We start from the raw sequence: 53015 nt of genomic DNA, 5'->3' as shown, positions 1-53015 counted from the left end.
GGGGATCATTGCATCGAGCAAGGCCGCGCCGCTTTCGGTGAGTTCGACGATGACCTTGCGCCGGTCGCCTGGGTCTGGCGAAAGCTGCACCAGCTCACGCGCCTTCAGGCGCTCGACGATGCCGCGGATGGTTGCCTGGTCCACCGCGGTGGCCTTGATCAGTTCGGCCTGGGAGCTGGGGCCGTGGTCGCGCAGGGCGCACAGGGTGACGAACTGGATCGAGGTAAGCTGCGGGTCGCAGGCCTGCTGCTGGAAAATCGCCGTGTGCCGTTGGTAGGCCTTGCGCAGCAAGTGCCCGACCTGTTCGGTAACGTCGTAGGGGGTGTTGTCGAGCGGGGCGCTGCTGGGGGTGGTTTTTTTCGACATAGGATGGCTTGGGCTGGGTGGAAAGAGGCTGGCCGGCCGCCAATAGCGGAGCGCCCGGCCAGTATAACCCCTATCGCGCTCGCGACTCCTCTGGTGCAACCACGTCGCCGGCCAGCACTACCGCCTTGTCATCCAGGTAGATATCGCAGTTGCGCAGCGGGATGTCCAGGTGGCACGGGGTCTTGCGCTTGCCACCGACCTCGGTGTTGGGGCCAGTGGAGAACAGGAAGTTGCCGTAGAACGCACGGGCATCCATGCACATGCCGTCGTTGCGGTCGTGCAGGCCCATGGCCGTCCATTGCGCGCGCGGCTGCAGGCCCCAGCCGATGTGCGAGATGCCGTATACCTCGGGGTCGTTGAAGTACTTCATGTAGTCACGCAGGTACTCGGCCTCGAAGCCGCCATGTATGCCGGTGATGAAGCCTTTTTCGATTTCCAGGGTGATGCGCTCGCGGCAATAGTTCTTGAACGGCAGGATGATGTCGCCCACGTCCAGCACCAGCGTGCCCTCGGCGCTGTCCTCGTTCGGCCAGGTGAACAGAAAGCCGCTGGGCCAGTGGTCCCAGCGCCCCGGTTCGTCGGCATAGCCGTACTCAGTCACGGCCGGGTACTGGCCGAGCGGGGCGTGGAAGTCGCTACCGGCCTTGGACCGCACATGCAGGCTGCGCGCCTGTTTCAACAGGGTTTCGGCAGCCAGCACCCGGCGTTTGTCGTCTTCGGTCGGCAGCATGCGCGCCAGCACCTCGGGTGGCTCCACGGCCAGCAGGATGCGCGTGCCGGTCTTGAGAATCTGCTCCTGCTCGGGTGAGTGCAGCAGCATCATGGTGTCGACGACCAGGTCGGCTGCTTCCAGCGCCCGCTGCGCCGCCAGGTTGCCGGTCAGCGCGGTGTCGCCGCAGTAGGCCGTCATGTCGTTGCCCATGGCGGTCGGGTGGTTGAACGCCGGCAGCTCTACCGCATACACCTTGGCCTTCAAACGCTGGGCGGCCTCCATGGCGGCGTTGACCGTGCGCGGGTCGGAGTAGTGGCTCTTGAGCACGGCCACGCTCTGCGTTTCGTCCACGCGAGACAGCTTCAGTACGTGCTCGAACATCTGGGTCAGTTGTGCATTGCTCACCGGCATCGGGGTTCTCCTGGGTGGCGTTGACAGGGGCGCACCATGGCAGTGCCTGGTGCTTCATCTCGGTGCAAAATAATAGTGTGTACACCCTACTTTTGCAGATGAAAACGCATCCTGCCAGCGAGCGCAAGTTATCTGTTCAAACGTTACATATCCACACATCACCCAGTATTTACGGTAACAATAAGCCGAGTGTTGTTTCGATCAGCTGTTTGAAAAATATTTTCAGCGGGCTCTTTTCAAAGGTCATTTATAGCGTATACGCTCTAAATCGTCAGGCGGTTGAACCGCTGGCCACCTATCAGAACAAGAGGAGACATACCCATGCGGGGTAGGCAGAAAATCGCAATCGTCGGTGCAGGTCTGGGTGGGGCAGCCGCCGCCACGTTGCTGCAACAGGCCGGGTTCGATGTCGAGGTATTCGAACAGGCTCCGGCGTTCACCCGCCTGGGCGCGGGCATTCATATCGGCCCTAACGTGATGAAAATCTTCCGCCGCATGGGGCTGGAGCAGAAGCTGGAGCTGATGGGCTCGCACCCGGACTTCTGGTTCAGCCGCGACGGCAATACCGGTGATTACCTGTCGCGCATTCCGCTGGGCGAGTTTGCCCGCCGCGAATACGGCGCCGCTTACATCACCATCCACCGTGGCGACCTGCACGCCCTGCAGATCGAGGCCATCCAGCCGGGCACCGTGCACTTCGGCAAGCGCCTGGAAAAGATCGTCGACGAAGGTGACCAGGTGCGCCTGGACTTCGCCGACGGCACCCACACCGTGGCCGACATCGTCATTGGGGCCGACGGCATCCATTCGAAGATCCGTGAAGCGTTGCTGGGGGCTGAAGCGCCGATCTACAGCGGCTGGGTCGCGCACCGTGCACTGATTCGCGGGGTGAACCTGGCACCGCATGCCGATGTGTTCGAGCCCTGCGTCAAATGGTGGTCCGAAGACCGCCACATGATGGTCTACTACACCACCGGCAAGCGCGACGAGTATTACTTCGTCACCGGCGTGCCACATGAAGCCTGGGACTTCCAGGGTGCGTTCGTCGACAGCAGCCAGGAAGAAATGCGCGCAGCCTTCGAAGGCTACCACCCCACCGTACAGAAGCTGATCGACGCTACCGAATCGATTACCAAGTGGCCGCTGCGCAACCGCAACCCATTGCCGTTGTGGAGCCGTGGCCGCCTGGTGCTGCTGGGCGACGCCTGCCACCCGATGAAACCGCACATGGCCCAGGGCGCGTGCATGGCCATCGAGGACGCGGCCATGCTGACCCGCTGCCTGCAGGAGACCGGGTTGTCCGACCACCGCACGGCGTTCGCCCTCTACGAGGCCAACCGTAAAGAGCGGGCATCGCAGGTGCAATCGGTATCCAACGCCAACACCTGGCTCTACACCCAGGAAGACCCAGCCTGGGTTTACGGCTACGACCTCTATGGGCAGCAGCTTGAAAGCGGGGAGGCGGCATGAGCACCTTCGTCGCTGGCGGTAACGTGAGCGCCAATGGCATCCGCCAGCATTACCTGCGCTATGGCGGCAAGGGCCATGCGCTGATCCTGGTGCCGGGCATCACCAGCCCAGCGATCACCTGGGGCTTTGTTGCCGAGCGCCTTGGGCAGTATTTCGACACCTATGTGCTGGATGTGCGCGGGCGCGGCTTGTCTTCAAGCGGCCCCGAACTGGACTACGGCACCGACGCTTGTGCTGCTGATATTCCCGCCTTTGCCGCCGCGCTGGGCCTGGATGGCTACCATCTTGTCGGGCACTCGATGGGGGCGCGTTTTGCCATCCGCGCTGCCGCCCAAGGGGCACCGGGACTGCAGCGGCTGGTGCTGGTCGACCCACCGGTGTCCGGTCCGGGCCGCCGCGCCTACCCGAGCAAGTTGCCGTGGTACGTCGATTCGATCCGCCAAGCCACGGTTGGCATGAGCGGCGATGACATGCGCGCCTTCTGCGCCACCTGGAGCGACGCGCAGCTGGCCCTGCGTGCCGAGTGGCTGCACACCTGCTACGAGCCGGCGATCGTGCGGGCCTTCGACGATTTCCACGAGGTCGATATCCACCAGTACCTGCCCGCAGTGCGCCAGCCGGCATTGCTGATGGTGGCTGGGCGGGGGGGAGTGATCGAGCCCCGTGACATTGCTGAAATGCGCGAGCTAAAGCCGGATATCCAGGTCGCGTACGTGGACAACGCCGGCCACATGATTCCCTGGGATGACCTGGACGGTTTCTTCGCCGCCTTTGGCGACTTCCTCGACCACCCCCTCGTCTGACGGAGCACGAGACATGACCCAGCTATACCGCATCGGCCAGATCGTGCCGAGTTCGAACACCACCATGGAAACCGAAATTCCGGCGATGCTCAACGCACGCCAGGCGATCCGCCCCGAGCGGTTCACCTTCCATTCCAGCCGCATGCGCATGAAGCAGGTGAAGAAGGAAGAACTGGCCGCGATGGACGCCGAGTCCGACCGCTGCGCAGTGGAGCTGTCTGACGCCAAGGTCGATGTGCTGGGCTATGCCTGCCTTGTGGCGATCATGGCCATGGGGCTGGGCTATCACCGCCAATCTGAAAAGCGCCTGCAGCAGGCCACCGCCGACAATGATGCGCTGGCACCGGTGATCACCAGCGCCGGGGCGCTGGTCGAGGCCTTGCATGTGATGAAGGCCAAGCGCATTGCCATCGTCGCACCGTACATGAAGCCGCTGACCGAGCTGGTGGTGAACTACATCCGCGAGGAAGGCTTCGAGGTGCAGGACTGGCGCGCGCTGGAAATCCCCGACAACCTCGCCGTGGCCCGTCACGACCCGGCCAACCTGCCGGGCATCGTCGCCGGCATGGACCTTGAAGGCGTCGATGTGGTGGTGCTGTCGGCGTGCGTGCAGATGCAATCGCTGCCGGCAGTGGCCAAGGTCGAGGCGCAAACCGGCAAGCCGGTGGTCACCGCTGCAATCGCGACCACCTACGCCATGCTCAAGGCGCTGGACCTGGAGCCGATCGTGCCGGGCGCCGGTGCCTTGCTGTCGGGCGCCTACTGAAATCGGGAGACGGACATGAGCGACGCACAAAGCGCCCGTGACAACTACCAGGGCGTGTGGGGCCAGCGCATCGGCTTTGGCCGCAAGCCGGCCCTGCTGATGATCGACTTCATGCAGGGCTACACCACCCCGGGCGCACCGCTGTACGCCCCGGGCGTGGTCGCAGCGGTCGAGCAGGCCGCCGGCCTGCTGGCGCTGGCCCGCGACTGCGGTACCTTGGTGGTGCATACCAACATCCGTTACCAGCCGCCGCATTTTGCTGACGGCGGCGTGTGGGTGCGCAAGGCGCCGGTGATGAAGGACATGGTCGAAGGCAACCCGCTGGCAGCCTTTTGCGAGGCCGTTGCGCCACAGGCAGGGGAGGTGGTGCTGAGCAAGCAGTACGCCAGCGCTTTCTTCGCCACCAGCCTGGCCCCGCTGCTGCATGCACAGGGGGTAGATACCGTGGTGCTGGCTGGCTGCTCGACCAGCGGCTGCATCCGCGCCAGTGCGGTGGATGCCATGCAGCACGGGTTTCGAACCATCGTGGTGCGCGAGTGTGTCGGTGACCGCCACAGCGACCCGCACGAAGCCAACCTGTTCGACATCGACAGCAAGTACGGCGATGTCGTCACCCGGCAGGATGCCATGCAGCAACTCAGGCACCTGGCCGGCTGAACGCCGGGCAGCGCCTATCCAATAACAATCAAGGACCGGTGCGGGAAGCCCGTCCATGACCGCCTGCTGTCCGGGTGGTCGCCCCGCAGGAGCACTCGGGGTCTTCAGGCGCTGTCCAGGCTCGCCGCGTAGAATGCGCGGCGTGCCCGGCGCGTCGAAAACTGCTGGCCTTAAAACAACCACAAAGTCGCCCGCCAGGAGACAGGAAATGCCAATTGCGAATGCAACCACGGTCCACAGTGACATCGACCATGGCACGAAAGCGCTGTACAGCAAGATCACCTGGAGGCTCATCCCCTTCTTGTGTTTCTGCTACCTCGCAGCTTATCTGGACCGCATCAATGTCGGCTTCGCCAAGCTGCAGATGCTCGAAGACCTGCAGTTCAGCACAGCGGCCTATGGCCTGGGTGCAGGGCTGTTCTTCGTCGGCTACATCATCTTCGAAGTGCCGAGTAACCTGATCCTGCAGCGCGTTGGCGCCAAGCTGTGGATCGCCCGCATCATGATCACCTGGGGCCTGCTGTCGGCCTGCACCCTGTTCGTCACCAGCACCACCCAGTTCTATATCCTGCGTTTCCTGCTGGGTGCGGCCGAGGCCGGCTTCCTGCCAGGCGTGTTGTACTACCTGACCATGTGGTACCCCACCTATCGCCGCGGGCGCATCATTGCCCTGTTCATGATCGGGCTGCCGTTGTCGAGCGTGATTGGCGGGCCGATTTCTGGCTGGATCATGGGGCATTTCGACCAGGTTCAAGGTTTGCATGGGTGGCAGTGGCTGTTCCTGCTGGAGGCGATCCCCAGCGTTTTGCTCGGCATCCTCACGTTCTGGGCATTGCCTAACCATTTTCAGCAGGCCAAGTGGCTGTCGGCTGACGACAAGGCACAACTGGCGGCAGACCTGGCCGCCGACGATGCCGAGGGCAAGGACAGCAAACACAGCTTCCGCGATGGCTTCTTCAACCTTAAGGTGTGGATGCTCGGTGGTATCGACTTTTCGATCCTGCTCAGCGCCTATGCGATGGGCTTCTGGATGCCGACCTTCATCCGCGATGCGGGCGTCAGCGACACCTTCCATATCGGCCTGCTCACGGCCATTCCAAGCTTGGCCGCGCTGGCCGGCATGCTCATGATCGGGGCCAGCTCCGACCGCCACCGCGAGCGCCGCTGGCACATCATCGTGCCGTTCATCATTGGTGCAATCGCCATGGCCAGCAGCACCTTGTTCAGCCAGAACCTGGTGATGACCGTGGTGCTGTTCGCCATTGCCTCGGCGGCGATCATCGGCGCGGTGCCGGTGTTCTTCAGCCTGCCGGCGACCTTCCTCAAAGGCACCGCAGCCGCCACCGGCTTTGCCCTGGCCTGTTCGGTAGCCAACATCGCCGGCCTGGTGAGCAACTCACTGATGGGCGTGGTCACCGACCTCACCGGCACCTCGCACGCTGCGCTGTGGGTGTTTGCCGGCTGCCTGATCCTCAGCTGCTTCCTGGTCATCGCCTTGCCGGCCAAGCTGGTCAACCGCTAGCGGCCCAGCGCTTCACGCAACGGCAGGGCAGGCGGGCCGGGGGCCCGCCGGCCGACCTCTCTCGATGCAACCCGCACGCCGGTGGCCATGCAGTGCCGCCGCGCCGGGTTGCTGTTGCCCAAATCCAGGAGTAGCCCTTATGCAAGGTTTCACTGCGCCGCGTTTTTCTTCGTCTGCACGCCTGGCCGGCGGTTGTATTGCCGCCGCTTTGTGTGCAGAGGCCACGGCAGAAGAGGCCGGTTTCATCGAAGGTGCCCGCGCCACGCTGCAGGCGCGCAATTACTTCTTCAGCCGCGACTATGCCGATATCAAGGGCGCCAGCACCCAGTCGCGTACCCAGGAATGGGCGCAGGGGTTTATCCTCAATGCCAGCTCCGGTTATACCCAGGGCACCGTTGGCGTGGGTGTGGATGTTACCGGCCTGCTGGGTTTCAAGCTCGACAGCAGCCCGGAACATGCCCGGTCCGGGTTGCTGCCCAGCCTGGACAGCGGCAAGTCGGCGGACGAATACAGCCGCCTGGGTGCGGCGATCAAGTTCAAGGTGTCGCAAACCGAGCTGAAGGTGGGCGAGTTGATGCCCAACCTGCCGGTGCTGCTGTTCAGCGATTTGCGCCTGCTGCCGCCGACTTACCAGGGCGCGATGCTGGAGTCGCGCGAGTTCGCCGGGTTGACCCTGAGCGCCGGGCAGTTCCGCTCCACCAGCCTGCGCGACTCGTCCAACAGCCAGAAGATGTACGCGCTGGTCAACGATCCGATCAACCCGGCGCGGCTGGCGCGCTTTACCAGCGACCGGTTCAACTACGTGGGTGCCGACTATGCCTTCAACGACAACCGTACCAGCGTCGGTGTCTGGCAGGCGCAGTTGGAGGATATCTACCAGCAGCGCTTCTACAGCTTCAAGCATGCCGAGCCGATCGGGGGCTGGACGCTGGGGGTCAATGCCGGCTACTTCGATGCCCGCGAGGACGGGAGCAAGGTGGCTGGCGACTACGATAACCATGCGCTGTTCAGCCTGTTCTCGGCCAAGACCGGCGGGCATACCTTCTATGTGGGCTATCAGCAGATCGGCGGGGATGACGGCTTTATCCAGGTAGGCGCCAACACCAACCCGATGGGTAATACGCTGCCGACCTATGAGTTCTCGGCGCCGGGTGAACGCTCGTGGCAGGTGCGCCATGATTACAATTTTGTCGCGTTGGGGCTTCCGGGGCTGACGTCGACCCTGCGTTATGTAAAGGGGCGAGACGTGGAAACAGGGCTGGGCTTTGAAGGGCGTGACCGCGAGCGTGACCTGGACCTGGCCTACGTGGTGCAAAGCGGGCCGTTGGCCGGGCTTGGGATACGGGTGCGCAACGTGATGGCGCGCTCCAACTACCGGACAGATATCGATGAGAACCGCTTGATTCTGAGTTACACGATCAAGGTGTTCTGAGGGGGTAGATGGCCCGGCGCCAGCTCGGTTCCCGAAGCAACCCTGTGCTGCGAAGAAGCAATAACTGCCTAAGGCAGTCGTTTGCCTTACCGCCCTCTTCGCAGCGCAAGGCTGCTCCTGCATGATGATGGGGAGGTCTGAGCTGTGGAACATGACAATTGCGCTTGCAGGTCACTGCAAGGTGTCGGGCTTCAGGCTATCCGGCAGTTGCCGAAGGGCCTCCTCAAACCGCGCGATCGGCCCAGTGAGTTGATCCGCTTCCTTGTCCTTGCCTTCACCTCTTAAGCGCTCACGCTCAACGCGCAGGTTAAGCAGATTTTTCTGCAACTTCAGTGCAGAGGTTTTGAACGAGTCCATGCTTTTCTCACGCTGTAGGCTTCCGTACCGTTGTAGGAAAAATGGACCGTAGCAGCTCGAATTTGCCGGAGAAACTGATGTTTCATACAGGCAAGACTCATTGCCACGCCATTTCCTACAGAGTGCGGTAAACAATCCTACAAACCGTGTTTCAGATCGTGTCCCCCCAAGCAAGCTCAATCTACCGTATTGGCTGGGTTCAGGCGCTTTCGAGGGGCCGCGCACTGAACGCAGGTACTGCGCAAAGCTGGAGGCGTGTTTAGAAACTTCATGTATCAATTGCCCGCCCGCGAGCGACACGTGCTCAGCGTCAACCACTGCGGCTGAATCCAGCCCAGCGGCATCTGCGCATGACATCTGATCCGCTTTTTTTCCATAAACCTGAATCTGTAACCGTATCAGCCCAAGCTCGACAATGTGCCCATTCCCGCATCACAACTGTAGAGGTTCCAATGGGCAAGCTGGCGCTGTTCCTGGGTGGTTTTCTGCTGCTGACCATTCTGATTGGTATTCTTGGCACCATTCCGCCAAGCTGAGTTCAACTGCGTTTTCCCCTGCGCGGCCCGTCCACTTCAAGCGACGGGCCCAATCCATCGGCAAATGGCCGATAATCTCTTTGATTGCACTGCTGGATCAGCAGTAGGTGCACGTCATTCTCAAGTGCAAAGTCCTCGTGTAGCCTCCCGCCGCCGCGCACTCGGTGGTGTTTGGCCTTGGCGTCGATACGCGCGGTACGCAGGCGTGGATCGAGCGGGTCAGGTTGGCCAATTCGGCGTGTCTGCTTGTGCGATAAGTCGTTCTTTACGCTGGGAAATCTGTCCACAAAAAACGTGGGTAGGTCTGTGGATAAAGTGCTGCAAGCCAGACCCGCGGCGGGCTCTGTTAAATTGAGCAGAAATTGAACAGTTGTTTTATGGCCTGTTTCAGTGGAGCGGGCCGGCTCGGCGTATGGCTGCCAGCAAGTCACGTACCCGCGTCGGCAACTCGCCGGCAGGGTACACAGCGTGCATCTGTGGGTCCTGACCGCTGCTGGACGTCAGGCGGTATTGCGGACACACCCGCACCAGGCGGCCGGCCTTGACCTGTGCTTCGCCGACCCAGGCGGCAAGGCGGGCGATGCCGGCGCCAGCCAGGGTGCTGTGGTATACCGCGCCTCCTGAGCCCAAGCGAAGCCTGGGCCTGGGGCGCAGGCTGGTGATCTGGTCATCGTGGCAGAAGTGCCAGGCCTTGAGGATGCGTGGCGCGGTATGCAGGATCAAGGTGTGGCCATCCAGGTCTTCCGGGTGTTGCGGTGTGCCAGCCAGGGCCAGATATGCCGGGCTGGCATACAGGTGGCGCTGGTAGGGCCAAAGCGGGTAGCCGATAAGTTCGCTCGATTGCGGAAAGGCACCGCGCACCACGAAATCGAATTTACCTTGCAGCGGGTCAAGGGCTTCGTCGCTGTACTGCACGTCCAGGGTCACCTGAGGGTGGCGGCGGGAAAACTCGGCAAGCACTTGCGGTAGCACATGCTCTCCCAGCAGTTGCGGCGCGGCAAAGCGAATCCAGCCTTGGGCGTTGCCGCTGAGCGCGGCCAATTCGTCGGCTGCATCGCGTTGCACATCCAGCAAGCGTTCGGCATGCGGCAGCAAGCGCTCGCCGGCCTCGGTCAGGGTGACGGCGTTGGCGTTGCGGTTGAGCAGTTTGCTTCCCGCATTGTCTTCCAGGGTTTGCACCGCGCGTGTAACTGCGCTGGGTGAACGCCCCAGGGCGCGGGCGGCAGCAACGAAGCTGCGCTTGTGTGCCACGCTGACGAACGCTTGGATTTCCCGCAGCATGTCCAGTGCCATTGCCTGCTCCTCGTTGCAGTTATCGCAATATGGCATTTCAACACAAGTGTGCCACTTTGATTAGCCTTGCAGGCGTCTTCACTGCCTGGAACCGCGTCATGATGGATATTGCTGTGCTTTCTGTGTTCGCCTTCGCCGCTGGGTTGATCGACGCTGCGGTGGGTGGCGGCGGGCTGATCCAGATCCCGGCCCTGTTCAACGTATTGCCCTCCGCGCAACCGGCCGCCTTGCTCGGCAGCAACAAATTGGCGTCCGTGTGCGGCACGGCCTTCGCGGCCCGCTCGTTCATCCGTAAAGTGACGCTGGATTGGGGGTTGATCGTACCGGCGGCACTCAGTGCCTTTGTCATGTCGTTCGCGGGGGCCGCCACGGTGTCGCTGGTACCCCCCAGCGTGATGCGCCCGGCAGTGCTGGTGCTGATTGTGCTGATGGCTGTCTACACCTTCTGCAAGAAGGATTTCGGCACCTTGCACACACCTGCCCAGGTCGGCCGCAAGGAGCAGTGCCTGGCAGTGCTGATTGGCGGCGCTATCGGCTTCTACGATGGCCTGTTCGGCCCGGGCACCGGTAGCTTCCTGATCTTCCTGTTCATCCGCTTCTTCGCCCTGGACTTCCTGCACGCCTCGGCTTCGGCCAAGGTGGTGAACATTGCCACCAACCTGGCGGCGCTGGTGTTCTTCGTGCCGACGGGCAACGTGCTGTACGCCATAGCCTTGCCCATGGCGGCGTGCAACATTCTCGGCGCGCTGACCGGTACCTGGCTGGCGGTACGCAAGGGTGCCGGGTTTGTCCGCGGGCTGTTCCTGGTGCTGTTGTGTGTGCTGATCGCCAAGCTGTCGTGGGACCTGCTGGCCGGCTAGTTCAGATCACCAGGCGCTGTGCTTCGGCCTGTTCGACGCGGTTGCGGCCCCGGGCCTTGGCCCGGTACAGCGCCTGGTCGGCACTCGCCAGCAGTTCGTCGAGGCTGGGGGCCGGCATGTCTGCGTCGCAGCCTGCCACACCGATACTCACGGTAATCTGCAGGCGCTGATCGGCCTGTACCACGTGCAGGTCTTGGATGGCGCGGCGCAGGCGTTCGGCGATGAAGTTGGCCCGCTCTGGCGCAAGCCCGGGCAGGATGACAACGAATTCTTCGCCACCCAGGCGTGCGATCAGCTCATCGTTGTGCAGCTGGTCCTGGAGGGTGCTGGCGAATTGGCGCAGCACCTGGTCACCGACTGCATGGCCGTGGGCATCGTTGATTGACTTGAAGTGGTCGATGTCCAGCATCATCAGGGTCAGCGGCAGCGCCTGGGCGTGCTGTTGGCGGCTCTCCAGCAGCGCGTTGGCGCGGCGTGTGAAGGCGCTGCGGGTGAGCACACCGGTGAGGTGATCGACGGTGGCCTGGTGCGCCAGGCGGGCCATGAGGCTACGGTTGGCCTGGCTGACGCAGGCCACCACCAGCGGCCCGAGCACCAGCATGGCGATGCCCAGGCGCGCCGACATCAGCGTGGTAACCCCAGGTTCGCTCTGCGGCACGCTGAAATGCATGAGGTTTTGCGCCACAGCCACAATCAGCGTACTGCCGGCCGTGAGCGTCAGCAATGAAACCAGGAACGGTGAGTAGGTCCAGGCACACCACAGTAACGCGGCAATCGGGAAGGCAATGGCCCCAGGGCCACCAAAGGCGATGCTGAATGCCAGCGAGGCCAGCAGCACCAGCAACGGCGCCAGGCGGATGGGTTGCGCGCCGCCGCGCACCAAGGCCCGCACCGAGGGCGCTGTAAGCAGCACCGGCAGTACCAGCACACCGGTCGAGAACTGTTCGCTGAACCAGGCTAGCCAGGTGGCGCGCAACGACTGTTCGAACCACGGTGCGGCCATTACCGCTGCCATGCTGGCCGCCACCATGGCAGCGGCGGCGCAGGCAGCGAACACGCTAAGCACGCCACGCGGGCTGCGCATGCGCCGGTGCATGCGAGGCAAGCGCGACATCAGCTGCCAGAGGGTGACCACCACGCCAAGATTGCACAGGTTGAACCACAGAGCCGGCCCCCAGGCGCTGCCACACAGCAGGTCGGCCCCCACCATGGCCAGCCACACCAGGCAAAAGCCCGTAAACGTGGCTTGACGGGGGTAGCGCAGGAGTACGCCGGCCAGTACCGCATTCACTGGCCAGAACAGCGACAGCGATTCGATCGGGCGTGCCAGGATGCCGCCCAGGGTGAGGGCGAAGGTCACGCCAAGTACAACGACATAAGGCAACACGCGCGATTGGGCTGGAAAAACCATGAACTCGACCGGCAAGCGGAAACGAAATCCAGGACAACGCGATAGAGCACCTGGGACAATTACCCGCAGTGTGTTGGGTCAGGGTGGTTGATGTCAATCTGCCGCGATTGGCTGCGATAATGTCAAATTGCCTCTATTCCTGGCCGCTTTCCTCACAACCCGAAGAACCACGGCACCATCACGACGGTAACCAGCATCACCAGCACGGTGAACGGCACGCCAATCTTGACGAAGTCAGCAAAGCGGTATTGCCCCGGCCCAAGCACCAGCGTGTTGACCGGCGATGACACCGGCGTCATGAATGCCGCCGACGCGGCCAGCGCGACGGTCATGGCGAACGGGTAGGGCGACATGCCCAGCTGCGCTGCAGTGCTGACAGCCACCGGTGCCATCAGAACAGCGGTGGCGGTGTTGGAAATGAACAGCCCGATCACTGCGGTGACGGTGAACAGGCAGGCAAGAATGGCGCTGGGGCCGGCATCCCCCAGCACGTTCACCAGCCCACCCACCGCCAGGTCGATGCCGCCGGTTTTCTGCAGCGCCTGGGCGAAGGGCAGCATGCCCACGATCAGCACCAGGCTTTGCCAGTGGATGGCGCGGTAGGCACTGTTCATGTCGATGCAACGGCCTGCGCCCATCAGCAGGCAGCCGATCAGCGCTGCAATGACATTGGGTACGGCGCCGCTGACCATTAGCCCGACCATTACCGCCAGGCTAAGCAACGCTTGCGGTGCGCGGGTGCGGGCTGGTGCGACCAGGTCGATCTCGGCGGGCAGGCTCAGGACCAGGAAGTCTTTGGGCTTGCTCTGCAACTGGCGTACCGCCTTCCACGGGCCGACCACCAGCAGGGTGTCGCCAAGGCGCAGCTTTTCTTCCACCAGTTGCTCTTCGATAGCGGCCTGATCGCGGCGCAGGCCAACCACGTTAAGGCCATAGCGGGTGCGAAACGCCAGTTCGAGAATACTCTTGCCGATCAACTGCGAGCCGGGTGGCAGCGAGACCTCAGCCATTCCCAAATCCTGGGATTGATCGATGAAGTAGGCGGCCTTGAAGTGCAGCGGCTCCAGTTGCATGGTTTGGCACAGGCTGCGCAGGTCGTCATGCTTGGCGAACAGGTCGAGCAGCAGCACGTCGCCCTGATGCAACACGGTGCCCGAGTCGGCCGCGATCACGCGTGTGGTGAACTTGTGCTGGCGCTCGATACCGATCACGTTGGCGCCGTGTCTGGTGCGCAGTTGCAGTTCGCCCAGGTTGTGGCCGATCAGCGGCGACTGAGGGCGGATGCGCAGGCGGCGTTCACGGCCGTTGAGCTTGTAGTCCAGGACCAGGTCCAGCAAGGTGCGGCGGCTTTCCACCCGGCCGTCCTTGCGCACTTCACCGTTGAGCCAGTGCCGGGTCAGCAGCATGTAGCCAATGCCCAGCACCAGCACCACCAGGCCGAACGGGGTAAAGCTGAAGAAGCTGAACCCCGCTTCGCCATGGCGTACCAGCTCGCTGTGCACCACCACGTTGGGCGGTGTGGCGACCAGGCTGAGCATGCCACTGATGAGGCCGGCAAAAGCCAGTGGCATCATCAGGCGGCTGGGTGAGAGCTGCAGGCGCGCAGCGATGCTCAGCACCACCGGGATAAAGATGGCCACCACGCCGGTGGAGCTCATGATCGATCCCAGCCCGGCCACCGCCACCATCAGCAGTACCAGCAGGCGCGCCTCGCTATTGCCGGCCCGCTCGCTCATCCATTCGCCGATGCGATAGGCAATGCCGGTGCGCACCAAGCCTTCACCAATCACGAACAGGGCGGCGATCAGCACCACGTTGGGGTCGCTGAACCCGGCCAGGGCCTGTTCCACGGTAAGGATGCCGAGTAGTGGCAGGGCGAGAATCACCAGCAGCGCGACCACGTCCATGCGTGGGCGGTTGATGACGAACAGGGTAATCACGATGGCCAGCAGGCCGAGGACCCAGAGCAACTCATGGTTCATGGGGAGGGGGTGTTCCTTCACACGGGGGCACGATAGACAGTAGCAGTCAGTGTGCCAGTTTGTCGTGAAGGGGGTGTTGATGTGCTGCAACAAAAAGGGCCGCTATGCGGCCCTCCGGTCACGGGGTCAGTGACGGTGGCGGTGGTGCTTCTTGCTGCCGCGGTTGTTGTCGCCCAGATGGTTGCCGAGGGCACCACCGGCCGCGCCGCCCAGGCCGGCACCCACGGTCGAACCGGTCTTGCCGCCTACTGCGCCGCCCAGCAGCGAGCCGCCGGCCGAGCCCAGGCCACCGCCGATGGCGGCTTCGGTACGGTTGCCTTTGCGCGCACCGACAGCGCTGCCGGCTGCGCCGCCAACGCCGGCACCGATGGCTGCGCCGGTCTTGCCGCCGAGCTGTTGACCAACAACGTTGCCCAGGACACCCCCCAGGCCACCGCCAATGGCGGCAGTACCGTCACCGGCGAAAGCGCCCTGGCACAGCAGCAGGCCGAGGGCAAGGGAAGGCAGAGTCAGACGCATGATACGAACCTCAAAGGAATCATCAGGATAAGTTGCCGCGCAACGGGCGGCAGGTCAGGGCTGAAAGGACGCTTCAGCGGTAGTAGCGGTCACCGCGGTATTGCCGATCGTCATCGTCGTCGCGGTCATGGCGGTGGTGGTGGCGATGGTCACGGTCGCGGTCACGCCAGCCGTCGTCATCATGGTAGCGATGGCTATGGCAACCTGCGGTCAGCAGAACAACAGCAACCAGAGAAAGGCTTGCAAGACGCGTGAGCACGATATAGGTCCTTGATCCGCATAGGTTTACGGGGCACCTTTTAAGACTGGGGCCGATCGATTTGGTTTCCTGGGCGGGCAAAAAAATTGTGCGTCCAGCGATCAGCGCCAATGCGCCCGCCTGCAACAGTGGGCTGTGGCGCTGACCGGCATCGACCAGCCCTGGCGTATCGACGCGTTCCAAGCGCACTTGGCCGGCGGCGAGGTGCTCTGCAATGGGTCGCCTTGGCCAGGGCATGTTGAATCAGGATGCCGGTTGAATCGCCAGCACCACGCCATTGGTGATCTGCACCAGCACGTAATGCTTGCCCATGCGCACCCAGTGGCTTTCCTTTTCCGGTTCGGGCAGGCCCTTGGCTTTCCAGTCCTTGACGGCCTGGTCATCGCGTTTGTACTGGTCCGGGGCCTTGTCGCCGACGTTCAGTTCACGGTTGTGGGTTTCGGGGGCGGTGATGCTTTCTTCGCTCGAGGGGGCGGCGCTGACGCTCAGGGGCAGGCAAGGCAGGGCGGCGAGTAGCAGATAGTGCAGTTTCATGATGCGTTCCTCGTGATGGCATGTTTTATCTGCGACAGCGGCAAGTGCGCGGCAATTCACTCGGGATGCCTGCCAGTGCTAGAGTCGCCTTCTTTTTTGCGACCCCGAGGATGGAACATGCGTGCGATTCTGCCGTTGGCTGCGGTGCTGATGCTGGCCGGTTGTGCTTCTGCGACCATGGAAACGGCGCGTGGCGGCAAGCCGACTGCGCAGCTCGACTCGCACAAGGCGCCAGAGCTGGTGGCCCAGTGCATCCAGTTCAGCTGGCAGGAAGAGAAGGTGTTCGGTGATGACGCCAGCGGCTACCTGGAACCGCGCAAGCAGGGCGGGTTCACCGTGTTTACCCGTGAGGCCGAAGCGTTCGTGGACGTTTACCCGCAGTCGGGCGGGACGCGTGTGGATTACTACGCGAAGCAGAACGACGGCGTGGCCCTGCAGCGCCGAGCGGCTGCTGCAACCTGCCTGTAACGGCTGGCGCTATCGCCGCTCCTGTAAGGGTCCGTGCATTCAGGGTATTGAGCAAGGCAGTTGTTGCCACAGCAGAAGCGCGCGGGCTTTACAATTTTTATCAAGTCAGTTGTGTCGCAGGGCGCGCGGTGACGGCTAGCATAAGGTGCTTCCACGCAAGGACGACACCATGGACCGTTCACTGCAACTCAACCGTATAAGCTGGGATGAGCGTGCCCCGTTGCACGCCGCTTCAAAGGACTACGAGGTCGAACGCCTGGTCCAGCAACACGGGCACTTGTCCGAAACCGTACGCTTCGACCTGCCATTGCTCGGTGACATCGACGGGCTTGATACGGTCCACTTGCAGTGCCACATCGGCACCGACACCCTGTCGCTGGCGCGCCTTGGCGCCAAGGTTTGCGGCCTGGATTATTCCAAGGCTTCGCTGGCCGAGGCACGGGCATTGGCCGAGCGTTGCGCGCTGCCCATCCAGTATGTCGAGTCTGACGTCTATGCCGCCGACAAGGTACTGCCGGCGGGTACGTTCGACCTGGTCTACACCGGTATTGGCGCGCTCTGCTGGCTGCCCCGCATCGAGCCATGGGCACGCACCGTCGCAGCACTGCTGAAACCGGGCGGGCGGCTATTCCTGCGCGACGGGCATCCGATGCTGATGGCTGTCAACGAGGATCATCAGGACCGCCTGCAGCTCGAATATCCGTATTTCGAGCACGAAGCGCCGACGGTGTGGCACACCGATCAGACCTACGTCGAAACCGATCAACGCCTGACCCACACCGAAACCCACGAATGGAACCACGGCCTGGGTGAAGTGATCACCGCCTTGCTGGCTCACGGCCTGCAGCTGACAGCGCTGGTCGAGCACCAGAGCATCCCCTGGGAGGCGCTGCCGGGGCAGATGGTCAAGGGCGAAGACGGCGAATATCGCCTGCGCGAGCAGCCTGCACGCCTGCCCCTGAGTTACACCTTGGTCGCCGTCAAAGCCTGATCAGGACAGGAAGCCACCGTCGACATTGAGCGTGGTGCCGGTGGTGTAGCTGGAGGCATCGCTGGCCAGGTACAGCACCGCGCCCGCCATTTCCTTGGGGTCGGCCACGCGCTTGAGCGGGATCTGTTGCAAGGCGGCGTTGAGGATGGCTTCGTTCTTCACCAGTGCCGAAGCGAACTTGGTGTCGGTCAGCCCCGGCAGTAGCGCGTTGCAGCGAATACCGAAGGGTGCACACTCTTTGGCGAACACCTTGGTCATGTTGATGACCGCCGCCTTGGTCACCGAGTAGATGCCTTGGAACAGCCCGGGTGAAACTCCGTTGATCGACGCCACGTTGATGATGCTGCCGCCGCCGTTCTCGCGCATCAGCTTGCCAGCCTCCACTGACATGAAGAAGTAACCACGGATGTTCACATCCACGGTCTTCTGGAACGCCCCTGGGTCGGTGTCCAGCACATTGCAGAATTGCGGGTTGGTGGCAGCATTGTTGACCAGCACGTCCAGTCGCCCGAACTGTTCGCGAATGCCGGCGAACACCTGCTGAATCTGTTCCAGCTCACCAATGTGGCAGGCCACAGCCGTGGCCTTGCCGCCGGCGGCAATGATGGCGTCGGCTACCTGCTGGCACCCGTCAAGCTTGCGGCTGGAAACGATCACATGGGCCCCTTGCTGTGCGAGCAAGTGGGCGATGGCCTCGCCGATGCCTCGGCTGGCGCCGGAAACAAAGGCAATCTTGCCGTCGAGGTCGAACAGGTGGGTCTTGGACATGCTGTTTTCCTTGTTATCCGTCGTCGTGGGCTGTGCTCAGAGGCTGGACTTGGAAATGACCTGCAAGGTCATTTGTTCCAGCAAGCGGTTCATGTGAATGAACTGGGCGAAACGCTTGTCCTGGGTCTGGCCGTGGTAGTAGCGGTAGTAGATCTGCTGAACGATCCCTGCCAGGCGGAACAGGCCATAGCAATAGTAGTAATCGAAGTTGTCCAGGCGGATGCCGGCGCGCTCGGCGTAGTAATCGACGAACTGGCGACGGCTGAGCATGCCCGGCGCGTTGCTTGGCTGGCGGCGCATCAACTGCACTGGCGCCGGGTCGCCGGCTTCGATCCAGTAGGCCAGGCAGTTGCCCAGGTCCATGAGTGGGTCGCCCAGGGTGGCCATTTCCCAGTCCAGCACACCGATGATGCGCATGGGGTTGTCCGCGTCCAGGATGACGTTGTCGAACCGGTAGTCGTTGTGCACGATGCTAGGGCGCGGGTGGTCGGCGGGCATTTTTTCGTGCAGCCAGGCGGTTACCGTTTCCCAGCGTGGCGCATCCGGTGTCAGGGCTTTTTCATAACGGCTGGTCCAGCCCTCGATCTGGCGCTGCACGTAGCCCTCAGGCTTGCCGAGGTCGGCTAGGCCGCAGGCGGTGTAGTCCACCTGGTGCAGCTCGACCAGGCGGTCGATGAAGCTTTTGCACAGGACTTCGGTCCGGCTGGCGTCCAGGTTCAGTTCGGCCGGGATGTCCGAGCGCAGGATGATGCCCTTGACCCGTTCCATCACATAGAACTCGCCGCCGATCAGGCCGGTGTCGGTGCAGTGTGCGTAGGCCTTGGGGCAGTAGGGGAAGCCGCTGTTGAGCTGGTTGAGGATGCGGAACTCGCGGCCCATGTCGTGGGCCGACTTGGCCTTTTGACCGAAGGGGGGGCGGCGCAGCACGAAGTCGCGGCCCGGGTAGCTGACCAGGTAGGTGAGGTTGGAGGCGCCGCCAGGAAACTGGCTGATGCTCGGCAGGCTGTGCAGGCCGGGGATATTGGCTTTGAAGTAAGGGTCGATGACGGCCGCGTCGAGTTCTTCGCCGGGGCGTACCTGGGTGGACTGGTCGGTGAGCGTCATGCGTCTTCCTTATTCTCGATAGCAAGTACTATTGGGTAATTTAATGGTCCGTCAGGATTGGAACAATCGTCCCATGTGCCAAATAGGTGAGGGTGTTGCTGGTGGATCACTGCACCGAATGCAGGGCAAAAAAAACCGAAGCCGTCAGGCTTCGGTTTTTCGATCATCCGGTATTCCCAGCCCTCAGGACGGGAACAGCTCGCTGAGTTTCATCGACAGCATCATGTCGCCCTCAACCCGCAGCTTGCCGCCCATGAAGGCCTGCATGCCGTCGGTTTCGCCGCTGACGATACCTTTCAGGGTTTCGGCGTCCATCACCAGGGTGCAGTTGGCATCCGGGTTTTCGCCTTCCTGCAGGTCGCAGGTGCCGTCCTTGACGATCAGCGCGTAGTGCTTGTCTTCGTCGGTGATGTTGAAGCCGAACACCAGGTCCAGGCCGGCGGCAGCGGATGGGTTGAATTTCTCTTGCATCTTTTTGACGGCATCAGCTACGGAGGTCATGGCGCATTCCTTATAGAGTGATTTACACGTCCCCGCAGGGACACAACAAGCCGGGCTTATCGGTAGGTGACAAGCTCCGGCGCCCTCAACAGCTGCACATGGGCCTGGCTGTTGAAGGAGGCCAGTGCCACGTCGCGGCCGCGAAACTTCAGCTGGCTGAGCGACGTGTTGATGATCTGCCAGTTCAGCGCGAACGCCTGGCTGGGGGTAATGCCGGTAACCAGGTGGAGCAGGGCGGCAATGGTGCCACCCGAGGTGAAGATAGCAACATGATCGCCGCTGCCGGCGGTATCCAGCACGCGTTGCAGCCCACCTTGTACGCGGGATGTAAACGAACGCCAGGTTTCCAGGCCATTATCGGCATGCTCGCCATCGTGCCAGCGTTGCACCATCAACGCGAACAGACGCTGAAACTCGCTGCGGTGCTGCGCAGCATTGCGCAGCACATGCAGGGCATCGGGCTCTTCGGACAGCAAGTCGGGCAACAGGGCGCGGATCACACCGTCGGCATCGAACTCATTGAATGCGGCGTCGGTCTCAACCGCCGGCACCGGGCAGCCGTTGGCGTGCAGCGCCTGCAGCGCCAGCCGCGCGGTATCCTGCTGGCGGCGCAGGTCGCCAGCCACGCAGCGGTCCAGCCGCACGCCCAACTGGGCCAGGTGCTCACCCAGGGCCTGGCTCTGGCGCACGCCCACGGGCGAGAGGACGTCGTAGTCATCGGCACCGAAGGAGGCTTGGCCATGTCGAATCAGGTAGAGATTGCCCACGAAAGGTTCCGGCCTGTTGGAGGTTGCTGCGAGGTTAGGATGCGGCTCACGGGCTGTCAACGAAAAAACATACAAGCGTTTGAAAAGGTTGTTTGAAAGGTGTTGCCAGCGTTTACACCGGCTGGCAGCACCACAGACGCAACGGTATGCTTGCAACAGTGACGCGCCGTAGTGGCGCAGGTATTTAAGGAGTCAACGTGGAGTTTCTTGCCGAATACGCAAGCTTTCTCGCCAAAACCGCCACCCTGGTCATCGCCATACTGGTGGTGCTGTCGGCGATCGCCGGGCTGCGTGGCAAAGGTCGGCGCAAATCGGGCGGGCAATTACAGGTCACCCGGCTGAACGATTTTTACAAGGACCTGCGTGAGCGCCTGGAGTCCGGCTTGCTCGACAAGGCTCAGCTCAAGGCCCTGCGCAAGCAGCAGGCCAAGGCGGAAAAACAGCAGAAGAAGGGCAAGGCCGAGGACAAGAGCCGGGTATTCGTACTGGACTTCGATGGCGACATCAAAGCCTCAGCCACCGAAAGCCTGCGCAACGAAATCACTGCGCTGCTGACGCTCGCCACCGCGCGTGACGAAGTGGTACTGCGCTTGGAAAGCGGCGGTGGCCTGGTGCACAGTTACGGCTTGGCTGCGTCGCAACTGGCGCGTATTCGCCAGGCGGGCATCCCGTTGACCGTGTGTATCGACAAGGTGGCTGCCAGCGGTGGGTACATGATGGCCTGCATCGGCGAGAAGATCGTCAGTGCCCCATTCGCCGTACTGGGGTCTATTGGCGTGGTGGCGCAGTTGCCCAACGTCAACCGCCTGCTGAAAAAACACGACATCGACTTCGAAGTGCTGACTGCTGGCGAATACAAGCGCACCCTGACCGTCTTTGGCGAAAACACCGAGAAGGGCCGGGAGAAGTTCCAGGAAGACCTGGACATCACTCACCAGTTGTTCAAGGATTTCGTTTCCCGCTATCGTCCGCAGTTGCACATCGATGAAGTGGCCACTGGCGAAGTCTGGCTGGGCGTGGCCGCCTTGAATCGCAAGCTGGTTGACGAGTTGCAGACCAGTGACGAGTACCTGAGCGAGCGCGCACGCAACGCCAACCTGTTCCACCTGCACTATGCCGAACGCAAGAGCCTGCAGGAGCGGATTGGCATGGCCGCCAGCGGTACCGTGGAGAACGCGGTGGTGGGCTTGTGGAGTAAACTCAGCCGCCTGCGCTAACACCTTGAACCCGTTGAAATTTTTTTTCGTTCAGGGGGTTGCAAGGTTAAAAGAATGAAGACATAATGGCGCCCATCGAAACGCAGCAAACTTTGAAAAAGGTTCAGCGTTTCAAGGAGATAGCAAAGCGCAAGCAGCTAGATCCGACCTTTGAGGCCGAGTAGCAAAGTGGTTATGCTCCGGATTGCAAATCCGTCTACGCCGGTTCGATTCCGACCTCGGCCTCCACCATTCGAAAGCCCCGCAGATTAACGTCTGCGGGGTTTTTCTTTGTGCGCAGAAAACAACAATCGTTTCCGCATCATTGGGCATCGTTTCCGCATCGGCCCCCTATTTGGTCGGGCTGACTACCTCACCGACCCGGCGATAAACGCGCTTGGTGATTTCCTCCTTGGAGTGCCCAAGCAGCCGGCTCGCGTGGCTGATGTCCTCAATCTCCGACGCGGCCTTCGGTCGGATATCGCGGAACTGGAACTGGCGAACTTTGGTGGCCAAGTCTGTGTTGCCATCGGCTATCAGCTTGCGTGCTGCCTTGTCCCGCGCCTCGCTGAATCGGTTCCTCAGCATTTCCCAGCTCATGCGCAGGCCTGAGTCATTGGTGATGAGGCGTGAGTTGCGCACGCCTTGCAGCTTGCGCCGCTCCAGGAGCGCCTCGATGAATAGGCCCAGGCCAGTGAGTTCGCCGTTGACGTGCCGGCGGATGCGAAGTTTCTTGTCGGTCTTGTTCTGGTCGACCCACAGGTAGTCCTCGTCGAGGTCGACGGTGCTGAACTTCAGGGTATCCGCCGGGCGCTGGCCAGCCAGGTAGGCGAGGTCCATGGCGTCCTTCAGGCCCTGGTCGGCCTCCGCGTACACTGCGTCCCAGATTTCGTCGGCGGCGTAGAAGTCGCGGACCTTCTCCTTGTTCCGGCGAACAGCCAGGCAGGGGTTGCGCTCGGCAAAGCCCCATTCCATGGCCATGGTAAATACGTGCGAAAGCAGGGCGATTTCCCGGTTTGCCCGGGTCTTCGCGGTGCGGGCATCCCGGTACTGGGCGACGACGGGCGGGGTGATTGCCTCGATTGGGGCATCGGCAAATGCCGTGCGCAGCCGCTCGAGCTCGTACTTGTTGTCTTTCTGGGTCCGTGGCGCCTTCGCCGGGATGATGTCCCGCTCGTACCGGTCGAACAGTTCACCCATCGTTGCCATCACCTTCGGCGCCGCCTTGTGCTCCAGGCGCGCCCACTCGAGCTTGGCCTCTGCTAGGTCTGTCCCCAGTGGAATTTCCTGTCGCTTTCCGTCTGCATCCCTCCCGTTGTAGTAATACCCAACCCACAATTTACCGCTCTTCAGCTTGCGAACTCGCCGCAACATCCGAGGCGGCAGGTCCTTGTTCGATGCCTTCCTGTTGCGCATCTTTTACCCCACGCGCGATAAGTCTAAAGTCCAAGTTTCTGTTGCTGCATTCGTTGCGGTTGGCTTCACGCCAGCCATTTTGAGGCGGGCGTATACCCGCCCAACAACGGGCCGCCGGGCCCGAGTCAGCGTGTACTGCCAGCCGTTTTTGGCCAGCCAGGCGATTTGTTTGCTTGGGATCTGGTAGCCGGTGATTCGAACCACCTCTTCCTCGTCAAGAAACTCGCTTGCATGTTCCATGGTGCGGGCTCCCCGCCTTCGATGGCGGAAGGTTGGTGTTCACGTTCGGGACTTGATGATCTGCTCGCCCGCCCTGGATGGTGGCGAAGCCTGCTGCTTGGCGGATCTTGGCGCAGCGGCCGTGTTTGCCGCGTGTAGGCGGAATGCCGCAGGCATCACACATAACGGACATGGCGGGGCGGACGAAACTCTGCATCCCCTTGGCGTCCTTGGTGTTCGGCCTGTAATTGGGGGTGGTTGTCACAGCGAGAACCTCTCATTGATTCGACGAGCGTTCGGGCTGAAGGCCAAGTGCTCGAAGTTCTGGCGGCTGTTCACCGTGGGTAGCGTCTCCGGCTGAGGGCGTCGGGCTTCGTTGAGGCGCTGTAATTCGACCAAAGCGGCGATCAGCGCCACGACAAGCACAAGGCTGATCAGTTGCCAAAGGCGTTGATGGTTAGGCATGTTCACGACCCTCACTGAGTTGGCTGAGCACCTGGCGGTTGGCAAGCTCGAACAGTTCGTTGGCAGAGATAGGCATAAGCGACTGCTCACAATTGCGCACGGCGTCAAACCGCGTGCGATACAGCCCGGCCTGGCCGAGCCAAGCGACGGCGTGATGCTCAGCGTCTGAAACGGAGCAGGGTGTCGCTAGACGTTCGCCTTGAGAGCCAAGCTTGCATTTTTTGCAGATGTGATAGCCGCCGTCGTAAGGGTCAACCGTTTCCCAGAGGTGCTTGTGTATGGTCATGCTGCAGTCCCAGCGTTTGCGCGGCTGGCCGGGGTTTCGCGCAGTTGGGTGTGAATGCGTTTAGCCAGACCCTCCAGTCCAACAGCTTGTAGTCTGGCGCGTGATGCCTGCTGAGTTGCCTTCATTGCGGTTAGCGTCCGCTCGGTGAGGCTCAGGGTTTCCAAGGCGCTGATGAGTAGCTCGTAGTCCGCCCTGGTCACTGCAAGCCCGGTGAAGGACATGATCCGGGCTTCGAGTTCGCGGATGCTGCCTTTGAGGTGTGCGATAGCTAGGTGATGCTTACGCTGGTCCGCCTCGGTCTGGACTCGGGCTTCGTCCAGGTCGTCTTGAAGGCCTTTGATCTGCAATTTCATATCGGCTTTCAGGCGCTGTTTGCCGGCGTCCAGGCCTCGGTTGAAGGCGCGATGGCGGGCTTTCGCAAACAGGAAAGGCAGGATGAGCAGGGTGATCAGCCAGAGGATGCCCATGGCAAGAACTTGTTGATGCGGTTGCATGTGTTGTGCTCCTGATGTTCAGTCCCAAGCGGTAAAGCTGTGGTGAGGCTTGGTACTGAGCGAAGTGCCCCAGGTGGCCGGGGCCGCCTTGTTACTTATTGATGCTCCCCGTGCCCCACGGAAGTAGGCCGGAGCTGGCGGCGGACAGTCTCGACGAGCTGGTCCTTGCAGTGGCCTTTAGTGCTGGCACAGATGTCCCCAAGATCATCCAGCACGATCACGCGGAAAGGGTGTTCAGGGTCGGTAGTGGGGCTGATGTAGGCAGTGTGCTCGGGTCCGAGAGCGGTATTGACCGATTCCAGCGCCTCCCGCATTGCGATGGCCTCTCCTGATCGCCGTCCTGATTCCGTCCGGCCGTTGGCCAGGTCCTGCAGAAAGTCCCGAAGGGCCATGTACTTCGACGAGTCGCCTCTCTGAAGGGTGATCGATCCGGTGGCGGGTCCGAACGTCACCTTCACTTGGTGGGTGCGAAGGTCGTTCTCGATCTCAACATGGGCGTCGATGCTGGTTTCGGGGCGCTGCATTGGGCAGCGGGTCGTGCCTCCGTTCTCCAGTACATGCTGGAGCAGCATCACGCGGCGGAGGGGAATGAAGAACTCGCTCATGCTTGGCTCCCTCCAGTTGGTCGGTTGGAGAGCCACTCATTGAGCTGTTTGCGGGGGTAGCGGACCTTGGAACCCACTTTGATATACGGCACGGAATAGCGCCCAGTGCATCGCCATGCGGCGAGAGTCCTGGGGCTGACGCCGAGCAGGTTTGCCGCCTGGTCGGGTGTCATTAGCTCGACCTGTGTCATGCGTGCCCCCCGTCGTCCAGGGTGGCCATTGCTAAGCCTGTGGGCGTGGTGATGACTTTCAGTCCGGTGCGGCGCTGGAAGGCATCAATGAAGCTGGGGCGGGTGCAGGCGGTGGGGTGCAAGTAGACCTTGCACCCTTGGGTGCGTTGTGCGCGTAGCATGTCTGAGCCTCGGTGGTGAGAGGATTGCGGCTCAGACAATACTTAAACGAATACGCTGGGTCAATACCTTTTCGTACTGCCCGCGTATACCTCAATACATCAGAATATCTCCACCTTCGATACGACCACGCCGCAGATCACGGCATCATCTGGTAGCTCAATGATGGGATCTGGCCAGGATGGGTTCAGTGGCTTGAGGAACTGGCGTTCGCCTTCGATGACAAGCTGTTTGAACGTTGCTTCCTTGCTATCCGCGAGCTTTGCGATTACCAGAGAGCCGTTCTCGTAGTCCTTCGCGGGGTCGACAAAGATTATGTCGCCCTCTCTGAATGAGCGACGTTCATGCGGGTTGAACATCGAAAGGCCGCGAACTCTAAGGGCAAACGTGCCGCTGCTGTGCGAAACCGCGCAAGGCAGCCAGGACTCGACATTCTGAAGCTCAAAAGGCTCCTGCATTTCGCACCACGCCCCAGCTTGCACCCAGGAAATCAACGGCACGAATCCGCGAACCTTTGGTCCTGGTTCGACGTTTGAGTGCGGGCCGGTTGTGACCGCGGGGTTGGCTTCACCTTTCCAGAGCCATTCGGTAGAGACTCCCAGCACTTTAGCAATTCTTTCAACATTCTGTTGGCGGGGGCTGGCGGACGTTCCAGACAATATTCTGTGAATAGTGGGTTGTGGTACGCCAGACCTCCTGGCGAGCTCGCCTCCGGACAGCCCTAGCTCATGCATGCGCTTTGCTATGCGGTTTCCTATCACTGCTCATTGCTCTGATTTGTTTACGTATCGCAAGTGTATTGCTTACATCTATTCGTTTGGGTAATATCCATCTATTCGCTAACGAATAGGTAAGCGCTATGTCCATACAAGAGATGCTTCAAAAACTGATTGAACGGGGTTTCTCGCAGCGCGCTATTGCTGAGCGAGTGGGGGTTACCCAGCCAACCATTTATCGAGCAACGAAGGGCGCGGCGATCCGCTATGAGGCGGGCAAAGCGATTGAGCGCTTTTATGAGGAACAGATGGGCCAGCCTGCTGAGGGCGGCCCGCAAAAGGATTGCTGAGCTGGGGCCTCTCACCACAAGAATCCCCCAGCTCGGCGTTAGCAGTGCAAAGCACTGTGTATCCCCGCCATCCGGAACCTCTCACCACAAGTTGCTCCGGATGACTAGAACGACAAGCCGTGTCGCACAACACATTGGAACAGGCATATCGGTCGTAGTCGTAGGATAGGGCTTGCCCGCTCCCATGGCTACACCGTTAACCGAGGTTTAACGGTTATGAGTCGCATCGACACTTTGCCGGGCGCTGGCCCGGTGCTTTCCCTGCGGCAGGCGCTCTATCGCGCTGGTCGTGACTATCCGGGCGGAATCACCGCGCTCGCCTATGACATGGGCATTGATATCGATGCCCTGCAGAAGAAGCTCAAGCACGACGAAGAGCGTCGCTGGCTATCCCCCGACGAGTTGGAGGAAGTCCTTCAGTGGACCAGGTCCGCCCGAGTCCTTGACGCCATTGGCAGAGCTGCAGGTGTCGTCTGGTATCGCCCAGAGCCGATGCCAGCGACGCATGGAGCACTCAAGGCGGTCGGCAAGCTGCTGGATGAAGCCGGAGAGTTCGTTGGAAGCATGCATGACGGTGCTGCCGACAACGTATGGGAACCCCACGAAGTGCTACATCTCGAGCAGCGTGGCGTGGACGTCATTCGCCAGGTACTAGCGATCATGGCGGGTGCGCGTCAGGCCATGGAGGATCGCGCCAATGGCTGATGATATTGATCGCGCTAACGACCAGGCCGAGTACTTCCTGCAAGCGGCGCTCAAGCGCCAGACCGGCAAGTTTGTAGGGCCAAGCGCGCAGTTTTGCGAAGACTGCGACGAGCCGATCCCGCTCCTGCGACAGCACGCTGTCGCAGGTTGTGAAACCTGCGTCAGCTGCCAAGAGCTGCGGGAGCGGCGCCGATGAGTGAGCGTCAACCTCCCACCACAGCCGATTGGTCGCGTCGTTACATTGAAGCCTTCGGTCTTGCCCTGGTTCCGATTGAACCAGGCGAGAAGGGACCGAAAGGTAACGGCTGGAACAAGCCCGGTGGCTATATCACCGACGCAGACGCAGCTGAAGCGTTCTGGACGATGCGTCCGAACCATAACCTTGGGGTAGTGCTTGGCCCAAGTCGGGTCTGCTCGCTTGATGTTGATGATGTAGAGCTGACCCGGCTGGTCTTGCAGCAGACGCTCGGGCTCGATGTCGACGCACTCGCCGACGCTTACCCGACCTCTGTGGGCAACCCTGAACGATTCCGCGTGATGTTTCGTGTTCCTGAGGGTGTGGAGCTGAGCCGGCATGCGCTGGTGTGGCCGAACAAGAATGACCCTGATGGCGCCATCTACAAGGGGCTCATGGCGCAAGTAAAGTCTGCCATGGACGAGGGCGATGCGACTCGCGAGGCGGCTTTCCGCATGGCGGCTGAACCCTTTAAGAAAGTGACAGTGTTCGAGCTGCGGGGCGGCCTGGTGCAGGACGTGCTGCCACCATCCATTCATCCAGGCACTCGTAAGCCCTATACATGGCGTACCCCGCCGGTGGCAGGTGGCTTGCCTGAGTTGCCTGCCGATCTGCTGGCCATCTGGCAGGACTGGGATGAATTCAAGCCCAAGGGAGAGGCTGTTTGCCCGTGGAGGCCGAAGCCGGTAGCGCCTGCAGCCCGTCCCATGCCCAAGCCATCACCGGCTGCAGCTCGATCTGGCGACAGGCTCCCCGAGGTGATCCCTGAATTCAATCGTATCCATGACATCGCCACGATGATTGAGGCGCATGGTTACAAGCGCATGGATGGAAAGTGGTTGAGCCCGCACAGCAGCTCAGGGTTGCCGGGCGTGACTATCACGGATGGAAAGCTGTACTCGCATCACACCTCGGACCCGCTGGCAAATGGGCACAAGAACGACGCGTTCGACGTGTTCTGCATTCTGAGGCACGACGGTGACCAGAGGGCTGCGACCAGGGCGGCCGCTCAGATCCTGGGCATTGACGCGAAGTCTCGTCCGCCGGCACCGCCGCCATTGGGCGAACTTCCCCATGCCCCATCGATTGTCGAGCAGGCCGAGTTGCAGCCGGTTGTCGACAGCGATGCCGAGCATTTTCCCCGTCTTCCATCGGACGTCGAGGTTGCCAGCCCGGCCGGCTCCTCGGCCAGCCGGGGGGAGGGGGGAAGCGCAATGGGAATCGACGCCGCAATGCGCCGTTTCGCCTTGGTCGAGGGGACCACGAACGTCTGGGATATAGACAAGGCAAAGCCGATGAAACGTGGCGGCTTTGAGGCTTTGGTAGGCAAGCCGCTTGCGAAAGAGTGGATGGAGCGTACTGACAAGAAGCTGATTGCTTCCGAGCAGGCTCAAGAGCTTGATCAAGCCCGACGTCTGTCAGCCAAGAAGGGCGGGGCGTTGAAGCTCGACCCCATCGAGCGGTACGTGTACATCGATGGTACCAAGGATGTTTGGGACAGAGAGAAGAAGCGCCGTATCGCCGAAGGCGCCGTGAAAATGGCCATGGGCGAAGAGTACAAGTGGTGGCTCAACAGCCAGGACCGCCGCGTTGTGGACGTCGACCATATCGTGTTCGACCCCACCATGACCAAGGACCCCAACATCTACATCAACACCTTCGAAGGGCTGCCCCTGGAGCCGGTGCGTGATGACGCGGCCTGCGAGAACCTGCGCTGGTTGATTTCGTTCCTATGCAACCATGACGAGGAAGCGCTTGGCTGGCTGACGAAGTGGTTAGCGTATCCACTGCAGAATATGGGGGCCAAGATGGATACAGCAGTGCTGATGCACTCCATCATGGAGGGCTCGGGCAAGAGTCTGCTGTTCGCGGATATCTTCGGCCAGTTGTACGGCCAGTACGCCGCGACAGTTGGGCAGACGCAGTTGGAAGGTAGCTTCAACGCCTGGCAGAGCCGCAAGCTCTGGGCTGTGTTCGAGGAGGTCGTCAGCCGAGACCAGCGTTACAACCAGGTGGGTAAGATCAAGCATATGATCACTGGTAAGACGGTGCGCATGGAGTCCAAGTTCATCAACGGCTGGGAGGAGGCCAACCATATGAATGCGGTCTTCCTGAGCAACGAGATCATGCCGTGGCCTATCAGCGATGATGATCGCCGGATGCTGGTGATGTGGCCGCTGCAAACACTACCGGTCGAGCGGCAGAAGGCCATCGGCCGGGAGTTGGTCAACGGCGGTGTGGCGGCACTATACGGTTGGCTGCTCGCGGTCGACCTCGACGATTTCAACCAGCGTACCCGCCCTCCGAAGACCGAGGCGCGGCAACGCTTGGTCGCGCTTAGTCGAACAGCATGGCAAACTTTCCTGAGCCTCTGGCAAACTGGAGAGCTTGGTCGAGGTTTGTGGGGTTGCTGCCTCGCGACAGACCTGTACGCGCTGTTCATTGAGTGGTGTTCGCGTAACAAAGAGCACTCCATGAGTCAGACGAAGTTCTCACTGATGCTCAGCGCAACGGTGGAGAAGACGCGCTCGATCCCGTGGACGGAGGGTAATAACCGTCGATTTGCGGCGTTCTTCTTCCCCGACGATCCCGAGGCTTCCCTGCCCCCATCGTTCAATGCGGCCGAGCTGGGGCAAGCCGTTATCACCTGGCGCAGCAAGGCGAAACTTGCAGGGTGGAACGTCGATGCGTGGGAACACGTCAAGGGGGTCGCAGCATGAAACCAAGAGCCCCTGTGTTGGGTGTGTTGGGTTTGTGTTGGGTGGGTTTGAGCAACCCGACACGCGTTGAACCCCCGTATTTTAAGGTTTCGCGTACCTCTGTGTTGGGTGTGTCGGGTTTGCGCGCGCGCACGCGTGCGCGCGAAATGTTTCTCCCGGCTCCACGTCCAAGAAAAAAAACCTATGCGAGGACTAAAAAACCCAACAAACCCAACACACTCAACACGCCTATTGTTAATTCGTTGAATTTATTGGGTTTTATCTGTGTTGGGTTTGTGTTGGGTTGGGTGATTTTGTGCTGGGTGTATTTTCTGGAGGGATCGCGATGACTATTGATCAGGGATTACGCCTTCAGCTCCTGGTGCGTGAGGCACAGCACAAGTCCGATATGGCTGAGTTGATCGATCAATCCTCCCGCCTTCGCCTGGTGGGTGAGCTGATGCAGCATTGGGGGGAGCAGCGTTCGCGGCTGGGGCTGACCTCCAGCATGGGCAGCCAGATGGGTACCATCATGGAGTGGAAGGGCGCTGCCCCGAGAGGTGGTGCTGCGGGGTCGCGGATTTTAGTGAGTGGGGCGGGTCTCGACCACGCGGCGGCAGAAGTTGATGCAGCTGTAGCGGAGTTGTCCCGTCGAAACGACCGAGGGGTGACCCTGGCCAAGCTGGCCACTCTGCGCTACATCCACCAGGCCAGCATGCGGGAACAAATGCGCGAAGTCGGGCTGGCCGAACAGGCAGACAGAACCTATCGGAACTGGGTCAAGGCACTACATCTCCAGGTGCTCGCTATCCTTGCTGCGCGATCAGGCCGAGTTCGGTTGCATACCGTTCGTCGGGTAGGTATGACGCTGGCAAGCCCTCTAGAACCACGGGAATAGATGCAGTTCCATGTACCGAAAATTACCCCTTTTCGGTTTTTCCGGTGGCATGTAAAAAGGCACCACGATATCAAAAGTGCGCTTAGGCGCTTCCCCCACAAGCACTGTGCTGTGCAGCCCGCCCCGACCTGTCGGCGCATTGAGAACCCTGCCAAATGGCGGGGTTTTCTTTTTCTGGCGCAGTGCTTTGCCAATGAGGCTTACATGAACAGCGAGCAACAAACGTTAGCCGAACTGCCGATCTGGATGGTGATCGTGCTGTCCCTGGTCGGCGGTGTTTCGGGAGAGATGTGGCGGGCCGACATGGCGGGCGCTCGTGGGTGGGGGCTGATTCGGCGGTTGGCGTTGCGGTCTGGTGCCTGCGTGACCTGCGGCCTGTCTACCAACATGCTGCTGTACGCCCTCGGCGTTTCAGTATGGGCGGCGGCAGCGGTTGGTTGCCTGGCTGCAATGGCCGGCGCCGATGTCGCGATCAATCTCTACATGCGCTGGGCCGCCAAGCGGCTGGGCGTGAGCGAGATGCCACCGCCCAGTCACCCTGGTGCCGGTTAAGACAAGCGTTTCTGATTAGTCGTCAACCTCATTAATGCTGGCTTTGAGCGTCCTCGCGAAGTAGCCGCGACGCTCTACAGCCTCGATAACCTCTTTCCTATTGAGTCCCAAGGGGAGGCCACCGACTTCGCTATCGACTTGGTTTGGTCGTTCAAGCCCGTTCAGGAAACCAGGTTGGAGATCTTCAAGCTGATTGATGCTTGTGCCGCGCTTCACGATCAGAAGTCTCTCAAGCGCCTGATCGCGGTAGATATCGAACTGCATTTTCAAGTCCCTTTTTGATGGGGGCGTCGGAGCGATGCCTGCCAACCGGACTTGTTACCACGCCTGCTCTTATTTTTACAGCTCACCAATCGGTGGGCTCAACCTACCTGTGAGGTGCTTATGACTCAGAAAACTTACACCGTGTTTTTGCCTGATCGTCCTTTGCCCATTTGTATCGAGGCTGACGACTTCGCGCCTTTGGGTTGCGAACTGGTTCTGCGTAAGGGCGACGAAGCGGTGGCGCGTACTTCTGATCGCGGTTTTGTGGTTCGTACCGACTTGGCGCACGAGTCTTGCGCAAATGCTGAACTGTTGCCTTGGGAGCAGAAGCGTCCGAGCGTGGAGCCGATTGCGCCTGGCGCCGTTGCGGAGATCAAAAGCCATCCTGCCCCAGTGTGGCCTTTTCTGGCCGGTGTCGGTGCGGCGTTGGTTGGCCTCTATGGGGTCGGCTGCTGGTTGGTGTGATGAAGTGCTTTGGCCGTTGCTCGTTAGGGGCGGGGACCCTGGCGATACGGCCGGGGTACGGGGCAGGAAACCCGCGGTTCTTCGCTAGCGGACAGTTCACCAGCTTAGTGAACTGCGGTGAACTGGTTAACCCCCTGAGTTCATTGGGTGAACTGGACTTTCCGACATGACTTATCTCACCAAATCGGAGTTCGCTGCCCGCCACGGATGGTCGAAATCCTACGTTTCAAAACTCGGCAAGCAGGACCGCCTGGTGCTTTGCTCGGACGGCAAGGTCGACGTCGAAGCCACCGAGGCGCTGCTGGCCGAATCGGCCGATCCGAGCAAGGCCGCTGTCGCGGCCCGGCATGAAGAAAACCGAGTCGAGCGGGATGTGCGTAGTCACCTCCAACCTGGCGGCGACACACCTGCGGTGCAGCAACCGGAACTGTCGCCTTCTGGTGGCCCTAACTTCCAGCGGTCGAAGGCTCATCGCGAGTTCTACCTTGCGGGTCTGGCGGAGACCGAGTTCTACAAGGTTCGAGGCAATCTGGTTGAGCGGGCCGCAGTCGAAGGCGCGGCGTTCGCAGCGGGGAGGCTGCTTCGTGAGCAGTTTTTCGGCTTGGCCCCACAGCTAGCTGGCGAGCTGGTTGGGATGAGCGACTTGTGGGAAGTCGAGAGGCACCTCATTGACACTTTCCGTCGGATCTTCACCGAAGCCGCCAACATGAATAGCGCCGACCTTGAACAGGCCATTGGCCTGAAACAATCCACTAACCAGAGCTGAGCTTATGCCCACCGGATACGCAGACGGTGCAGAGGTGTACCGCGAAGCGTTTTGCCGAGGGCTTACGCCTGACCCTGATCTTTGGGTCGACGAATGGGCAGATGAGTACATGCGAATCCCGCGTGGTACCGGTGCCGCAGAGCCTGGCAAGTATCGCACCGCGCGTACGCCGTATGCCCGCGAACCTATGCGCTGCCTGTCACCTGCTCACCCGTGCAAGCGGGTGGTAACCAAAATCGCTTCGCAGCTGATGAAAACGCAGATCGCCCTGAACTGGATCGGAGCGCTGATCCACATGGCTCCGGCCAACATCTTGACACTACTGCCCACCGGGAGCTTGGCAAAGCGGGTGTCTTCTCGCATCGGCAAGACCATCGATTCAGTCCCTGAGCTGAAAGCGCGGGTGGCGGCGGTCCGGTCCAGGGATTCCCGTAATACCTTGGACACGAAGGAATTCGATGGTGGCGCACTGTTTGCCACTACGGCCGGCTCGGCGGCCAACCTGTCTGAGCTTTCGGCTCGGTATGTGTATGGCGATGAGGTTGATCGATGGGAGGTGGACGTCAACCAGGAAGGTGACCCGATCAAGCTGGCCGAAGCTAGGGGTAGTACGTTTGGGCGTAACGCTAAGTTCTACTTTTCTAGCTCTCCGCTCATCAAGGGCATGTCACGAATTGATGACCTCTACATGATGGGGGATCAGCGGCACTACTACGTGCCTTGCCCGCATTGCGGGCACATGCAGGTGTTGGTCTGGGAACGACTGTTGTATTCGGCTGATTACAGCACCACGCACTACCAATGTGCGGGACCTGAGTGCGATGTGCTTATTGAGGAGCACCACAAGGCAGATATGCTGACCAAAGGTGAGTGGCGCGCTCATGCGCAAGGTGATGGCGAGACGGTGAGCTTCCACCTAAGCGCATTGTATGCCCCATTAGGTTGGCAATCTTGGGCCACGCTGGCTCGGGAATATGAAGAAGCCAAGCTTGCTCAGAATCGCGGCAATCTGCACCCCATGCAGGTTTTCTACAACACCCGGTTGGCTGAGGTCTGGGATAGCGCAATTGAGCAGACCAAGGCCGAGGTGCTGCAGGCCCGTGCGCTGCAAGAGGACTACGTGCTGGGCACCTTGCCTGTGGGAGCGCTGGCGCTGACGGCCTCCGTTGACGTCCAGGCCAACCGCCTGGAGGTGATGGTTATGGCCTGGGGCGCCGGCATGGAGCGCTGGGTGGTCGATCACCAGGTGATCCCTGGCGACCCTGCCGACGAACGTACCTGGGCTTTGCTGGATGACCGCTTGAAGCATCGGTACCGGCACCCTTGTGGGGTGTGCCTCGCGATCCTGGCCACTGGCATTGACTCCGGCGGTCACCATACGCATGAGGTCTACCAGTTCACCCGTGTGCGTCGATGGCGCAACGTGTTCGCGCTCAAGGGGGCGAGCAAGCCGGGTAAGGCCGTGATCGCCCAGCGTCCGTCACAGGTTGACGTCACCTGGAAGGGCCAGACCGAACGCAATGGTGCCGAACTGTGGATTGTTGGTACCGACACGGCCAAAGACTGGATCTACAACCGTTACAACTTTGAAAAAGGGCCTGGCGCGCTGCATTTCGCCAAGGACCTGCCCGATGAGTTCTTCCAGCAGTGTGTCGCCGAGCGCAAGGTCGTCCGGTACGTGAAGGGTCATGAGCGGTTCGAATGGATCAAGAGCAAAGCAGAGCGAAACGAGGCGCTTGACCTCATGGTGTACAACCTGGCCATGGCCTATTTCCTCGGCCTTCACCGCTACGTCGAGCACGACTGGGACAAGCTGCGGCAGGCGCTCGCGCAGGCGAGCCTCTTCGAGCAAGGCGAACCGCAGCCAGCCCGGCCCCAGGCTGCCGAGCCCGACGCCGACGATCAGGACGAAGACGATACACCGTTGAGGTCTGCAACTCCGCCGGCGCCGGTCAGGCGCAGCGATCCGCCGCCACCCCAGCAGGCCCCTCGGGCGGCGCCGCAACCCATGCAACGCCGCAGCTCCAGCAGCGGCTACCTAAAGAGACGCTGACATGGCATACACGAAAGCAGACCTCGCCACCGTCGAGCGTGCGATCGCGCGTGGTGAAAAGATCGTTCGGTACTCGGACCGCACCGTCGAGTATCGAACGGTTGACGAGTTGATCAAGGCCCGCGATCTGATCCAGTCCGAACTGGTCAAGGCAGCGGGGCCGCGCTCGCGCGTTACACGCCTCTACCACGGGGGCAAGGGACTATGAGCGGGCGTTACATGTCCATCGGCCGCTCGGGAATCTTGGTGCCCGAGCGGATCAAGGCCAGCTACGAAGGCGCCGCCGAGGGGCGGCGCTCGTCAGGGTGGGATGCGCCGGATACCGGTGTGAACAGCCTGATCATGCCGGCCTTGCGCAACCTGCGTTCTCGCTCGCGCAGTGCGGTGCGCAATGATCCATACGCTGCCAACGTCATCGATAAGCGTGTCAGCAACCTGATCGGCACCGGCATTACGCCGCATCCACAGCTCGCCGACAAAGAGGTGCGCAAGGCGATGCAGGTCCTGTGGGAGGACTGGGTAGATGAGGCTGATGCTGATCAGCTCACGGATTTCTACGGCCTGCAGGCCTTGGTGGCCCGAACGGTCGAGCAGTCGGGCGAATGCTTCGTTCGCTTGCGTCCGCGCCGGTTGGAGGATGGCTACGCCGTGCCGCTGCAGCTGCAATGCCTGGCCCCAGAGTTCGTCCCGCACGACAAGTTCGAGGTGACCCGCTTCGGCAATGTCATCCGCGCAGGGATCGAGTTCAATGGCATGGGGCGGCGGGTGGCGTACTGGTGCTATCGCGTCCACCCCAGCGACAAGTCCTCGCTGAATGTCGGCTACAACCAGTTGGTACGTGTCCCCGCCGAGCAGATGCTCCACATCTTCGAGCCACTGGAGCCGGGGCAGCTGCGCGGTGTGCCGCGCCTCGCGCCCGTCCTGAAGCGCTTGCGCAGCCTGGACAACTTCGATGATGCGGTGTTGTTCCGGCAGGAAGTGGCCAACCTGTTCGCAGGTTTCGTGCGAAAGCCAGCGCCGGATGGTCGGCCACAGCTTGATCCTATAACCGGGGCGGCCGTCGACCTCGACCGGGATGGGTTCACGCCAATGGTGGGGCTGGAGCCCGGCACGGTGCAGGAGCTGGGGGCAGGCGAGGAGATCGAATTCTCCGATCCGCCGGACGCCGGCAACAACTACCGCGACTTCATGCGGCAGCAGTTGATGGCTGCTGCCGCCGGTACGGGCTTGCCCTACGAGCTGATGACCGGCGACATGCAAGGCGTGAATGACCGGGCGATTCGCGTGGTGCTGAACGAATTCCGGCGCCGGTTGGAGCAGCTCCAGTTCCAGGTCTACGTCCACCAGTTGTGCCGTCCTGTGCGTAAAGCCTGGTTAGACATGGCTGTGCTGGCCGGGGCGCTCGACCTGCCGGACTACTCGCAGCGGCGCCGCGAATACCAGCGAACCCGCTGGGTGCCACAAGGCTGGGCCTACATCCACCCCGTTCAAGACGTCCAGTCCCGGCAGATGGAAATCGCTGCCGGATTCACCACTCGCAGCGAGACCTGCTTGCGCAACGGTACGGATGCCGAAGTGGTGGACGAAGAGAACGCCGCCGATCTCGCCAGGGCGAAGGTCCTGGGTATCAAGTACAGCACTTTGTCGGCGGTCGATGACGATCCCGACGAAAAGGAGAAGACATGACCCCCTTGAAACCCCTCCGTATTTTCAACAAGGCGCCCACGCAGCAGCCCGAAAACGAACAGCACTGGTACCGGATCAGCGCTGCCACTAAAGTCGAGGGTGCTGCAGACGCTGAGCCAACCCCGATCGAGATCTACATCTATGGCGAGATCGGTGGCTGGGGCATCACCGCCAATCAGTTCCTCCGCGACCTGAAGGCAGTCGATGACGGTGTCTCACCGGTTCAGGTGGCCTTCAACACCAACGGTGGCGACCTGTTCGAAGGCGTGGCCATCCACAACGCGCTGCACCGGCTGGGCGAGCGCTGCACCGCCCGTATCGATGCGCTGGCTGCCAGTGCAGGTAGCGTAGCGGTATGCGGCGCCCACCGGGTGGTGATGGCGTCCAACGCGATCCTAATGATTCACAACCCCTACACCTGGATCGAAGGCGACGCCGAAGAGCTGCGGCGGGTAGCCGATGTGCTCGACCAAGCCTTCGAGGTGATCATTGCGGCTTACAAGGCAAAATCGCCTGACATCGACGAAGTCGAGCTGCGTCGCCTGGTCAACGCTGAAAGCTGGCTGACCGCTGAGGAGGCGCTCGCGCTCGGGCTCGTCGATGAGATCGGCTCCGGCGTGCAAGTCCGCGCTTGTCTGGGCAATGGCGCTGCCATGGCCCGCTATCAGAAAACCCCGCAGGCCTTGCTTGATCAGTTGGCCAGCAAGCCGCCGGCTGAAGACCCTGTCAAGCCGCCTGCGCCCACAAAACCTGAAGTTGCTGACGCAGCGACGCTGGCGCTCATGATCACTCAGGAGTGCGCCAAGGTTGGAATCGGCAACCTGGCTGAAACGCTTATAGCTTCGACCAAGCTGATTGACGCTAGCACGGTGCAGGCAGCGCTGAAGAAGGCCAAGGCCGTGCACGGTCTTTGTGTCGCGGCGCGGTTGCCCGAGCTCGCGAAAGAGTACGTCGCTGCCGGCCTGGACGCTGATGCGGTGCGGGCGCGGCTGTTCGAGAAGATTGTCAGCTCCGGTAAGGGCTTCGAGATCAACAACGCCTTGCCGCCGGCCGACGATGAGCAGGAGAAGGTCAAGGCGCAGTTACCCAATCCATCCAGCATCTGGGCTGCCCGCCGGCAGGCCGCCAATAAAGGAGCACGACCATGAGTAACATCCGCCAGGAGCCGGTGCACGCCGGTGAGTTCCTGCTCTCCGAGGGTGCAGGAAAGATATCCCGCGAAGCCATCAACGTCGCTGCTGGTCCTGGTCTGGTCGCTGGCCAAGTGCTTGGCCTGGTAACAGCCAGCAGCGAATTCACTGCCTACGACCCCGCTGCAGAAGACGGCAGCGAAAAAGCCGTGTGCATTCTCTATGCCTCACTCGGCGAGTCCGAAACAGTTCGGCGTGGCCGCGCGGTGGTTCGGCTGGCCGAGGTCAGTGAGGCCCTGCTGACCGGCATCGACGCCGATGCGGAACAGGCATTGGCAGCGCATTTCATCATCCTGCGCTGACCCGACTCTCTCTCATCCCAACCCCGCCCTGAGCGGGGTTCTTACTTTTTGGAGTACCTCATGGCTGAAATTGCCATTTTCCAAGACGACGCTTTCGGCGTTGCAGCACTCACCGCTGCTATTAACGATCAGGAGTACGTGCCAGGACGCCTCGCAGCTCTTGGCCTGTTTCAGGAAGAGGGTGTCGCCACCCTTACCGTGCAGATCGAGAAAGACGGCGACACGCTTGCCCTGGTGCCGGCGGGCGAGCGCGGTACCTCTGGTCTGGTGGTGGGTGGTAGCAAGCGCACTCTGATCCCGTTCAACACCGTTCACCTGCCGCAGCGCTTTGCGATCAAGGCAGACGAGATCCAGGGTATTCGTGCGTTCGGCACGCTGACGGAGCTACAGGCCGTACAGGATGTGGTCAACAAGCGTCTGGCCAAGGCGAAACGCCAACTGGATGCCACTCACGAGTTTCATCGGATGGGGGCAGTCAACGGCAAGGTGCTCGACGCAGACGGCTCGTCAGTGCTGCTGGACATCTACAAGGTTTTCGGGGTGTCGCAGCAGAAGCAGTCGATGGGGCTGAATGATCCGAATGCCAACATTCAGGTGCAGTGCGTGGACGCCTTGGACATGCAAGAAGATGCGCTCGGCAACGTGACCACCACCGGTGCCCGCGCTTTCTGCGGCAAGACCTTCTGGAAGAAACTCATCGCCCACTCATCGGTTGTCGATACCTACAAGGGTAGCCAGCAGGCCGCATCGCTTCGTGGCGACGGGCGTGAAACGTTCGAGTTCGGTGGTATCAGCTGGGAGCGTTACCGGGGCAAGGTAGCGGGTGTTCCATTCGTCCCTGACGATGAAGCGCGCCTGGTGCCCGAGGGTGTTTCGGAACTGTTCCTGTCGGTCTACGCGCCGGCAGACTACATGGAAACCGTCAACACCGAGGGCTTGCCGTACTACAGCAAGCTGGAGGAGATGCCCTTCGGTAAGGGTGTTGCGGGTGAGGCTCAGTCCAACCCGTTGCACATTTGTACGCGTCCCCGTGCAGTTATCCGTCTGACCGCCTGATCATGGGCTTCCGTGACCTGATCGACGACGTGGACGCGGTGGTGTTCGATGTTCTGGGCGATACCGCTCTAATCGAGGGGCGTGAAGTGCCGGGTATGTTCTCGGCGCCCTGGCTTCAGCCCAAGCTCGGCCAGATCAATACCAGCCTGCGCGAGCCGCACCTGGTCATCCGCGTTGGTGACAACGCGGGTGTTGATACGCGGCAGAGTGTGGTGGTCGATCTCCCGCCAGAGGACGGTGGTGGCAACTACATCATCACGCGCATAGAGCCAGGCGGCGACGGCCTGATAACGCTCGTTCTGAGGAAAACACCATGAGTGTCGGCAGCTATCACAAGTTGTCAGCCAGTGCAGGGTTGTTGACCCTGCAGATGAGCCCGGAAGACGTCAAAGGCTTCGAGGACTTTGCCAAGCTGGTACCCAAGGCCATGGCGGCAGCTCAACAACGAGCGATTAACAAAACGCTTCGCTGGCTTCGCGGGCAGGTTGCGCGGGAGGTGGGGCGGCAAGAGCGAGTCGCTATCGCTGCTGTGAGGCAGCGGATTAAGGCTTTCCCGGTGGGCAGCAATGGGCAAGGCAAGCTGTGGTTCGGTATCCGCCCCATCGAAGCCAGTCGCGCTGGTCGTCCTCGGCAAACTCGAACCGGTGTATCGGTGGCTGGGCGCCGGTACCAGGGGGCGTTCTATCGGCAGGTATACGGGGGCAAGCCGGATATCTGGATTCGCACAGCCAGCAAGCATTTCGATGCTGCCGACTACCCGGATAGTGAAGTGTCTGGGGGTGGTGGTCGCCGGTCCGGCTGGATTTCCGAGAACGACAGTCGCTTCCCGCTGGCAAAGGCGAAGATCTCGCTCGACGACGTTCGACCTCACTTCGAAGCTTGGACTAATCGCGCTCACGAACGGTTGAAGGTGGTACTTGCACAAGAGCTGAACTTTGAACTGCAGAAGTATTTGCGGAGAACAGGCAATGGTTGATGACCCAATACCTCTCGCTGGGATCTACGCGGCGATTGAACAACACATCAGTGCTGCCATCACCGGGCTCGCCTATGTCGGCACCATGCCAGACGGGATCGAGGTCGTGCCGATGCCAGCGGTAGTGCTGGAGTTGGCTGGCCTTGAGAGTGCGGACAAGGATCCTGGCACAGGTGAAACTGCCGTCGATGCTCGCTTCGAGGCGCGTGTGATTGTTGGGGCAGAGGTGCCCAACTGCTTGCATGTGGTCGCGTTCGCTGCGGCACAGCTGGCGGTCCTGTTACGGATGCAGTCCTGGGGCTTAGCCGTTGAGTTTGCCCAGTTCGTAAGGGCAGAGCGGGACTGGAGCCGCCCCGAGCTGGATAGTTACGCGGTCTGGGTGGTTGAGTGGACTCAGGTGATCTATCTCGGAGAGGAGGAGTGGCCGTGGCCCCGAGAGCCCGGCCCGCTGGTGGTTGCCTTCGATCCTGACAGTGGTCCAGGCAACGAGCATCTCTACCAATCACCGGAGGCCCTGGGGTGAGTTACGTGAGCGCCGAGCACGACCGGATGCTGGCCGGCGTCGTGATCAAGGGCTATGTGGTAGCGGTCGACCTGGATTCTGGCAAGCTGCGGATGTCAGACGGTACCGGCTGGAGCAGCGCCTGGGTGCGTTGGCACTCGTTGGCTGCCGGTAAGGCGCGACACTGGCGAGCGCCCAGCCTGGGGGAGCAGGGCGCGCTGATCAGTCCTAGCGGCGATCCCGCCCAGGGCACTTTCATTCCCGGCCTGTACGGCAACGCCGGCGAGCGCCCGGACAACCGCGACCACGTCGAGGTGTGGCGCTTCGATGATGGCGGGTCCCTGATCTACGACTGGGCGGCCAATAGCTACACCATCAAGCTGCCCACCGGCACGGTCAACATCGAGGTCGGAAGCAGCAAGGCGGTACTGACCGACGACGCGATCACCGCCAAGTCGACCGCGATCAGTGCCGAGGCCGAGAGCATCACGGCCAAGGCAACCATGATCACCCTGCAGGGCTCCGTGCAGATCGATGGGCCGTTACAAGTAACGGGCGACATCTTCGGCCTCGGGAAGATCATCGACACCACCGGCAACACGCCGAACCACAAGCATTGAGGTTGATATGGCTGAACAGGACCCGCAGGCCCCGATTAATGGGACCGACCGCCACATGGTCGAAAAAATGGTTGGCTACGGCATCACCGGCTTTGCGGATCACTTCCGCATGCTGAGCTACTGGCGTCGGCTGCTGGTGGGTGAGAACGACCCGGAAGAAATCGCTCAAGGCCTGGCCATGGCGCTTATGTCTGGGCGCTACATCCCTACGCCGCGCCCGACCCGAGCCCCGGCCATCACAATCAACGTGTCGGGAAACCTCTACCCGGAGGCGCTGGCAAGTGCAATCAAATCGGCGGTTGAGCAGGCCTTTGCCGGCCATCGCTGATCCTGAAACTCAATCCATAAAGGCCCGCTTTTGCGGGCTTCGTCTTTTCTGGAGAGCCTTATGGCAGTCAAGAGAACAGCTGCGGATGACGCAGCTACGGACGCGGCCGGCTCCGCCGCTGAACCTGTCGCGCCGGGCTGCGTGACCTTCACTGACAGCGCCTACACCTCGCGCTCACTGTTCCTGCAGGCCGGCGACGGTCTGCGCGAGTTCAAGGTGCTGGCCGGCCGCGTGACCGTCCAGGCCGACGACGACGAGGCGCTGGCGTTCCTGGGTGGGCACGCTGACCTGCAGCGTCTGGACGGCTAACCATGATTGGCGTGGACCGTCGAACCGGCCAGCCACTCTCGGGCCTCGATCACCTGAAGCAGTCGATTGAGGACATTCTGACCACCCCCTTGGGTAGCCGGCGCATGCGGCCGGACTACGGCAGCAATCTGCGCCGCTTTGTCGACCTGCCGGTTAACGACGGATGGAAAAGCGCCGTGCAGGCCGAGGTGGCCCGCGCCCTGGGCCGCTGGGAGCCGCGTGTGCAGCTGGAGCGCGTCAAGGTGGTTTCCGTGCTCGATGGCCAGATTGGTCTGGAACTGACAGGCCAGTACCTGGGCAATTCGGCCGTCGTGGAGGTGAACGCATGATTGACCTGTCTTTGTTGCCCCCGCCCGATGTGGTGGAAACCCTGGACTTTGAGGCGCTGTATCAGGAGGTGGTAGGCATATTCCGCAGCCACATGGGCGACCAGTGGACCGCGCTGTTGGAGTCCGACCCGGTGGTCAAGTTGATGGAGGTCATGGCCTACCGCGAGCTGCTGATGCGCGCGCGGGTCAATGCGGCGGCCAAGGCCAGCTTGCTGGCTTATGCCACTGGCGCGGATCTAGTTAATCGTGCGGCTGACTACGGCGTTGAGCCGCTGGTAATCAGGCCGGCCGATCCTAACGCGGTGCCGCCAGTGGAGGCCATCATGGAAGGCGACGAGGCGTTGCGCTACCGCACGCGGCTGTCGCTTGAGGCGCTGTCCGTTGCCGGTAGCCGGGGCGCGTATGAATATCACGCGCTGACCGCCTCGGCCGAGCTGACCAACGTGTCGGTCGACTCGCCCCGGTTTACCGGGGTGGCGCTCGATGCCGCGGTTAAAGCGCAACTGCCGGATGGTGCCATTGTGGTGGTCTGTGACTACGACGCTGGGCTGGATAAGCCGTTGCCTGGCGACGTGTCGCTGGCCATCCTGCCAAGGTTGGACAGCACCACGCTGCCGGCGCAGCTGGTTAATACAGTGCAGACGGCGCTGTCGGCCGAAAGCGTGCGGCCGATCACAGACCGCCCGCGTGTGCAGGTAGGGGCGCCAAGTGACTTCAATGTGGAGGCCGTCCTGTACGTTGAGGCTGGGCCAGATCCGGCGGTCGTCAAGGCGACAGCCCGGAAAGGCCTGGACGCGGCCATTGCCGAGGCGCGGCGCCTGGAGGGGCAGCTGCCGCTGTCAGCGATCTACGCGGCGTTACACGTTACGGGCATTAGCCAGGTCGACCTGGTGCACCCGGCTGCAGGCATCGCGTGTGACAAGCGGCATTACCCCAACTGCACGTCAATCACGCTGACCACGAAGGTGGCGACGTGAGCCTGTTGCCGCATAACGCCACCCTGCTGGAGCGCTCGCTGGAGGCGGCCAGCGAGCAGGGCATTGACCCGGAAATCATCCGAGGCATTGCCGATTCGACGCGCTGCCCGCCGGACTTCCTGCCGTGGCTCGGTTGGGCCTGGAAGGTCGAAGGCTGGGAGGCGGCCAACACCACCGCCCAGCGCCGTGAGCTGGTCCACGAGGCGATTCCGGTCCACAAGACCAAGGGCACTGTCGGCGCGATCCGGCGGGTACTCAAGGCGGTGCGGGTCAACGCGGATTACAAGCCCTGGCACGAGATCCCGAACGCGGCCCCGTACACGTTCCAGCTCACCGCTTGGGCGAATGAGAACCGCGAGGGAGAGGGCTCGATTATCTCGCCGCAGTTGGGGGAGCGTTTGCGCGCTCTGGTCGACGCGGCAAAGAACGAGCGCAGCCACTACGAGTTTCGCCTGGGAGCGCGCTTCGACGGCGGTCTGTTGTTCGCCAACGTTGCCCGAGGGCGCGGCCTGCACCGCCTGAGCATGAATGCCCAAGCGGTGCAGATCGACGTGGCGGTGCAGGGCCTGCAGTTCGCCAATGCCACCCGGTCGCTCGGCGTGTCTCGGCGTTCTGTCGAGGCCCTTGGCGTGCCGATCAATGCTGAATCGGGCTTTGTGGTCGCCAGTGCGACCCGTGCCCTAGTCGTCGTGCGCAGCACGATGGAGGCTGTTCTATGAGTACCCCGTTACAACCCGTGATCACCAAGGCGGGGCTGGCCGCGATCTTGCGTGCCGATAACACCGGCATCGCGGCGCAGATCACCCATATTGCCCTGGGCACCTCGGGCTACACGCCGTCGGCCGACCAGAAAAGCCTGGTTGCGCAAACGGCCAAGTACCCGATTGCCGGGGGCGAGCGCCTGAGCAGTACCTTGCTACACCTGACCGCCCTGGCTGATGGCGACCGCGCTTTCTGGGTGCGGGAAATCGGCTTTCTGCTGAGCGACGGCACCCTGTTGGCGGTGTGGTCCGATTCATCCACCCCGCTGGCCTACAAGTCGGCGGACACCGACTTGCTGCTGGCCTATGACCTGTCGCTGGCGGCGCTTCCGGCGGACAGCGTGACGATCATCAGCAACGAGGCCGGGCTGAGTCTGAGCTTGGCCGGGCCGCTGGCTGCCCAGGCGCAGGCATTGATTGCCGAGCAGTTGCGCGGCCTGCAGCGGCAAGACCAGTTAGACCAGCAAGACCAATGGCAGCGCGTGGCAGGTGAGCAGATTTCCCGCTTGCTGCTGCGCATGTCGGAGGTTGAAGCGCGCCAGGAGGCCGACCGCAATGGCCTTGCCAGTGCGGCTGTCGGTAATGCCTCGGCAGTCATTGCCGAGCAGCTGTACGGCCTGCAGCGGCAGGATCAACTCGACGAATTGGCGGGAAGTTCGCGCCGAGCCGGCGCGGTACTCGACAACCATGCGCAGCGCCTGCTGGCTGCCGAGCGGCGTCAAGACGCTGACCGCGAGGGCCTGGTGAGCGCTGTCGTCTGTAATGCGGCGGCGCTCATCGCCCTGCAAACCCTAGTAACTCAAAACACCTTTGGAGCATAAGACGTATGAGTCTCGAATCTGATGTAGCCAACCTGGTTACGCAAACCACCAAGCTGATCGACTATTTCAACGGTAAGAAGGCCGGCATTGACTCTTCGGTCGCGGCTGCGATTGCAGCTATTCCCGAAGGCCGGAAAATCTTTTACGTCAACCAGCTCACCGGCGATGACAACGCCGACGGCCAGGCAGCGCGGCCGCTGAAAACGATCGACAAAGCCTTGGCGAACACCCCTGTAGGGGGGCTGTGCATCGTTCGGTTGCAGGGCGATTACCGGATGGCGATCAACATCACCGTCGACTCTCGCGTGCTTTCGATCTTCAGCGACACCACCGGGGTGAAGCGAAAGATTAGCCCAGCGTATTACCTGATCACTGACGGCTCGGCGCATTACCTGTCTGGCATTGTTCTGGCAAACGGTGCGCAGGTATTGCTCAGTGATGTTACGGTCGATCTGCCGAGCCCGGCCGGGCTGAATCCAGCACCGACCGGTTTCGTCAATGCCTTTTTCAAGAGCACTTCTAACGGGGGCTCGGTGATCTTGGCGGTGAAAGTGTCTTCGTGCGAGTTCACGTCTGCTGCGGATGGGACGGCGTTCATTGTTGGTGCGCCGAACAGCGCCGTTGTCTTCGAAGTGCTCGGGACGTCGTTCCCTGCGTCGTTCGGCGGACGCTACATCAACGGGATTATCGCTGGCACCTCACCCAAAGATGTCTCCAACCTCATGACCAATCTGACCGTACTCTAAAGGGCATATATGCAAACTCAAAATCTGAACATCGAATTCGGCGGTCGTACTTATGCCGGTTTCAGCTTCGACAGTCTGCCCTTGAATGCAGCCTTGCTGGCAGCGGCTCTGCAGGTAGATCAGGCGGCCGATCAGGCGCGTAGCGCGGTCCTGGGTGATCCGCTGCGCGCAGTAGAGTATCGGATGACGGCGGATGAGGCCGAGAGCTTCGCGGCGGCAGGTTATGCCGGCGAGGTTCCGGCAACTGTACAAGCCTGGATGGATGCGGCCGGTCTCGATGCGCAGGCGGCGACCGAGAGCATTCTCCACGAGTCGCGCGCCTGGAAATCTGCGATCTACGACATCCGCGCCGCTCGCCTGAAAGGCAAGCAGGACGTGCTCAAGGCCACCAGTCACGAGCAGGCCGAGGCCATGGCAGACGCGGCGATTGCCGCTATCAAGGCGCGCATTCAGGGCGTCGGTAACGCGGCCTAACCCAACTTCACCCCGTAACCCCAAGGGCCGCTAAGCGGCTTTTTTTGTGCCTGGAGGGCACGCATGAATCGAACCCACTTCGAGCACGTCCTGGCGGCGTTGCTGATCATGGGCGCCCTGTGGGGCTTCCTGGCCTGGCTGGGCGTCCCCGCTGGCCACTGGGCCGGCGCCGCTGCCGGCATCTTCTTTTTCGCCGGTCGCGAGTACACCCAGGGCGAGCGCAACCTGGCGCACGTCGAGGCGGTGCACCTGGCCAATCTGCGCTGGTACGACGGCCTGCGCATCTGGCGATGGACCGTAGATGGACGCCTCGACTTCTTTTGCCCGCTGGTGGCCTGCCTGACCGTGGCGCTGCTGGTCGAGGTGCTGCAGATCCTGCATCGCTGACAGTTTTATTTCTCCCATCCTCGGGCCGCGCATGACGCGGCCTTGTGCTTTCTGGAGTTTCAAATGTCTGGATTCTTTCACGGCGTTACCGTAACGAACATCGACACCGGCGCGCGCAACGTCTCGTTGCCATCGTCCTCGATCATTGGCCTGGTCGACACCTTCACCGAGGGCGTCGGCGCCACGGCAAAAGCTGGTGACCTGGTGCTGATCACCAACGAGCGTGAGGCAGTCGCCGCGTTCGGCGCGGCGTCGGCCATCACCAAGGCCTGCCAGGCTATCTATGCCCGCGCCAAGGCAGTGATCGTCGCCACCGGTGTGGCCAAGGTAGTCGACCCGGCGGCGCAGATTTCCGGGATCATTGGCGGCGTGCAGGCCAGTGGGAAGCGTACTGGCCTGCAGGCGCTGCTGGATGGCAAGAGCCGCTTCAACGCACAGCCTCGCTTGATCGTCGCGCCCAAGCACAGCGCGACCCAGGCGGTAGCCACCGTCATGCAGTCGATTGCGGAAAAGCTGCGCGCGGTCGGGATCATCGACGGCCCCGGTACCACCGACGAGGCGGCCACCACCTACGCCAAGCTGTTCGGCTCCAAGCGCCTGTACATGGTCGACCCCGGCGTGCAGCTGTGGGACACCACCAGCGCGACCATCGATGCACCGGCTTCGGCCTGGGCTGCCGGCGTGTTTGCCTACACCGACAGCGAATACGGCTTCTGGTCGTCGCCGTCCAACAAAGAGTTTGTCGGCATCACTGGCACCACCCGTGCCATTGAGTACCTGGACGGCGACGAGACGTGCCGGGCCAACCTGCTGAATAACGCCAACATCGCGACCATCATCCGTGACGACGGCTTCCGCCTGTGGGGCAACCGCACGCTGTCGAGCGATTCGAAATGGGCGTTCGTCACCCGTGTGCGGACCATGGACATGGTCATGGACGCGATCCTGTACGGCCACAAGTGGGCAGTGGACCGAGGCATTACCTCGACCTACATCCGCGATGTGACCGAGGGCCTGCAGGCCTTCATGCGCGACCTGAAAGCCCAGGGCGCAATCATCAACTTCGAGGTCTACGCCGACCCGGTGCTCAACACGGCCAGCCAGCTCGAGCAGGGCAAGGTGTACTGGAACATCCGCTTTACCGACGTTCCGCCGGCTGAAAACCCGAATTTCCGTATCGAAGTCACCAATCAGTGGCTGACCGAAGTCCTCGACCAAGTCGCGTAAGGAGCGCATCACATGGCAATGATTCCCGAAATTCTGGCCAACATGAACCTGTTTGTGGACGGTGTCAGCTTCCAGGGCGATGTGCCCAGCCTGACCTTGCCCAAGCTCACGCTGAAGATGGAAGAGCACCGCCCTGGTGGCATGGACATGCCTATCGAGATGGACGTGGGCATGGAGAAGATGGAGTCCAACTTCACCACCACCGGCGTGCGTAAAGAGTCGCTGAAGTTTTACGGCCTGGCTGATGGCAACGCGTTCAACGGCACTTTCCGTGGATCGTTCAAGGGCCAGAAGGGGGAAACCAAGGCGGTCATCGTCACCCAGCGCGGCACCTTGAAAGAGCTGGATATGGGTGACTGGAAGCCGGGCGACAAGGCCGAGCTCAAGCACGCTGTGGCCCTGACCTATTACAAGCTGGAGGTCGCGGGTGAAGTCATCTACGAGATCGACCCGGCCGGCATGAAGCGCGTCATCAATGGCGTCGACCAGTTGGCCAGCCAGCGCCGCGACCTCGGCCTGTAATCCCTCCTGCCTTTTCCGCATCCCTTTTCGAATCAAGGACCCCAATCCATGGCCAAGCCACTGCCGAAATTCATCAAACTGGAAGCCGACCGCGTCACCGTAACGCTGACCAGCCCGGCCCAGCTCAACGGCGTTCAGCAAGACACCATCACCCTGCGGGCGCCGACTGTGCGCGATATCCGTAATTCGACCCAGACCTCAAACGGTGACGACGAGCAGCGCGAGCTGAACCTGTTCGCCTCCCTGGCCGACGTTCACGTCAAGGACCTGGAAGGCCTCACCTACAAGGACTACAACCGCCTGGCGACCGGTTACAACTTTTTGGTGCGAGACGACGAGCTTTAATCCCGCCACACAGAAGCAAGCAGCCAAGCGACTTGCGGCTGAGTTGAATTTCTCCGCCGCAGAGATCCTGACCATGTCCTACGCGGACATGGTCTGGTGGCTCACGGATTGAGCTTGCACAGGGGGCACCGATGGCAAGCAGGCTAGCGTTATCGCTGGTGATCGGGGGGGCTGTTGCCTCATCGGTAGGCGCAGCGTTCAAGACGGTCGAGAACGGCATCCAGAAGCTGGAAGCCAAAGGCAACAGGGCCAAGGTGCTGAAGAGCACCATTGGCGAAACCATCAAGCTGCGCGAAGAGTGGAAGCGTGCGCACGACAGCGGTGCTGCGGGTGCTGACAAACTGCAGCGCAAGCTGGACAGCAATCTGGATGCCTTGCGCAAGCAGGGCATCGAGGTTGGTCGCCTCAGTCGTGAATATCAGCGCCTGGGGCGTGAGGCGAAGAGCGCCGATTTGCAGCTCAAGGGACACCAGCAGCTGCAGGCGGGCAAGGCCTCGATGAAGTCGAACATCGGCCAGGCCGTAGTTGCCACAGGCATGGCCGCAGTGCCGACGATGATCAGCGCAAATTATCAATCGGTCATCCGTGATATTGCGATCAAGGCCGACATCGTCAACAAGCCGGAGGAGCGGCAACTGACCCGGACGGTGATCGATACCGCCCAAGACACAGGCATGTCGCGCAACGACGTGGCCGACCTGGTCAACCAGCTGGTCGGCGCCGGCATGGAGCTGGACAAGGCGTTGTCGTATGCCCCGGTCGCGGCCAAGTTCGCGATTGGCCAAGGATCTTCGGGTGTCGACACTGCATCGATGATCCAGGCGCTGCAGCAAAACGCCAAGATCAGCGACCCGAAAGTCATGCAGCAGGCGCTGGAGGCGATCGCCTACCAAGGCCAGGCGGGTAGCTTCGAGGCCAGCGACATGGCCAAGTGGTTCCCGCAGTTGCTTGCCGGCATGGAGAAAAACGGGATCACCGGGTTGGATGCGGTGACCTCGCTCGGCTCGATGCTGCAGGTGCAGATGAAGACCGCCGGCAGTTCGGACGAAGCCGCGAACAACTTCAAGAACTGGATGGAGAAGATCGGTTCTGGCGAGGTGGTCAAGGCTTATAAGGATGCCGGCATTGATTATCAGTCCTCGCTGAATACCGGCCTGCAGAAGGGCATGAACGTCATTGAGGCGTCCATGGCCCTGGCCATGAAGTACATCGAGGCGACCGATCCGGCGAAGGCCAAACAGATCGAGGCGGCCAAGGCCAAGATCGACAAGGAAGTCGACCCTGAGAAAGCTAAAGCGGCGCTGGATGCCCTGGAAAAGACCCTGCGCACGGGCGATATCTTCGCCGATATGCAGGTCAAGGCGGCGCTGACTGCTTACGGGCAGAACAGAGGGCTATATGAGGAACTCAAAGCCGACTCGCAAAAGGCTTCGGGCATCCTCGACAAGAACCTCGCCGAGCGCCGTGAAACATCGGCGCAGCAGTGGGCCGAGACAGTCCAAGCGGCAGACGACGCAATGCGCAGCATTGGCGACGCGATCCGCCCAGCTACTGACATGGCGTCGAAGGGCCTGACTGCCGTCGCTCGTGGCATTACCTCGCTGTCTGACAGCTTCCCGGCTGTTGTGGCAGGCATTACCGGTACCGTGGCGGCCATCCTCGCACTCAAGACTGCATCCAGTGCGTTCAAGATCGGACGTGGTGTGTTGAACATCGCGCGCGGTCGAGGCCTGGAGAGGATGGCCGGCCGGGCAGGGCGTGGCGATCGCACGCCCATTGAGCTGCCTAAGACGGGCAGCAAAGTGGTCGATACCGGCCTTGGCCTGCTGGGTAAGGTGTTTGGAGCAACGCCGAAGGATGCGGCGCCGGCAAACGATCCGCTAGCAGGCAGGGATGACACGCAGCGGGTGTTCGTGGTCAATGCCGATGCATTCAGCGGGATCGGCAGTAGCGTCACAAACAGCGCCCCTGCTGCACCTGCCCGGGGTAGTCGTAGAAGCCGGCGCCGGGCTCGCAGACGAGAGGCAAGGCAAGGTTCCCCAGCACGGCCCGGGGTGAAGGTTGAGGCGCCCAAGTCGCCCCTGATGAAGCCCGCTATTCCAGTTGCTGCGCCGAAGATGGTAGCCGGCGTTGCAGAGTTGGGCAGGGTTGTCCGCTCGGTGCGGGGCGTTACGCGTCTTGCCAAGCGACTGCCTGGCGGGAATGTGATTGACGCCGGTGTTGCTGCGATTGATGTCGCGATGAACGCCAGCTCTCAAGACGAGAAGGCAGAGGGGTACGGTGGTGCAGCTGGCAGCCTTGCGGGAACGCTTGCCGGCGCGGCTGCTGGGGCGGCCATCGGTTCGGTGGTACCGGTCATAGGTACTGCAGTAGGCGGCGCAATCGGCGCTGTACTGGGTGGCATGGGTGGCGAGTCGCTCGGCGGGTGGCTGGGTAAGCGCTGGTTTGGCGATGAACAACCCGAGTCCGAGGCCACGGCGAAGCCGGAAAGTCCGCCGGCGCATGAGGAGGCGGTACAGGTAACCTTGGCACCGGCGCAGAAGGACAAGCCAGATCCCAAGGTTGATACCTCGGCCCCGTTGCCTGCAGCGCCGAAGGCTGCTCTTGTAGCGCCGGTAGTGATCGACAACCGTGAGCCTGTCACGCAGCCAATGCCGACGGCGCCGGTACCGGCCCTGGGTGGCACGGTGCACAACGTAGCAGCCCCGGTGCCGGCCAAGCCTGAGGTGTCATATGACCCGCTAGACCCGGCGTCCAAAGACCCGCACGTGGTGCCTGCGCTGACGACCAACAAGGTGCGCTTCCTGCGGCCGCCGGCGCAGCCAGAGCCTCAACCTAAGGCCGCGCCGATCGTGCAGGAGCCGCCGCCGAAGTTGGGCGACACGGTGCGAGCTGTGGTCATCCCCACCCCGACTGAGTCTGACGTGTCGTATGACCCGCCGGACCCATTGAGCAAAGACCCGTACCTGGTGACCGCGCTGACGGCCAGCAAGGTGCGTTTCCCAGCTGCGCCACTGGTGCGGCCGCCGGTGCCGCCCGAGGCTCAACCCGAGGCGGTGCCGATCCTGCAGGAGCCACCGGCGAAGCTAGGCGACACACTCCGCGCGGAGACCGGTTCGGCGCCGGCGCAACCTGAGCCAGTGGTCGAGCCTGATCCAGCGCCGGTGCTGCAGGAGCTTCCGAGGTTGGGCAATACGGTGCGAGCCGTGCCCACCCCGACCCCTTCGGAGCCTGAAGCGTTCGACCCGGCGTCCAAGGATCCGTACCTGGTACCGGCATTGACGGCAAACAAGTTGCGTTTTCCGGGGGGGCCGCCGGCGCAACCTGACCCTGTGCCTGAACCAGTGCTACAGGAAGCGCCGAAGTTGGGCAACTCAGTGCGAGCCGTGGCTACACCAGCGCCGACTGCGCCTGCAGTATCGTATGACCCGCGCGACCCCGAGTCCAAGGATCCCTACCTGTTGGCGGCGTTGACGGTCAACAAGGTGCGTTTCCCAGGGACCGGCCTGGTGCCACCGCAAGCCCAACCGCAACCGGCGCCGGCCACGCTGCCGGTGAAGTTAGGCGAAACGATGCGCGAGGTCCCGGCTAAATCAGCGCCGGTGCCTGTGGTGATCGATAGTCGCGAACGTTGGCCCGCCGCCGATGGCGCGCCTCCGCCACCTGTCCCCCAGTTCGCCACGCTGCCGGCCGGTTTCGGTGATGTGGTGCGTGACATGGTGGCCAAGTCGGCACCGGTGCCACCTCGGTTGCTCGAGCTGGCTCAGCCAGCCAAAGCGGCTGCTCCTGTCACGGTATCGGCGCCGAAGGTAGATCAGGCGTTCTCGTTCTCGCCAAACATCAGAATCGATGTTCAGGGTGATGTGAAAGACCCGTCACAAGTCGTCCGAGAAATCGAGTTGCCTCTGCGACGGCTGTTTGAGGCGTGGCAGCGCGAAGCTACGGTGCGCATGGCTTCGGCTCAACTGTTCGATCAACCGCATGTTTAAGGAGGGCCTATGGCCTACATGGAGCAGCTGGAGTCTTCCCTGTCCGGGCTGGTTGCAGCGGGGGAGGCCGGGCGCAAGGGGGTGGATGGCATGCTGTCCCCACTCAATAGCGCTGTCGGCAGCATCACGGGGGCCGCCTCGGAGCTGGAAAACATCCCGTTCGTGGGGCCTGAGGCCGGTGCGAAGCTTGGCCGGATAGTGCGCAGTATCAACGTGGCACAGTCTCAGGTGGGGCAGGTGGCTTC

The 53015-nt window shown here is 61.7% G+C and carries 66 protein-coding genes, 1 tRNA gene and 1 pseudogene (2 of these 68 running past the window's edge); 44 read left to right on the top strand and 24 right to left on the bottom strand.

Translation table 11 applies throughout. The features are described 5' to 3' along the window. Together AC3WLP_RS01565 and AC3WLP_RS01560 are read right to left on the bottom strand one after the other, a co-directional pair. On the bottom strand, positions 1 to 366 hold the 5' portion of the coding sequence (locus AC3WLP_RS01565) for a MarR family winged helix-turn-helix transcriptional regulator (protein ID WP_003251120.1). It extends 111 nt beyond the left edge of the window; only the first 366 of its 477 coding nucleotides appear in the window; the start codon lies at positions 364 to 366; its stop codon lies beyond the left edge, outside the window. Between the two features lie 70 nt (positions 367 to 436). Continuing rightward, on the bottom strand, positions 437 to 1489 hold the full coding sequence (locus AC3WLP_RS01560; protein WP_004577272.1) for a 2,5-dihydroxypyridine 5,6-dioxygenase: 1053 nt from the start codon (positions 1487 to 1489) through the stop codon (positions 437 to 439). Positions 1490 to 1810: 321 nt separating this feature from the next. Here AC3WLP_RS01560 and nicC point away from each other — a divergent pair, with 321 nt between their 5' ends. From nicC to AC3WLP_RS01530, 6 genes are all read left to right on the top strand, one after another. Continuing rightward, on the top strand, positions 1811 to 2959 hold the full coding sequence (gene nicC, locus AC3WLP_RS01555) for a 6-hydroxynicotinate 3-monooxygenase (protein ID WP_014756037.1): 1149 nt from the start codon (positions 1811 to 1813) through the stop codon (positions 2957 to 2959). Beyond that, a complete protein-coding gene (gene nicD / locus AC3WLP_RS01550) occupies positions 2956 to 3762 on the top strand; it encodes an N-formylmaleamate deformylase (protein WP_014756038.1) in 807 nt (268 codons plus the stop codon). The genes nicC and nicD overlap by 4 nt, the downstream gene beginning before the upstream one ends. 13 nt (positions 3763 to 3775) lie before the next feature. Then, positions 3776 to 4528 carry a maleate isomerase gene (locus AC3WLP_RS01545; protein ID WP_003251112.1) on the top strand — a complete coding sequence of 251 codons (753 nt, stop codon included), beginning with the start codon at positions 3776 to 3778 and terminating at the stop codon, positions 4526 to 4528. 15 nt (positions 4529 to 4543) lie between these two features. Further along, complete coding sequence (locus tag AC3WLP_RS01540; protein ID WP_003251109.1) at positions 4544 to 5185, top strand: N-carbamoylsarcosine amidohydrolase; 642 nt, start codon at positions 4544 to 4546, stop codon at positions 5183 to 5185. A gap of 208 nt (positions 5186 to 5393) precedes the next feature. Then, positions 5394 to 6707, top strand: coding sequence for an MFS transporter (locus AC3WLP_RS01535; RefSeq protein ID WP_014756040.1), 1314 nt, complete (start codon positions 5394 to 5396; stop codon positions 6705 to 6707). 139 nt (positions 6708 to 6846) lie between these two features. After that, positions 6847 to 8139: an OprD family porin gene (locus AC3WLP_RS01530; RefSeq protein ID WP_014756042.1), complete on the top strand. Its 1293-nt coding sequence runs from the start codon at positions 6847 to 6849 to the stop codon at positions 8137 to 8139. A gap of 171 nt (positions 8140 to 8310) precedes the next feature. Here the strand turns inward: AC3WLP_RS01530 and AC3WLP_RS01525 are convergent, their stop codons facing one another. Then, entirely contained in the window at positions 8311 to 8496 is a 186-nt protein-coding gene (locus AC3WLP_RS01525) for a hypothetical protein (RefSeq protein ID WP_003251104.1), read from the bottom strand. A gap of 350 nt (positions 8497 to 8846) precedes the next feature. Between AC3WLP_RS01525 and AC3WLP_RS01520 the strand changes: the two genes are divergently transcribed. Then, a complete protein-coding gene (locus tag AC3WLP_RS01520) occupies positions 8847 to 9032 on the top strand; it encodes a hypothetical protein (RefSeq protein WP_014756044.1) in 186 nt (61 codons plus the stop codon). 387 nt (positions 9033 to 9419) lie between these two features. Here the strand turns inward: AC3WLP_RS01520 and AC3WLP_RS01515 are convergent, their stop codons facing one another. After that, the gene (locus AC3WLP_RS01515) at positions 9420 to 10325 is read right to left on the bottom strand and encodes a LysR family transcriptional regulator (protein ID WP_017148232.1); all 906 of its coding nucleotides are present in this window, start codon (positions 10323 to 10325) and stop codon (positions 9420 to 9422) included. 98 nt (positions 10326 to 10423) lie between these two features. On the opposite strand from AC3WLP_RS01515, the gene AC3WLP_RS01510 reads away from it, so the two are divergent. After that, positions 10424 to 11185 (top strand): sulfite exporter TauE/SafE family protein, encoded by a 762-nt coding sequence (locus AC3WLP_RS01510; RefSeq protein WP_003251098.1) that lies wholly within the window; start codon positions 10424 to 10426, stop codon positions 11183 to 11185. A gap of 1 nt (position 11186) precedes the next feature. Here the strand turns inward: AC3WLP_RS01510 and AC3WLP_RS01505 are convergent, their stop codons facing one another. The 5 genes from AC3WLP_RS01505 to AC3WLP_RS01485 all read right to left on the bottom strand — a co-directional run bounded on the left by AC3WLP_RS01505 (position 11187) and on the right by AC3WLP_RS01485 (position 15890). Continuing rightward, the gene (locus AC3WLP_RS01505; RefSeq protein WP_014756048.1) at positions 11187 to 12611 is read right to left on the bottom strand and encodes a GGDEF domain-containing protein; all 1425 of its coding nucleotides are present in this window, start codon (positions 12609 to 12611) and stop codon (positions 11187 to 11189) included. Positions 12612 to 12748: 137 nt separating this feature from the next. Next, positions 12749 to 14578, bottom strand: a complete 1830-nt coding sequence (locus AC3WLP_RS01500) for an SLC13 family permease (RefSeq protein WP_088512474.1) — start codon at positions 14576 to 14578, stop codon at positions 12749 to 12751. A 126-nt stretch (positions 14579 to 14704) separates the two neighbouring features. After that, the gene (locus AC3WLP_RS01495) at positions 14705 to 15097 is read right to left on the bottom strand and encodes a glycine zipper domain-containing protein (protein ID WP_010954752.1); all 393 of its coding nucleotides are present in this window, start codon (positions 15095 to 15097) and stop codon (positions 14705 to 14707) included. Between the two features lie 73 nt (positions 15098 to 15170). Further along, the gene (locus tag AC3WLP_RS01490) at positions 15171 to 15356 is read right to left on the bottom strand and encodes a hypothetical protein (protein ID WP_004577263.1); all 186 of its coding nucleotides are present in this window, start codon (positions 15354 to 15356) and stop codon (positions 15171 to 15173) included. A gap of 243 nt (positions 15357 to 15599) precedes the next feature. Next, a complete protein-coding gene (locus AC3WLP_RS01485) occupies positions 15600 to 15890 on the bottom strand; it encodes an RcnB family protein (protein ID WP_003251088.1) in 291 nt (96 codons plus the stop codon). 117 nt (positions 15891 to 16007) lie between these two features. Here AC3WLP_RS01485 and AC3WLP_RS01480 point away from each other — a divergent pair, with 117 nt between their 5' ends. Beyond that, complete coding sequence (locus tag AC3WLP_RS01480; RefSeq protein ID WP_012051882.1) at positions 16008 to 16358, top strand: hypothetical protein; 351 nt, start codon at positions 16008 to 16010, stop codon at positions 16356 to 16358. Positions 16359 to 16527: 169 nt separating this feature from the next. Then, positions 16528 to 17349 carry a class I SAM-dependent methyltransferase gene (locus AC3WLP_RS01475; protein WP_003251085.1) on the top strand — a complete coding sequence of 274 codons (822 nt, stop codon included), beginning with the start codon at positions 16528 to 16530 and terminating at the stop codon, positions 17347 to 17349. Here AC3WLP_RS01475 and AC3WLP_RS01470 read toward each other — a convergent pair whose 3' ends face one another. The 4 genes from AC3WLP_RS01470 to AC3WLP_RS01455 all read right to left on the bottom strand — a co-directional run bounded on the left by AC3WLP_RS01470 (position 17350) and on the right by AC3WLP_RS01455 (position 20489). Then, entirely contained in the window at positions 17350 to 18117 is a 768-nt protein-coding gene (locus tag AC3WLP_RS01470) for an SDR family oxidoreductase (RefSeq protein WP_003251082.1), read from the bottom strand. It lies immediately after the preceding gene. A gap of 36 nt (positions 18118 to 18153) precedes the next feature. After that, on the bottom strand, positions 18154 to 19221 hold the full coding sequence (locus AC3WLP_RS01465; protein ID WP_088512473.1) for a phosphotransferase family protein: 1068 nt from the start codon (positions 19219 to 19221) through the stop codon (positions 18154 to 18156). Between the two features lie 183 nt (positions 19222 to 19404). Then, a complete protein-coding gene (locus tag AC3WLP_RS01460) occupies positions 19405 to 19722 on the bottom strand; it encodes an SCP2 sterol-binding domain-containing protein (RefSeq protein ID WP_003251077.1) in 318 nt (105 codons plus the stop codon). Between the two features lie 56 nt (positions 19723 to 19778). After that, entirely contained in the window at positions 19779 to 20489 is a 711-nt protein-coding gene (locus AC3WLP_RS01455; protein ID WP_088512472.1) for a histidine phosphatase family protein, read from the bottom strand. 197 nt (positions 20490 to 20686) lie between these two features. Here AC3WLP_RS01455 and sohB point away from each other — a divergent pair, with 197 nt between their 5' ends. Together sohB and AC3WLP_RS01445 are read left to right on the top strand one after the other, a co-directional pair. Next, positions 20687 to 21706, top strand: coding sequence for a protease SohB (gene sohB / locus AC3WLP_RS01450; RefSeq protein WP_004577258.1), 1020 nt, complete (start codon positions 20687 to 20689; stop codon positions 21704 to 21706). Between the two features lie 154 nt (positions 21707 to 21860). Further along, positions 21861 to 21934: transfer RNA gene (locus AC3WLP_RS01445), tRNA-Cys, on the top strand. A gap of 102 nt (positions 21935 to 22036) precedes the next feature. On the opposite strand, the gene AC3WLP_RS01440 is transcribed toward AC3WLP_RS01445, so the two are convergent. The 10 genes and pseudogenes from AC3WLP_RS01440 to AC3WLP_RS01395 all read right to left on the bottom strand — a co-directional run. Further along, complete coding sequence (locus tag AC3WLP_RS01440) at positions 22037 to 23101, bottom strand: site-specific integrase (protein ID WP_088512471.1); 1065 nt, start codon at positions 23099 to 23101, stop codon at positions 22037 to 22039. Between the two features lie 3 nt (positions 23102 to 23104). Then, positions 23105 to 23341 carry a DUF4224 domain-containing protein gene (locus AC3WLP_RS01435; RefSeq protein ID WP_088512470.1) on the bottom strand — a complete coding sequence of 79 codons (237 nt, stop codon included), beginning with the start codon at positions 23339 to 23341 and terminating at the stop codon, positions 23105 to 23107. A gap of 240 nt (positions 23342 to 23581) precedes the next feature. Next, complete coding sequence (locus AC3WLP_RS01430; protein ID WP_088512469.1) at positions 23582 to 23785, bottom strand: hypothetical protein; 204 nt, start codon at positions 23783 to 23785, stop codon at positions 23582 to 23584. After that, on the bottom strand, positions 23778 to 24071 hold the full coding sequence (locus AC3WLP_RS01425) for a hypothetical protein (RefSeq protein ID WP_088512468.1): 294 nt from the start codon (positions 24069 to 24071) through the stop codon (positions 23778 to 23780). The genes AC3WLP_RS01430 and AC3WLP_RS01425 overlap by 8 nt, the downstream gene beginning before the upstream one ends. After that, positions 24068 to 24565 (bottom strand): hypothetical protein, encoded by a 498-nt coding sequence (locus AC3WLP_RS01420; protein WP_088512467.1) that lies wholly within the window; start codon positions 24563 to 24565, stop codon positions 24068 to 24070. The genes AC3WLP_RS01425 and AC3WLP_RS01420 overlap by 4 nt, the downstream gene beginning before the upstream one ends. Before the next feature lie 95 nt (positions 24566 to 24660). Then, positions 24661 to 25170 (bottom strand): hypothetical protein, encoded by a 510-nt coding sequence (locus AC3WLP_RS01415; RefSeq protein ID WP_088512466.1) that lies wholly within the window; start codon positions 25168 to 25170, stop codon positions 24661 to 24663. Beyond that, on the bottom strand, positions 25167 to 25343 hold the full coding sequence (locus AC3WLP_RS01410; protein ID WP_256596042.1) for a helix-turn-helix domain-containing protein: 177 nt from the start codon (positions 25341 to 25343) through the stop codon (positions 25167 to 25169). The genes AC3WLP_RS01415 and AC3WLP_RS01410 overlap by 4 nt, the downstream gene beginning before the upstream one ends. A gap of 14 nt (positions 25344 to 25357) precedes the next feature. Next, positions 25358 to 25522: a hypothetical protein gene (locus AC3WLP_RS01405; RefSeq protein ID WP_158249196.1), complete on the bottom strand. Its 165-nt coding sequence runs from the start codon at positions 25520 to 25522 to the stop codon at positions 25358 to 25360. Between the two features lie 99 nt (positions 25523 to 25621). Next, complete coding sequence (locus AC3WLP_RS01400) at positions 25622 to 26020, bottom strand: LexA family protein (protein ID WP_256596043.1); 399 nt, start codon at positions 26018 to 26020, stop codon at positions 25622 to 25624. A gap of 90 nt (positions 26021 to 26110) precedes the next feature. Beyond that, positions 26111 to 26281 (bottom strand): annotated as a pseudogene (locus AC3WLP_RS01395) (helix-turn-helix domain-containing protein); the annotation flags it as partial. A gap of 98 nt (positions 26282 to 26379) precedes the next feature. On the opposite strand from AC3WLP_RS01395, the gene AC3WLP_RS01390 reads away from it, so the two are divergent. The 6 genes from AC3WLP_RS01390 (at position 26380) to AC3WLP_RS01365 (ending at position 31675) form a co-directional block, all read left to right on the top strand. Beyond that, positions 26380 to 26586, top strand: coding sequence for a helix-turn-helix domain-containing protein (locus AC3WLP_RS01390; protein WP_088512463.1), 207 nt, complete (start codon positions 26380 to 26382; stop codon positions 26584 to 26586). Positions 26587 to 26802: 216 nt separating this feature from the next. Next, positions 26803 to 27291 (top strand): phage regulatory CII family protein, encoded by a 489-nt coding sequence (locus AC3WLP_RS01385; RefSeq protein WP_088512462.1) that lies wholly within the window; start codon positions 26803 to 26805, stop codon positions 27289 to 27291. Then, positions 27284 to 27487: a TraR/DksA family transcriptional regulator gene (locus AC3WLP_RS01380; protein ID WP_088512461.1), complete on the top strand. Its 204-nt coding sequence runs from the start codon at positions 27284 to 27286 to the stop codon at positions 27485 to 27487. Before AC3WLP_RS01385 ends, AC3WLP_RS01380 begins: the two co-directional genes overlap by 8 nt. Continuing rightward, positions 27484 to 30246 (top strand): bifunctional DNA primase/polymerase, encoded by a 2763-nt coding sequence (locus tag AC3WLP_RS01375; RefSeq protein ID WP_088512460.1) that lies wholly within the window; start codon positions 27484 to 27486, stop codon positions 30244 to 30246. The genes AC3WLP_RS01380 and AC3WLP_RS01375 overlap by 4 nt, the downstream gene beginning before the upstream one ends. 388 nt (positions 30247 to 30634) lie before the next feature. After that, complete coding sequence (locus tag AC3WLP_RS01370) at positions 30635 to 31123, top strand: hypothetical protein (protein WP_178085888.1); 489 nt, start codon at positions 30635 to 30637, stop codon at positions 31121 to 31123. A gap of 204 nt (positions 31124 to 31327) precedes the next feature. Continuing rightward, on the top strand, positions 31328 to 31675 hold the full coding sequence (locus AC3WLP_RS01365) for a phage holin family protein (protein ID WP_044046940.1): 348 nt from the start codon (positions 31328 to 31330) through the stop codon (positions 31673 to 31675). Between the two features lie 15 nt (positions 31676 to 31690). On the opposite strand, the gene AC3WLP_RS01360 is transcribed toward AC3WLP_RS01365, so the two are convergent. Then, entirely contained in the window at positions 31691 to 31939 is a 249-nt protein-coding gene (locus AC3WLP_RS01360; RefSeq protein WP_088512458.1) for a hypothetical protein, read from the bottom strand. A gap of 120 nt (positions 31940 to 32059) precedes the next feature. Here AC3WLP_RS01360 and AC3WLP_RS01355 point away from each other — a divergent pair, with 120 nt between their 5' ends. The 26 genes from AC3WLP_RS01355 to AC3WLP_RS01230 all read left to right on the top strand — a co-directional run. Continuing rightward, positions 32060 to 32404: a hypothetical protein gene (locus tag AC3WLP_RS01355; RefSeq protein ID WP_088512457.1), complete on the top strand. Its 345-nt coding sequence runs from the start codon at positions 32060 to 32062 to the stop codon at positions 32402 to 32404. 166 nt (positions 32405 to 32570) lie between these two features. Then, complete coding sequence (locus tag AC3WLP_RS01350) at positions 32571 to 33170, top strand: terminase small subunit (protein WP_088512456.1); 600 nt, start codon at positions 32571 to 32573, stop codon at positions 33168 to 33170. A 4-nt stretch (positions 33171 to 33174) separates the two neighbouring features. Beyond that, entirely contained in the window at positions 33175 to 35223 is a 2049-nt protein-coding gene (locus AC3WLP_RS01345; RefSeq protein ID WP_088512455.1) for a phage terminase large subunit family protein, read from the top strand. Position 35224: 1 nt separating this feature from the next. Further along, positions 35225 to 35431: a phage head-tail joining protein gene (locus AC3WLP_RS01340; RefSeq protein ID WP_056806607.1), complete on the top strand. Its 207-nt coding sequence runs from the start codon at positions 35225 to 35227 to the stop codon at positions 35429 to 35431. Continuing rightward, a complete protein-coding gene (locus AC3WLP_RS01335) occupies positions 35428 to 36909 on the top strand; it encodes a phage portal protein (RefSeq protein ID WP_088512454.1) in 1482 nt (493 codons plus the stop codon). The genes AC3WLP_RS01340 and AC3WLP_RS01335 overlap by 4 nt, the downstream gene beginning before the upstream one ends. Then, positions 36906 to 38057, top strand: a complete 1152-nt coding sequence (locus AC3WLP_RS01330) for a head maturation protease, ClpP-related (protein WP_088512453.1) — start codon at positions 36906 to 36908, stop codon at positions 38055 to 38057. Before AC3WLP_RS01335 ends, AC3WLP_RS01330 begins: the two co-directional genes overlap by 4 nt. Further along, positions 38054 to 38401, top strand: coding sequence for a head decoration protein (locus AC3WLP_RS01325; protein WP_088512452.1), 348 nt, complete (start codon positions 38054 to 38056; stop codon positions 38399 to 38401). The genes AC3WLP_RS01330 and AC3WLP_RS01325 overlap by 4 nt, the downstream gene beginning before the upstream one ends. A 60-nt stretch (positions 38402 to 38461) precedes the next feature. Further along, positions 38462 to 39457, top strand: a complete 996-nt coding sequence (locus tag AC3WLP_RS01320; RefSeq protein ID WP_088512451.1) for a major capsid protein — start codon at positions 38462 to 38464, stop codon at positions 39455 to 39457. A 2-nt stretch (positions 39458 to 39459) separates the two neighbouring features. Further along, the gene (locus AC3WLP_RS01315; RefSeq protein WP_088512450.1) at positions 39460 to 39774 is read left to right on the top strand and encodes a head-tail joining protein; all 315 of its coding nucleotides are present in this window, start codon (positions 39460 to 39462) and stop codon (positions 39772 to 39774) included. After that, entirely contained in the window at positions 39771 to 40433 is a 663-nt protein-coding gene (locus AC3WLP_RS01310) for a hypothetical protein (RefSeq protein WP_088512449.1), read from the top strand. Before AC3WLP_RS01315 ends, AC3WLP_RS01310 begins: the two co-directional genes overlap by 4 nt. Then, positions 40426 to 40956 (top strand): hypothetical protein, encoded by a 531-nt coding sequence (locus tag AC3WLP_RS01305; protein ID WP_088512448.1) that lies wholly within the window; start codon positions 40426 to 40428, stop codon positions 40954 to 40956. The genes AC3WLP_RS01310 and AC3WLP_RS01305 overlap by 8 nt, the downstream gene beginning before the upstream one ends. Beyond that, on the top strand, positions 40953 to 41555 hold the full coding sequence (locus AC3WLP_RS01300; RefSeq protein WP_088512447.1) for a phage baseplate assembly protein V: 603 nt from the start codon (positions 40953 to 40955) through the stop codon (positions 41553 to 41555). Before AC3WLP_RS01305 ends, AC3WLP_RS01300 begins: the two co-directional genes overlap by 4 nt. A gap of 7 nt (positions 41556 to 41562) precedes the next feature. Then, positions 41563 to 41883: a hypothetical protein gene (locus AC3WLP_RS01295; RefSeq protein ID WP_088512446.1), complete on the top strand. Its 321-nt coding sequence runs from the start codon at positions 41563 to 41565 to the stop codon at positions 41881 to 41883. Positions 41884 to 41943: 60 nt separating this feature from the next. Next, a complete protein-coding gene (locus AC3WLP_RS01290; RefSeq protein ID WP_088512445.1) occupies positions 41944 to 42192 on the top strand; it encodes a hypothetical protein in 249 nt (82 codons plus the stop codon). A gap of 2 nt (positions 42193 to 42194) precedes the next feature. After that, positions 42195 to 42521 carry a GPW/gp25 family protein gene (locus AC3WLP_RS01285; protein ID WP_088512444.1) on the top strand — a complete coding sequence of 109 codons (327 nt, stop codon included), beginning with the start codon at positions 42195 to 42197 and terminating at the stop codon, positions 42519 to 42521. Next, the gene (locus AC3WLP_RS01280) at positions 42518 to 43498 is read left to right on the top strand and encodes a baseplate assembly protein (RefSeq protein WP_088512443.1); all 981 of its coding nucleotides are present in this window, start codon (positions 42518 to 42520) and stop codon (positions 43496 to 43498) included. Before AC3WLP_RS01285 ends, AC3WLP_RS01280 begins: the two co-directional genes overlap by 4 nt. After that, positions 43495 to 44217, top strand: a complete 723-nt coding sequence (locus AC3WLP_RS01275) for a phage tail protein I (RefSeq protein ID WP_088512442.1) — start codon at positions 43495 to 43497, stop codon at positions 44215 to 44217. The genes AC3WLP_RS01280 and AC3WLP_RS01275 overlap by 4 nt, the downstream gene beginning before the upstream one ends. Next, the gene (locus AC3WLP_RS01270; RefSeq protein WP_088512441.1) at positions 44214 to 45080 is read left to right on the top strand and encodes a phage tail-collar fiber domain-containing protein; all 867 of its coding nucleotides are present in this window, start codon (positions 44214 to 44216) and stop codon (positions 45078 to 45080) included. Before AC3WLP_RS01275 ends, AC3WLP_RS01270 begins: the two co-directional genes overlap by 4 nt. Positions 45081 to 45085: 5 nt before the next feature. Then, positions 45086 to 45826, top strand: coding sequence for a hypothetical protein (locus AC3WLP_RS01265; protein WP_088512440.1), 741 nt, complete (start codon positions 45086 to 45088; stop codon positions 45824 to 45826). 9 nt (positions 45827 to 45835) lie between these two features. Continuing rightward, a complete protein-coding gene (locus tag AC3WLP_RS01260) occupies positions 45836 to 46300 on the top strand; it encodes a hypothetical protein (RefSeq protein WP_088512439.1) in 465 nt (154 codons plus the stop codon). 63 nt (positions 46301 to 46363) lie between these two features. Continuing rightward, a complete protein-coding gene (locus AC3WLP_RS01255) occupies positions 46364 to 46687 on the top strand; it encodes a hypothetical protein (protein WP_088512438.1) in 324 nt (107 codons plus the stop codon). A gap of 63 nt (positions 46688 to 46750) precedes the next feature. Continuing rightward, the gene (locus tag AC3WLP_RS01250; protein WP_088512437.1) at positions 46751 to 47914 is read left to right on the top strand and encodes a phage tail sheath subtilisin-like domain-containing protein; all 1164 of its coding nucleotides are present in this window, start codon (positions 46751 to 46753) and stop codon (positions 47912 to 47914) included. Positions 47915 to 47926: 12 nt separating this feature from the next. Next, positions 47927 to 48436, top strand: coding sequence for a phage major tail tube protein (locus tag AC3WLP_RS01245; protein WP_088512436.1), 510 nt, complete (start codon positions 47927 to 47929; stop codon positions 48434 to 48436). Between the two features lie 48 nt (positions 48437 to 48484). Beyond that, the gene (locus tag AC3WLP_RS01240) at positions 48485 to 48781 is read left to right on the top strand and encodes a phage tail assembly protein (protein WP_088512435.1); all 297 of its coding nucleotides are present in this window, start codon (positions 48485 to 48487) and stop codon (positions 48779 to 48781) included. 131 nt (positions 48782 to 48912) lie between these two features. Further along, entirely contained in the window at positions 48913 to 52770 is a 3858-nt protein-coding gene (locus tag AC3WLP_RS01235) for a phage tail tape measure protein (RefSeq protein ID WP_088512434.1), read from the top strand. A 9-nt stretch (positions 52771 to 52779) separates the two neighbouring features. Continuing rightward, positions 52780 to 53015 carry the start of a phage tail protein gene (locus AC3WLP_RS01230; RefSeq protein WP_088512433.1) on the top strand. It continues 610 nt past the right edge of the window, so 236 of the gene's 846 nt are visible here — the first part of the coding sequence; it begins with the start codon at positions 52780 to 52782; the stop codon falls past the right edge of the window.

This window comes from Pseudomonas sp. FW305-E2 (assembly GCF_058782925.1).
This window is presented reverse-complemented; position numbering and strand designations above follow the sequence as displayed.

Coding starts and splice junctions, on each gene's coding strand:
- AC3WLP_RS01360 (WP_088512458.1), bottom strand. CDS start 31,939: ATGCAGTTCGATATCTACCGCGATCAGGCGCTTGAGAGACTTCTGATC.
- AC3WLP_RS01255 (WP_088512438.1), top strand. CDS start 46,364: ATGAATCGAACCCACTTCGAGCACGTCCTGGCGGCGTTGCTGATCATG.
- AC3WLP_RS01355 (WP_088512457.1), top strand. CDS start 32,060: ATGACTCAGAAAACTTACACCGTGTTTTTGCCTGATCGTCCTTTGCCC.
- AC3WLP_RS01235 (WP_088512434.1), top strand. CDS start 48,913: ATGGCAAGCAGGCTAGCGTTATCGCTGGTGATCGGGGGGGCTGTTGCC.
- AC3WLP_RS01365 (WP_044046940.1), top strand. CDS start 31,328: ATGAACAGCGAGCAACAAACGTTAGCCGAACTGCCGATCTGGATGGTG.
- AC3WLP_RS01345 (WP_088512455.1), top strand. CDS start 33,175: ATGCCCACCGGATACGCAGACGGTGCAGAGGTGTACCGCGAAGCGTTT.
- AC3WLP_RS01540 (WP_003251109.1), top strand. CDS start 4,544: ATGAGCGACGCACAAAGCGCCCGTGACAACTACCAGGGCGTGTGGGGC.
- AC3WLP_RS01435 (WP_088512470.1), bottom strand. CDS start 23,341: ATGGAACATGCAAGCGAGTTTCTTGACGAGGAAGAGGTGGTTCGAATC.
- AC3WLP_RS01375 (WP_088512460.1), top strand. CDS start 27,484: ATGAGTGAGCGTCAACCTCCCACCACAGCCGATTGGTCGCGTCGTTAC.
- AC3WLP_RS01410 (WP_256596042.1), bottom strand. CDS start 25,343: ATGACACCCGACCAGGCGGCAAACCTGCTCGGCGTCAGCCCCAGGACT.
- AC3WLP_RS01335 (WP_088512454.1), top strand. CDS start 35,428: ATGAGCGGGCGTTACATGTCCATCGGCCGCTCGGGAATCTTGGTGCCC.
- AC3WLP_RS01525 (WP_003251104.1), bottom strand. CDS start 8,496: ATGGACTCGTTCAAAACCTCTGCACTGAAGTTGCAGAAAAATCTGCTT.
- AC3WLP_RS01325 (WP_088512452.1), top strand. CDS start 38,054: ATGAGTAACATCCGCCAGGAGCCGGTGCACGCCGGTGAGTTCCTGCTC.
- AC3WLP_RS01415 (WP_088512466.1), bottom strand. CDS start 25,170: ATGAGCGAGTTCTTCATTCCCCTCCGCCGCGTGATGCTGCTCCAGCAT.
- AC3WLP_RS01245 (WP_088512436.1), top strand. CDS start 47,927: ATGGCAATGATTCCCGAAATTCTGGCCAACATGAACCTGTTTGTGGAC.
- AC3WLP_RS01430 (WP_088512469.1), bottom strand. CDS start 23,785: ATGCCTAACCATCAACGCCTTTGGCAACTGATCAGCCTTGTGCTTGTC.
- nicD (WP_014756038.1), top strand. CDS start 2,956: ATGAGCACCTTCGTCGCTGGCGGTAACGTGAGCGCCAATGGCATCCGC.
- AC3WLP_RS01320 (WP_088512451.1), top strand. CDS start 38,462: ATGGCTGAAATTGCCATTTTCCAAGACGACGCTTTCGGCGTTGCAGCA.
- AC3WLP_RS01520 (WP_014756044.1), top strand. CDS start 8,847: ATGACATCTGATCCGCTTTTTTTCCATAAACCTGAATCTGTAACCGTA.
- AC3WLP_RS01390 (WP_088512463.1), top strand. CDS start 26,380: ATGTCCATACAAGAGATGCTTCAAAAACTGATTGAACGGGGTTTCTCG.
- AC3WLP_RS01485 (WP_003251088.1), bottom strand. CDS start 15,890: ATGAAACTGCACTATCTGCTACTCGCCGCCCTGCCTTGCCTGCCCCTG.
- AC3WLP_RS01340 (WP_056806607.1), top strand. CDS start 35,225: ATGGCATACACGAAAGCAGACCTCGCCACCGTCGAGCGTGCGATCGCG.
- AC3WLP_RS01535 (WP_014756040.1), top strand. CDS start 5,394: ATGCCAATTGCGAATGCAACCACGGTCCACAGTGACATCGACCATGGC.
- AC3WLP_RS01240 (WP_088512435.1), top strand. CDS start 48,485: ATGGCCAAGCCACTGCCGAAATTCATCAAACTGGAAGCCGACCGCGTC.
- AC3WLP_RS01480 (WP_012051882.1), top strand. CDS start 16,008: ATGCGTGCGATTCTGCCGTTGGCTGCGGTGCTGATGCTGGCCGGTTGT.
- AC3WLP_RS01500 (WP_088512474.1), bottom strand. CDS start 14,578: ATGAACCATGAGTTGCTCTGGGTCCTCGGCCTGCTGGCCATCGTGATT.
- AC3WLP_RS01285 (WP_088512444.1), top strand. CDS start 42,195: ATGATTGGCGTGGACCGTCGAACCGGCCAGCCACTCTCGGGCCTCGAT.
- AC3WLP_RS01495 (WP_010954752.1), bottom strand. CDS start 15,097: ATGCGTCTGACTCTGCCTTCCCTTGCCCTCGGCCTGCTGCTGTGCCAG.
- AC3WLP_RS01370 (WP_178085888.1), top strand. CDS start 30,635: ATGGCTGAGTTGATCGATCAATCCTCCCGCCTTCGCCTGGTGGGTGAG.
- AC3WLP_RS01425 (WP_088512468.1), bottom strand. CDS start 24,071: ATGACCATACACAAGCACCTCTGGGAAACGGTTGACCCTTACGACGGC.
- AC3WLP_RS01270 (WP_088512441.1), top strand. CDS start 44,214: ATGAGTACCCCGTTACAACCCGTGATCACCAAGGCGGGGCTGGCCGCG.
- AC3WLP_RS01470 (WP_003251082.1), bottom strand. CDS start 18,117: ATGTCCAAGACCCACCTGTTCGACCTCGACGGCAAGATTGCCTTTGTT.
- AC3WLP_RS01405 (WP_158249196.1), bottom strand. CDS start 25,522: ATGCTACGCGCACAACGCACCCAAGGGTGCAAGGTCTACTTGCACCCC.
- AC3WLP_RS01310 (WP_088512449.1), top strand. CDS start 39,771: ATGAGTGTCGGCAGCTATCACAAGTTGTCAGCCAGTGCAGGGTTGTTG.
- AC3WLP_RS01315 (WP_088512450.1), top strand. CDS start 39,460: ATGGGCTTCCGTGACCTGATCGACGACGTGGACGCGGTGGTGTTCGAT.
- AC3WLP_RS01380 (WP_088512461.1), top strand. CDS start 27,284: ATGGCTGATGATATTGATCGCGCTAACGACCAGGCCGAGTACTTCCTG.
- AC3WLP_RS01330 (WP_088512453.1), top strand. CDS start 36,906: ATGACCCCCTTGAAACCCCTCCGTATTTTCAACAAGGCGCCCACGCAG.
- AC3WLP_RS01295 (WP_088512446.1), top strand. CDS start 41,563: ATGGCTGAACAGGACCCGCAGGCCCCGATTAATGGGACCGACCGCCAC.
- AC3WLP_RS01560 (WP_004577272.1), bottom strand. CDS start 1,489: ATGCCGGTGAGCAATGCACAACTGACCCAGATGTTCGAGCACGTACTG.
- AC3WLP_RS01460 (WP_003251077.1), bottom strand. CDS start 19,722: ATGACCTCCGTAGCTGATGCCGTCAAAAAGATGCAAGAGAAATTCAAC.
- AC3WLP_RS01305 (WP_088512448.1), top strand. CDS start 40,426: ATGGTTGATGACCCAATACCTCTCGCTGGGATCTACGCGGCGATTGAA.
- AC3WLP_RS01515 (WP_017148232.1), bottom strand. CDS start 10,325: ATGGCACTGGACATGCTGCGGGAAATCCAAGCGTTCGTCAGCGTGGCA.
- AC3WLP_RS01280 (WP_088512443.1), top strand. CDS start 42,518: ATGATTGACCTGTCTTTGTTGCCCCCGCCCGATGTGGTGGAAACCCTG.
- nicC (WP_014756037.1), top strand. CDS start 1,811: ATGCGGGGTAGGCAGAAAATCGCAATCGTCGGTGCAGGTCTGGGTGGG.
- AC3WLP_RS01290 (WP_088512445.1), top strand. CDS start 41,944: ATGGCAGTCAAGAGAACAGCTGCGGATGACGCAGCTACGGACGCGGCC.
- AC3WLP_RS01440 (WP_088512471.1), bottom strand. CDS start 23,101: ATGCGCAACAGGAAGGCATCGAACAAGGACCTGCCGCCTCGGATGTTG.
- AC3WLP_RS01530 (WP_014756042.1), top strand. CDS start 6,847: ATGCAAGGTTTCACTGCGCCGCGTTTTTCTTCGTCTGCACGCCTGGCC.
- AC3WLP_RS01350 (WP_088512456.1), top strand. CDS start 32,571: ATGACTTATCTCACCAAATCGGAGTTCGCTGCCCGCCACGGATGGTCG.
- AC3WLP_RS01475 (WP_003251085.1), top strand. CDS start 16,528: ATGGACCGTTCACTGCAACTCAACCGTATAAGCTGGGATGAGCGTGCC.
- AC3WLP_RS01420 (WP_088512467.1), bottom strand. CDS start 24,565: ATGCAACCGCATCAACAAGTTCTTGCCATGGGCATCCTCTGGCTGATC.
- AC3WLP_RS01250 (WP_088512437.1), top strand. CDS start 46,751: ATGTCTGGATTCTTTCACGGCGTTACCGTAACGAACATCGACACCGGC.
- AC3WLP_RS01510 (WP_003251098.1), top strand. CDS start 10,424: ATGATGGATATTGCTGTGCTTTCTGTGTTCGCCTTCGCCGCTGGGTTG.
- AC3WLP_RS01465 (WP_088512473.1), bottom strand. CDS start 19,221: ATGACGCTCACCGACCAGTCCACCCAGGTACGCCCCGGCGAAGAACTC.
- AC3WLP_RS01260 (WP_088512439.1), top strand. CDS start 45,836: ATGCAAACTCAAAATCTGAACATCGAATTCGGCGGTCGTACTTATGCC.
- AC3WLP_RS01385 (WP_088512462.1), top strand. CDS start 26,803: ATGAGTCGCATCGACACTTTGCCGGGCGCTGGCCCGGTGCTTTCCCTG.
- AC3WLP_RS01265 (WP_088512440.1), top strand. CDS start 45,086: ATGAGTCTCGAATCTGATGTAGCCAACCTGGTTACGCAAACCACCAAG.
- AC3WLP_RS01545 (WP_003251112.1), top strand. CDS start 3,776: ATGACCCAGCTATACCGCATCGGCCAGATCGTGCCGAGTTCGAACACC.